Source organism: Terriglobales bacterium (genome assembly GCA_035567895.1).
In the GTDB taxonomy this organism is placed as follows: domain Bacteria; phylum Acidobacteriota; class Terriglobia; order Terriglobales; family Acidobacteriaceae; genus Gp1-AA112.
In genome coordinates this window covers 1-57,671 of sequence record DATMPC010000028.1, presented here as the reverse complement: position 1 = coordinate 57,671, position 57,671 = coordinate 1, and the positions used below count along the sequence as shown (strand labels likewise).

Genomic DNA, 57,671 nt, shown 5'->3' with positions numbered 1-57,671 from the left:
ACCAGCGCTCATTCTCGTATACGACCAGGGGCCAACTCTTGGGGCACATGATTATTGAACTCGAGATGCTGCACGAGAAGATCGCTCTCGTTCCCGGATTCCCGGCCGAACTGAAAGTACTTATTGAGCACCTCATCATCAGTCATCACGGCAAGTACGAATTTGGTTCGCCTAAGCTGCCCATGTTTCCCGAGGCTCTGATGCTGCATTATCTCGACGACCTGGATTCAAAAATGGAAAGCATGCGCGCTCATTTCGAGCGCGATTCCGATGCCGAATGGAGCGGGTATAACAGTTCTCTCGGACGCACACTGCTGAACTCGGAAAGGATTCTGGCCAAGCTCGCGGCGTCCGGCCAGCCTGAGGGGACAACCGTTGAGCCAGAAGTCAATGAACTGAAGGTCGCAGCAGGCGAGCCGTAGCCAAGCCAAGCCGCTATGGAGCATTCGTGGGTTGTTCGGGTTGCGTCACTTGTCGACGCGCGTTGCACTTCGCCACTTGGCATGCAACCAAATAAGGATGCCGATTGCGCTTACCTCGAGTGGCCCCGACTTGAGATACACGGCAGTGAAACCTTGCGCGATGTCGTGCGCAACGTAAGTGCCGTAATAAACGGCCCAACCTACGCCGGCGGCGGCGAAGATTGAGCCGAGGTTCGCTTCTGTCCTGGGGCTCATAAAGCTCTAAAAAGCCTTTTGAAGGTTGCAGCCATACTACCCCAGTTATTTCCATGCCACGTATAATTTGCTCTTTTCTCTGTTGATGCTCCGACCACAACTCAAGGAATTCCAAGATCTCGCGCGGACCGCCACTCTGGTTCCCGTCGTCAAGACGGTGATGGCAGATCTGCTGACTCCGGTTTCCGCTTTCCTCGGCATTTCTACAGGAGAGCAGGAGGCGTTTCTGTTGGAGTCAGTTGAGGGTGGAGAGAGGATTGGACGCTACACGTTTCTCGGGGTTCGTCCCTATATGGTCCTCGAGAGCCGCAATGAACAGATCACGATTCGAAGGGGACGAACTGTCGAACGCAGCAAAGGAAAACTGTTCGATGTTCTGGCGCGGCTGCTGCGCGAACATCAGCCCGCGGCATTGCCTGACCTACCCCCATTCAATTGCGGAGCCGTCGGATTCATCGCCTACGATGCCGTGCGCCAGCTCGAGAAACTTCCTGAAAAGGCGCGTGACGATCTCAAGGCTCCCGATTCCTTCCTGATGTTCTTCGATCGCGTACTCGCGTTCGATCACCTGCGCAAGCAGATTCACATCATCGCCGTCGCAAACGTTCGCGACGAACAGCCAAAACAAGCATACGAACGCGCGGTGAAGGACATCGCAGGCCTGGAGCGCAAGCTCGCGCGCGGAGCTTCTCCACCCAGAGTCCGTCCGCGTAAAGAGGGCTATAAGCTGAAAGAAACCACCGGACGCAGTGCGTTCCTCAAGAGCATCTTGAAGGCTAAGGAATACATTGGCGCAGGAGATGCTTTTCAGATCGTCCTCTCTCAGCGCATGGAACTTGAACCCGGTGTGCCTGCGTTCGAGATCTATCGCGCACTGCGCATGATTAACCCCTCACCGTATCTGTACTTTCTGCAGACACGCAATTTTCAAGTACTGGGGTCCTCTCCCGAGATGCTTGTGCGCGTGAGCGGCCGGAAGCTGGAGTACCGTCCCATAGCGGGAACACGTCCGCGCAGTGCTGACCCGGAAGAAGATCGCCGCTGGGAGCAGGAGCTGCGTGAAGACGAAAAGGAGCGCGCCGAGCACGTGATGCTTGTGGATCTTGGACGCAATGATCTGGGGCGTGTCAGCGAGTATGGCTCGGTGCAGGTAAAGGACTTCATGTTTGTCGAGCGCTATTCACACGTGATGCACCTGGTCTCGGCGATCGAGAGCAAGTTGCGCCCAGAATTTCATGCCATTGACGCCTTTGCTGCGGCATTTCCAGCGGGCACGCTCAGTGGAGCTCCCAAGGTACGGGCGATGGAGATCATCGAAGAACTTGAGCCCGTCCGCCGTGGAATCTACGGCGGTGCTATTTTGTATGCCGATTTCGCCGGCAATCTGGATTCGTGCATTGCCATCCGCACCATGTTTGTCCAAGGGCGGCGCGCTTACGTACAAGCGGGCGCCGGAATCGTAGCCGACTCAGTTCCCGAAACGGAATACCAGGAATGCCTCAACAAAGCCAAAGCTCTGCTGCGAGCAGTCGGGATGGCGAGGAATTACGAATAGCTTCTGAGCTGCTAAGCTTCTGAGCTGCTAAGCTTTGGAGCTGCTAAGCTTTGGAAAACTAGAATCATAAGCTTGGGAAGAATTGCTCAGAAGCTTAGGAGCTAGCCGCTTACAAGTTGATCATGATCTTCGTGCTCGACAACTACGATTCCTTCACCTTCAATCTCGTCCAGTACATTGGGGAGACAGGAGAAGACGTGCAGGTCCGCCGGAACGACCAAGTCACCCTGGACGAGATCCAGCAGATGGCTCCACGCAAGATCGTGCTTTCACCTGGACCGTGCACTCCTAACGAAGCCGGTATCTCCCTCGAGCTAATTCGCCATTTCGCCGGCAAGATTCCAATCCTCGGCGTGTGCCTTGGACATCAGGCCATCGGCGCCGCGTTTGGCGGAGTGGTCATTCGCTCGGATCGCATCATGCATGGCAAGACCAGCATGGTAGAGCATGACGGCCGTACCATCTTCCGCGGAGTCAATTCGCCCATGGTCGCCAATCGTTATCACTCCCTGATCGTGGAGGAAAAAAGCCTGCCGAAGGAGCTCGAGATTTCCGCGCGCAGCGAGGAAAACGGCAAGACCGTGATCATGGGACTACGTCATCGAGAACTTCCCGTAGAAGGCGTGCAGTTTCATCCTGAGAGCGTGCTCACGCCAGACGGCGCCAAGCTGATCCGAAACTTCCTGCAGTAGTTCATCTCAATGGACCTTCACCAACTGCCCGCTAGTCGAATGGTGGAGCTGGTCCGCTCCCGTCAGATCTCGCCGGTGGACGTCGTGAACGCGCACTTGGCTCGAATCGAGCGCCTCAATCCAAAACTGAACGCTTTCATTGAACTGCGAGCCGACCAGGCTCTCATGGAAGCTCAAACGGCCGAGAAAGCCGCGCACCGCGGAGACGTTCTTGGTCCGCTACACGGGATTCCTGTCAGCATCAAGAGCTCGATTGCTGTCGAGGGATTGAAGTTTGAGTGCGGAAGTCGCACTCGTGCCGGACTCATTGCTAAGAAAGATGCAGTGCTCGTTCAACGGCTGAAGAGAGCCGGAGCAATTGTTCTCGGCAACACCAATGTCCCCGAGATGCTCATGGCATATCACACGGAGAACCCCCTATATGGACGCACAAATAGTCCTTGGGCGCCTGAGCGCACTCCCGGCGGCTCAAGCGGAGGGGAGGCTGCGGCTGTCGCTGCGGGCTTGTGTGCTGCCGGCATTGGAAGCGACGGAGGCGGCTCGATTCGCGTCCCGGCACACTTCAGCGGCATCTGCGGATTGAAGCCCACTCCTGGGCGGATTCCTATTACGGGACACTGGCCCGAGAGTGCCGGCCCTTTTGCTCTTCTCGGAGTCGTGGGGCCGATGGCGCGCTCGGTGGAAGATCTGGATCTCCTGTTTCGCGTCCTTGCCGGATTCGACTCGGGCGATCCGATGGCTGCGCCGATTCCGCTGCACGACGTTTCCGACGAGGAATTGAAGAAAATTACAATCGGTTACTTCGAAGAGCACATTTCGGCGCCCGTCACCGGTGAAACGCGCGCTGCCGTCAGAACAGCGGTATCGGTCTTGAAAGATTCCGGGCTGCACGTTGAGCACTTCGAGCCCGACGTTCTTGATGAAGCTCGCGGGCACTGGTGGAAACTTTTCGTACGGCTCGCTGCCGAGATGCTCGCGCCCGAGTTCAAAGGACGCGAGTGCGAGACCAGCGCAATTCTCACCTACTCCGATCGGCCACCCACGAAAGAGGAACTGCTTGCGGCATGGTTCGGGCGCGATCAGCTTCGGCTGCGCCTCATGCAACAGATGGCACAAGTGCCGGTCCTGATCTGCCCGGTGTGCTCAATACCTGCCTTCCGCCACGGTGAACGCGAATGGTCTGTAAACGGAAAACAGGTCTCCTACATGGACGCCATGAGCTACACCCAGTGGTTCAACCTGCTCGGCAACCCTGGCGTCGTCATTCCCGTCGGCACATCTCCAGAAGGACTGCCCCTTGGCGTTCAAATCGTGGGCCAGCAGAACGCGGAAGAGTTAATCCTGAAGGTGGCGCGAGTCCTGGAGCAAGCGCTCGGCTCGGCGCGCCAGGCGCCGATGATGCTCGAAGACAATGTAGCTGCGGGGCTGAGTTAGACCGGGAAAACGAGACCGAAATGGCTCAGGCCAGAAACGAAAACCCGGCCAAGGGCGGCCGGATCCAGGTGAATCTCGTCTTTAGGTTCTTGCTTATTGCTTCTTTTTCTCCCACGGGCGTACCGGACGGACTGCCTTGGCCTCGTCGCGGTTTTCCACGCGGTCATACATATAGCGATCACTCACAGTCCCCAGGCCTTCGTTGTAGAGGCTGATGGAGCCAGTAGCTTCCTTCAGCTCTTCGGAGAAGTTGTGGATCGCCTTTAGATGGTCAGCCGTGGCGGGGATTTCCTTCTTTGTGGTCTTCAGGAACTTCTGATAGCCTTTGTCCACTAAGCGGGCGATCTCGCTGCCGACCAGGTATCCCGGTTTGGCAAAGAGACGGATACCGCCGTCTTCATCCCGCTGGATTGCAGCAGAGACGTTGTATTTCTTGAGGAAGACACGATTTGAAACGCCAGGCGCTTCCAGAACATCGAATTGGTGGTCGCGTAACCAGCCGAGTGCCTGGTCGTATGTCACAGCTTCAACTTTGTCTGCCATCGATCTCGCTATGTCTTCCAGCCCCCGCTCGCCTCTGTCCTGCGAGCTACGGAAGCTCAGGATTCCGGCTGCTGTGCTGTAGATAGCCAAGCCTGCCGGTTTGTTGCCCCGCTCCCTACGTCATCATTAGACTTTTTAGGAACGGTAAGGGTGCTACTTTCGCACACGACTGAGGAACTGAGCAAATTACGTGAGTGTGATTACGTCCCATATAGGGCCAAGAATGGCGAGCCAAGTGCTTGGAAACACACAACTTGAGCGCATTGGCAATACTCCGCTCGTTCGTCTGGGAAGAATTGCCGAGAGCGTGCCCGGCGTCCAGATCCTCGGGAAAGGGGAGTGGGCGAACCCCGGCGGCTCAGTGAAGGACCGTCCGGCGCTCAATATCGTGCGCGAAGCCGAGCGTAACGGACAGCTTTCCGGCCGCACGCTGCTCGATGCTACGAGCGGGAATACCGGCATCGCCTACGCCATGATCGGCGCCGCACGCGGCTTCCCGGTGAAGCTCTGCATGCCGTCCAATGTCTCGCTGGAGCGGAAGCGCATCCTGAAAGCCTATGGAGCGGAGATCGTCTTTACCGATCCGAACGACGGCTCCGACGGTGCGATTCGAAAGGCCCAGGAACTTGCGGCCGGCGATCCCGGCAAGTATTTCTACGCCGACCAGTACTCGAACGATGCCAACTGGCGCGCCCACTATCACACCACCGCCAACGAAATCTGGAACCAGACTGAGGGACGCGTCACCCATTTTGTCGCCACAATGGGAACTAGTGGAACGTTCGTCGGCTGCACGCGACGACTGCGAGAGCTGAATCCGCAGATCCAGTGCATCTCCCTGCAGCCGGATTCGCCATTCCACGGGCTCGAAGGACTGAAGCACATGGCGACGGCGATCGTGCCGAAGATCTACGATCCGTCGTTGGCCGATGAAGATCACGGCATTTCAACCGAAGCTGCCTACGCAATGCTGAAACGGCTGGCGCGCGAAGAGGGATTACTGGTCGGAATCTCGTCGGGAGCTGCGGTGGTTGGTGCATTGGAGCTGGCGCAGCGGCTGGACAAGACTGGATGGATCGAGAAGAACGGCGAGGCAGTGATTGTGACGGTTCTGTGCGATTCGGCAGATAAGTACTTGAGTGAGAGATTGTGGGAGGAATGAGTTCTGGTCTTGTTGTCATTCCGAACGCCTGAAGTTGGCGGAGGAATCCCTATAGTCGGCAGAAATGTATCGATAGGGATTCCTCACCGCAAAGAGCGCGGTTCGGAATGACAATGCTGCGCTACGACAATGCTCAAGATTTCCCAATTCGAATACGACGCCATCCGCCAACACGGGGAAGAGACATACCCGCACGAGTGCTGTGGTGTGCTGCTGGCGAGTTCGGATGGCGAGACTCGCAATGTAACAAAAACGGTCCGATGTGGGAACACGCGTTCTGACTCGCCACATAACCGCTATCACATCGCGCCACAGGAGCTAGTGCGGATTCAGCGGCAGGCGCGCGAAGCAGGGTTGGAGATCGTAGGCTTCTATCACTCGCATCCCGACCATCCCGCACGCTGGTCGCAAACCGATTTAGCAGAAGCGCATTGGATCGGCTGCTCGTACGTGATCACCAGTGTCGAACGCGGCCAGGCAAAGATCACAAATTCGTTCGAGCTGGCGGGAGAGACGGAAGAAAACAAGCACTTCGAAGATGAAGCAGTAAACGTCGTGGTCGAAACAGCCGCGATCGCAAATGAATCGAGGCGATGAGCTGGCACATCAACTCATTTCTGGGAATTTCTGATTTCTGAGTAACCGCGGAGGGCACAGAGGATTGAGAAAACAATCTGTTTTCCTCTGTGTTCTCTGTGTCCTCTGTGGTGAAGAGAATTTAGGCGAAACACTAATTCGAACTATGAAGATATTTATCCCAACTCCATTACGCCAATATGCAGGCAAGCAGGATGCCGTCGAGGTCCACGCGTCCACGGTTGGCGACGCGCTCTCGAAGCTCACGAGCACGCATCCCGATTTGAAACGGCATCTTTATACCGACGACGGCAAACTGCGAGCCTTTGTAAACCTGTATTTGAACGACGAAGACGTGCGCTATCTCTCCGACAAAGAGAACACACGAGTGAAAGACGGCGACCATCTTTCGATCATCCCTTCGATCGCCGGGGGTGTCGAACCCGCCGGGGAACTCGTGAGGTTACTTCACCCGATCACCCGATGGCCCGATCACCCGATCTTCGAAGACGCTCGTAACGGCAGAAATTAGGACCCATGGCCACATCAACTCTCGTATCCAACGCGTTAAGCAAAGACGAAATCCTGCGCTACTCGCGACATCTGATCATGCCCGAAGTCGGCATGGAAGGTCAGCAGAAGCTTAAGGCAGCCAGTGTGCTCTGCATCGGCACGGGCGGACTCGGTTCGCCGCTGGCCCTGTATCTCGCTGCCGCAGGAGTGGGCACGCTCGGTTTGGTTGATTTCGACATCGTCGACTTCACCAACCTGCAGCGGCAAATCATTCACACCACCGCCGACGTGGGACGCTCGAAGCTCGATTCCGCCACCGACAAGATCGAAGCGATGAACCCGTTCGTCGAAGTGCGTCGCTTTGACACTCGGCTGAGCAGCGACAACGCGATGCGAATCTTCCGCGATTTCGACATCATTGTCGATGGCACCGACAACTTCCCAACGCGCTACCTGGTGAACGATGCCTGCGTGCTGAGCGGCAAACTGAATGTCTATGGCTCGATCTTCCGTTTCGAAGGTCAGGCCAGCGTCTTCGGGGCCAAAGACGGTCCGTGCTATCGGTGCTTGTATCCTGAACCGCCACCGCCAGGACTCGTACCTTCATGCGCAGAGGGCGGAGTGCTTGGCATTCTCCCCGGACTAGTCGGACTTATCCAGGCAACCGAGACGATCAAGCTGATTCTTGGCGCCGGCGATCCACTGATTGGACGTCTGCTCCTCGTCGACGCGCTGGGGATGAAGTTCCGCGAACTTAAGCTGCGCAAGAATCCAGACTGCCCGGTATGCGGCCCGAATCGGACCATTACGGAACTGATCGATTACCAGGAGTTTTGCGGCATTCGCGGTGAGGAAGCTCCCGTAAGCACGACGGCGCCGGAGATTCAGCCCGAGGAACTCAAACGGCGCCTCGATGCCGGCGAGGATATTTACATCCTCGATGTTCGCGAGCCGCATGAGTATCAGATCTGCAACCTCAACGGACATCTGATCCCGCTCGGCGACTTACCGAAGCGCATGAATGAACTGGATTCGAGTCGTGAGATCGTCGCGCACTGCCGCTCCGGCGTGCGCAGCGGCAAAGCCGTCGACTTCCTCCGCCAGGCAGGGTTCCGCAAGGTGAAGAACCTTGCAGGCGGAATCCTGGCGTGGGCAGACAAAGTAGATCCGCGGATGCCGAAGTATTGAATCCCGGAGCGCCCGGGCGCCCCGGGATGAAGATAAATTCCAAACCCTAATGAAATAAAATCCATTCACATGTCTAGCCGAGCAACTTCCCTCGCTATACGCCGACAGCCGGTCCACGAGAGCCGCTTCCCCGGCTTCCCTCCAGAGGCAATCACGTTTCTTCGTGGGCTGGAGCGCCACAACAAACGCGAATGGTTTCAACCGCGCAAGCATATTTATGAAGAGCACGTTCGTGGTCCCCTTGAGACCCTGGTAAACGCGATCAACGGCGAACTCGCCGAGTTCGCGCCGCGCTATGTAACTCCGGTGAAGAAGGCCGTGTTCCGCATTTATCGCGATACGCGCTTTTCCAAGGACAAGCGTCCGTACAAGACACACGTTGCGGCCACTTTCTATCTTCAGAATCTCGATAAGGCTGCCGGCCCATGTTTCTACTTCCATTTCACTGCCAAGGAGCTTCTCGTGTTCGCGGGCGTCTGGATGCCGGAGCGCGACGAACTTCTTGCCATCCGCAATCTACTGGCCGAGCGTCATGAGGAGTTTCGCGCGATTCTCAGCGGCAAGGCGCTTCGAAACGCAATGGGAGAGCTTAAGGGCGAGCAACTCTTACGCGTGCCTAAGGGATTCGCGAAGGATCATCCTGCTGAAGATCTGATTCGCAGGAAGCAGTGGTTCCTGGAGAACACTCTCGACGGCGATGTGACCACTTCAGGACGAATGCTGCCAGAGATCATCAACCGCTTCCGCGCTGCAACTCCAATGCTGGAATTCCTCATTCAGCCTTTTGTGCAGGAACGCAAGCCAAAGAAGCTGCCGTTCATGGCGTTCTGAATTCCCAAGGCGCTTTTTCACCACGGAGACACGGAGACACGGAAAAACAGAGCTAACCACAAAGGACACGAAGGATCACGAAGGTATGGCGGTTTTATTCCTTCGTGCTCCTTCGTGTCCTTCGTGGTTTCTCTCTGGTTAGAGGATGGTAGGCTAAGGGTTTTTCGTTCAAACTCAGCTACTTGAGAGCCCCATAAAAAAGGCAGAGCTGGATTCGTTGCTAGGGAGTAGAATGGCCAGCCAACAAAGAACAGCAAGCCTGTTAATGCTGACAGTTCAATAGTTTGCGCCGAGGATTCACAATATTTTTTTCGAGCCAGCCTTTTGGGCGACCTCTGCTTCTAAGAAGAACAAGGACCGTTATGTTTTCGCCGATTCTATCCCCGGAGACTTGGATCGCCACTCTGCTCTCAGGCATCTCGCATGCTGGTACGGCGATTACGGTGGGTGTCGTCATCGCGTGCTCGTTCCTCGCCCTACGCTGCAAAGGACGCTGCTGCGAAGACGAAATCTTCCGCTCGCACGTGATGTAGTCGTTCGGCTTCCTCGCTACATTCAGCCAGAACTCCTCTTGTCACTTTGCCGTCCGCCTGCCTCCCTGTAGCTTTTGATTCTTATGAGCGACGCAAATGCCCGCCGCGTGCTCGCCCTGGTGCGCGTTGCCGTGGGCGTGATGTTCCTGTTCTTCGCCGAATACAAAATCGTTGGCTCCGAATTTGTCCACGGAGGCTTTCAGAAGTACGTCAGCACATACGTCGATCAACACCAGGCGTTGAGTTTGGTGCGGCCGATGCTCACGGGCTGGGTTTTGCCTCATCCGTACTTGTGGGCTCGCATTGTGGCCTGGAGCGAATTGCTCATCGGCATCTCGCTTGTGCTTGGATGGTTTGTGCGCTTGAGCTCGCTGGGAGGGCTTGTGTTCATGCTGACAATGGCCGCGGCGAGCTGGTATGAGCCTGGTCATGGAGCTCCTATGTGGCGCTACTTGGGAGCACATCTCGATAACATCCCCTTGGCGATGCTTTTCCTGATCTTCCTTGTCTTCAATGCGGGAAAAACGTGGGGAGTGGACGGCGGCATTAAGCTGCCTGGAAGGTAGGCCCGAGAGGCGAACACGAAGGTCACGAAGGAACACCTAAGGTCACGGAGAACGTCTTCGTGACCTCATCTTTTTCCTTAGTGACCTTCGTGTTCGTCTCGTCCTTTTACGCGCTCTCAATCACCGCCGACACTTCTTCCCACTCCTTCATCAACGATTCCAAATCGGAGCGCCTGATCTCTAATAAGTCCGTGACTCTTGCGGTCTCCTGTGCGCTCACAAAGCTCTGGAGCGCTTGCTCGCATTCGGCGATTCCGGCTTCGAGCTTTGTGATCTCCTCTTCGATCTCGCGCACGCGCTCCTTCATTTGCCGCAGTTTTATCGGATTGACCCGCCGCTGCCTGGGTTCGGTCTCGGAAGAATCCTGGTTTGTCGGAGTGCCATTCTTCGAAATAGTGGGCTGATCGGAGAGGATCAGCGGGACCTCAGGAGTGGGAGTGCTTGCGCCAGCCTGATTGCCGGCAGTGCCGCCCTGCTTGCGCCAGAGATAGTCCTCGTAATTGCCCGGGAAAATCTCCACTTTGCCGCCGCCTACTTCGAAGACACGGGTAGCAAGCTTGTCGATGAAATAACGGTCGTGCGAGACGAAGACCACCGTTCCGCTGAACTCTTGCAAAGAGTTCAACAGCACATCTTTGGCGCGAAGATCCAGGTGATTCGTCGGCTCGTCGAGCAACAGGAAATTCGAGGGATGCAGCAACATGCGTGCGAGCGCATAGCGATTGCGTTCCCCGCCGGAGAGCACGCCGAGCGGCTTGAAGACGTCGTCATCGGAGAAGAGAAAGCATCCGAGCAGGCTGCGGAGTTCAGTCATCGTCGAACGCGGAGCAACTTCTTCGAGATCGTCGAGCATTCTTCGCTCAGGATTCAGGACCTTGTATTGATCCTGCGCGAAGTAGTCTGGTTCTGCGTTGTGCCCCAGCGCGTATTCGCCCGCTGAGAGCGGTTCGCTGCCGCTCAGGATGCGGATCAACGTCGATTTGCCCGCGCCATTTGCACCCACGAGAGCGATCCGATCGCCACGCTCGATCATGAAACTCACATCGTGGAAGACCTCTTTTGTCTCATAGCTCTTTGCTACGCTTTTAAACTCGGCGACGGTGCGTCCGCTCGGCTTCGGCTTCGGGAAATGGAAGTGGATCGTCTTCTCTTCCGGAGGAATCTCGATGCGCTCCATGCGTTCGAGTTCCTTGATGCGGCTTTGAACCTGCTTTGCTTTCGTCGCCTGATAGCGAAAGCGATTGATGAAGGCTTCGAGCTGCTCGATCTTTTCCCGCTGATTGCGATACGCAGACTCGAGCTGCGTCTTGCGCTCTTCCCGCTGCGCCAGGTACTTCTCGTAATTCCCACTGTAAAACTGCACACGCTTGTTCCAGATCTCGACCGTCTTCTTTACCGTGACGTCGAGGAAGTACCGGTCGTGCGAGATGAGCACGAAGGCGTGCGGATACGCGGCGAGGTAGTCCTCGAGCCAGTTTCGCGTCTCCAGATCGAGATGGTTTGTAGGCTCGTCGAGCAGCAACAAATTGGGCTTCTGTAATAAGAGTTTGGCTAGCGCAATCCGCATCTGCCAACCGCCTGAGAACTCCTCGGTCGCGCGCTGCCAGTCTTCTTTACGGAAGCCTAGACCGGTTAGTACCGCGCCGACCTGAGCGTCCAGGGCATATCCATCGTGCGCGCGAAATTGGGATTCGAGACTGTGGAATCGATCGGCAACCTCCAGATACTCAGCGCTCTCGTGATCCAACTCAGATATGCGGACAGTGAGCTGCTCGAGTTCCTGTTCCATCGCGCGAATCTCATCGAACACCGACATGCATTCGGCAAAGACGGTTCGCCCGCTGAGCGACAAACCATCCTGCGGCAGGTAGCCGGCGCTGATTCCTTTCGTGCGAACGATGTTGCCGTAATCGAGGGACTCGATTCCCGCGAGTACTTTCAGCAAAGTGGATTTGCCAGTCCCATTCGCGCCGACGACGCCGACACGGTCGTTGGGCGTGATCAGCCAATCGAGGTCCTCAAACAGGAGTTTGTGGCCGAAGCGCTTCCCGGAAGAGGAGAGCTGGATCATGGGACTACTTCAATTTTCGCAGAAGCTGGAAAGGCGAACACGAGGGTCACAAAGGCGACTAAAGAGGTCACGAAGAAAGAGGAGTTAATTTCGCAATTCTTGTCGAGCAGCGGTATTTGAATGTGCTTGAATGAATCTGCGTTCGCCCTTTTCATTGTGACCTCTTATGTAGCCTTAGTGACCTTCGTGTTCGCTCTTCCTCGGCCCCCTCAACCCTGCCGGATTCTCGTGCGTGCGTTCGCGAATATTGGCCTTCAGAGCGCTGCCGATGTGCACGGCTGATTCTCCATACTTGTCGCGCAGGCGATCGGCGGCCGTGAGCGCCTGTCGCCAGCGCTCGTCGCCGTCGAAGTCGAACGAGGCTGTTGCTCCCGGCGAGTCGAATCCGGACACATGAACGCCGAGCAAGCGCACTCGCGCACCTTGCCTCCAATTGTTGTGAAACAGTGCGCGGATATTCGTAAGGATCGCATGATCACTACTGGTGGGCTCAGCCAGAGAATGGGCTCGCGTAATGGTGTGAAAGTCGGAGTAGCGGAGCTTCAATTGGATGGTTCGCGCTTCGAATCGCTGTTCGCGCAAGCGGCGCGCGACCATCTCCGTAAGCCGCGCGAGAGTCGTTTCCAGTACCTGGACGTCAGCCGTATCTTCTCCGAATGTGTGTTCGTGGCTGATGGACTTCGCCGCGCTCTCGCCGATCTCTTCGTCAAACCAGCCGCCTGCGTCTTCGCCGCGAGCTTTGCCGGCCATCGCTGCTCCGTAGGCTCCGAACTCATGCTCGAGATCCTGTCGCGCATTGAGGTCGGCAAAGGTGCGAATGCCTAAATCGTGCAAGCGGGCTTCGGTGACCTTGCCGACGCCTGGCATCTTGCGCACGGGAAGCCCGGCGAATATCCGAACTTCATGACCGGGATGCACAAATAAGACGCCGTTTGGCTTAGCCAAATCGGAGGCGATCTTGGCGACAACGCGCGCACCACCAATCCCAATCGAGCAATTGAGGTTCAGCTCCGTCCCGATAGCGTTGTGCAAGTCGTGGGCGGCCTTGAGCGGTGGCCCGAGCAGTCGTGCCGTTCCAGTCATGTCGAGATAGGCCTCGTCTACAGAGGCCATTTCCACTCTAGGCGAGAATCGGCAAAGAATCTTGTGAACCTTTTCCGAGTATTCGCGATAGAGCTCCATGTGCCCGTCGAGGTAAATGCCCTCTGGGCAGAGCTTGGCGGCCGTCCGCAGCGGCATCGCCGAGTGCACTCCGAATTTGCGCGCAGCGTAGGATGCTGCAGCCACTACACCGCGCTGATCCTTGGCGCCGCCGACAATTACGGGCTTGCCTTTCAGCGAGGGATCGAGCAGCTCTTCCACCGAGACGAAGAAGGCGTCCATGTCGAGGTGAAAGATGATGCGGGTGGAGTCCACAGCGATATTTCACCACGAAGAGAGAACAAAAGGCGTTTCAAGTTTCAGGTTTCGAGTTTCGAGTTTCGACAAAGCCAGATGTGGGCAGGATCGTTCTGCCGGCAGCGGAAAATGCTGCAATAAGTTCGGAAGCTCCCTGTTAGCTCGCTGTTATTTTCTTGAATCCTGCACAAATCGCAGCTAAGTGCTTTGTTGATCGAAGCGTAGAGAGAAATCCACAGAACTCCCTGTTTATTCCCTGCCTTTGCGAGGAATTTGCAGAATTTGGGCAGGATTCGATAACTTCGAAGTCGAATTCGGGAAATCGCCTGTTTTTCCTCCCTGTTATTTGTTTCTTGCTAATTCGCGCGGTGGATTCCAACCCCTAAGACCCTTGGTCCTGAACCCTCCTTATCACTGTGATCATCCAAACCCGCAGAAACTTGTTGGTTGCACCGGGTTTAGGATGTCGGTAGTGGTCCGGCCTGGCATCTCAGTGTCAATTCATGTCCCCCGAAGAGCTGAAACTCGAAGAACAAAAGGCCCACCATAGCCGGCTGGAGCGTATCCGCTCCTTTGAGCAGACGTTGGAGAGCGCTACTAAAACCATGCTCTTCAGCGAGGTCGCCAAGCTGGCGGTCGATTCCTTCCGTTCCAGCAAGGTCCGCTTCGCCCTCACAGCGCTGGGCATGATGATCGGAACCGCCTCGCTAATCCTTGTGGTCACGATTGGTCTTACCGGGAAGCAGTACATCCTGAACCAGATCCAGGCCATAGGCGCGAACATGATCGTTGCCTACTACGAGGGAGGGAGTAATTCCTCGTTCAGTACGATCCAAAAAGATGAGCTGACCGAAGATGATGTCCGCGCAGTTCGGCAGGAAGTGCCGGATATCATTGCCGCTTCGCCCATGGTGGAGTTGCACGATCGCATTTCGGTTGGCGAAGGCAAGCAACGCGATCTGCTGGTGCTCGGCGTTTCATCGGAATACCGGACCGTCCGCAACCTGCTGATTCCATCCGGCCGCTTTTTTGACGATGAAGAGTCGATGACGCGCACGAAGGTGGCGACGATTACCGTACAACTCGCGCGGCGACTCTTTGGCAGTGAGGACTTGGCAGTTGGACAGATCATTAAGATCAGCAATCTTCCCTTCACGATTATTGGGACCTTCAAAGAGCGCGTAGAAACCTTCGGGCAATCAGAGATCGCTGAAGACACGATCCTGATTCCATACACGGTCGCGAAGTACTTCACGGGCACGACTGCAGTGAAGCAAATCTTCTTCTCGATGGGAGACGCCAGTGAAGTTCAAAAGGGAACGGAGGAGATCCATCGTGTACTGCAGTCACGGCATCGTGCCCAATCGGTCTACCACGTCGATAATCTGACTCAATTGCTGTCAGTCGCGGCCCAGACCGCCAATGCTTTGACGGTAGTGCTGCTGCTTATCGCCACGGTCACGCTCGTAGTGAGCGGCGTCGGCATCATGAACATCATGTTGGCAAACGTACGCTCGCGAATCCGCGAGATCGGAATTCGCAAGGCAGTGGGCGCCACACGTCAGGAAATCCGGCTGCAGTTCCTTACGGAGGCGGTCTTTATCTCGCTGACCGGCGGGCTGCTCGGGACTTTGATAGGGTTATCCGTTCCGTTCTCAGTGCGATTTTTCACCGAATATCGAATTCCGGTTTCGGGACTATCTGCGATTATCGCAATTCTCGTGGCCTCGGGCGTGGGCATCATCTTCGGAACGGTGCCCGCGACGCGCGCTGCGCAGTTGGATACGGTGGAAGCGCTGCGGTACGAGTAGTTCTCTTCTTCTCTCCCGTTGTCATTCCGAATTCTCTTCTGTCATTCCTCGCCGTCCACCGTGGCGGACGGCGAGGAATCCCTATAGTGCCGAAATTCTTCAGGTCGACACTTGCGCAGGGGATCCTTAAAGCAGAATTTCGCCGAACCAGCGCGCATAGCAGTTTGTAGGGATTCCTAGCCGTCCGCTACAGCGGACGGCTAAGAATGACAGAAGAGGCTACAAAAGCAAAGAGCCGGGCAGGTTCGCCCGGCTCGTCCTTGCATGTCCTGTCCGTCAGCTTCACCGCCAGCGGAACGGAACAATCTTCGTTGACCGGATTACATCACCATGGCCAGGCTTTCAAGCTCGCGCTGTAACACGTCGATCGAGCAGCCCGATTCCTCCACTCGTGTGGCGGCATCGACAGCGGCATCCGAAGAGACGCCGTAGCCACGGCCCGACAAAAACACGTGGAACAGCTCTGCCGCCTGCCACGAATCCAGCCCATTCTGCATCAGCTCGTTGCGCAGAGCGGATAATTCGGCGATTGAGAACTTTTCCACCATCTTCAGGTCACCTCCGACCCTACTTGCTACCTGAAACATTAGACTCACTTGCCTTGACATTTGTTGCAGATTCGTTTTTAGCCGGTCACGAAAGTAAGTATCTCCAGTGCTATGACCAAGGTTGCCCGCCTCTGTTACTTTCGTCCCGCTACCTCTTTAGACCCGCATATTTACTGTACGTAAGCAGAGGCAACTCGGTTTCACCACGCCGGGAGCAATGGGACTCGTTACAGGGGACAGGGAACATTTCGTCACGCTTAACGTCTCGAAGAGAGCACATCAAAGCGGCGCTCAGCGTATCGACGGAAGAGATTTCCTCCACGTCCTCCCTTCCTATTCCCTGTTCCCTGTAACCGGTCCCCAGCTCTTCTTCACCTACTGCAGCTTTCCCATTTCGGGAGCATATGCGTTCGCGTCGGCAATTTTGCTGATATGAAGATCAAAGCCGGTGCCTGGAAGCAATGACGCCAGCGTGAATAGTTTGAAATTCGAGGCAATCGTCTCCGATTGCCGATAGATTCCAGGCTCACTTTCGATCACCTGGCGATTGCCTTCAGTGCGATCGAGGAATTGCTGGGCTTCAGCAACGCTTACCGTCTGCGGGCCGCGTTGCGTCGTGATTGCTTCAGCGGCATAAGAGCGGACCAGTTTCGGCCAGTACTTCTCGAGTAGAGCAGTGCTGGCAAAGAGGTCGGCCCAAATGATCCTTCCGCCAACAGCTACAACTACTCCGACCGCGTGCTGATCACGCAATTGGCGTATCGAAGAGCTGTACGATTGCTCGACTGGAGCAGCTTGATCGGCAATGGCTTTCCGCACCCTCTCGTCGTCAAAGGTTTTTGCGTACGAGGAGGGAGGTGGAGGCGGTGGGCCGGGCGTGCCTGCTTCGCTTCGCGTGAGAGCGCCCATAACTCCAGCGTTCGCTTCTCCAACGGAGTTCCACACCTGCTGCTGATCCTTCGCGACCATAGCTTTGCTACGCACGCTGGGCTGCGCCATTTGCGACTTCATCGTGGAAAACTGAACTGACGTTTCCGTCCAGCGTCCAGGCTCGACGCAGAAGACACCTAAATCCACGGGATCACTCTCTGCAGGAATCACGCGATCCTTCGCGACCACGCGGTCCTGCTTGCCACCGGTAACGATCTCTCCTGCCAGCAAGATGAGTGGGCGCTTCGAGTTGTTCACGAGCACAAGGCTGTTTACGCGCGCACTGGAGACGGGTATCCGGCGATGGGGACCGCGAATGAGCCCGCCGGTGCTGCCGGCTTCGGTCACGACGACCTCTCCTGACCGGATTCCCTCATCGAGAGTGATAAAGCCGCTAGTGTCGTGGGTGGTTGAAGTTACGACAGGAAAAATTGTGAGATTTCCGTGAGAAATCGGGTTTAAGACTTTGTAACCTGGACTTGCCATGCCGCCCCATATCAGCGATGAGCAAGCGAGCGTTACGACAAGGACGCCGAGTCCAAATCGGGAAAATTTAAACCGGGACATAGCTCTCCTCCGGCTGCGAGCAGGTGCTTGAGGGGATAAGCTCTGCCCGCTGGTGAGAGAAGAACGCCGATTCATCGGCGGCTTGCAAAGAAATTTGCTACCATCCGCGTTGGTCGCAAGTCTTCCTAAATCATGCCTGTAGTCCAATCCAGCCGCGCCGAAGCCGCTACGCCAGCGCCAATTGAGGCACGTCTGGCGGCAGACCTGTTTGAGCGCAGCGGCGGATCGGCGTATGGACTATCCCTTAAACAGTTTGTGCTGGTTCTCGAGAACGTGGTGAGCCGGACCGACGGTGTAAGCGGCTCAAGCGCACAGCGCATCGGTGTTTTTCTTTTGGCGCTCAAACTGGACGAACTTGCGCTGGCACATGGTTGCGCCGCGGGAAATCAGCACGCCTGGGACGTGTTCCTTACACGGTACCGCGAATCGATTTATCAGTCGGCACGCAGCATCACCCGTAACGAGGCCACTGGACGCGAGTTAGCCGATTCCCTCTATGCTGAGCTATATGGTCTGGGTCCGGCAGAGGATCGCCGCTCGAAGCTGGCGCTCTACTCAGGCCGGGGCTCGCTTGCCGGATGGCTGCGCATGGTGCTCGCGCAGAGCTACATAAATCAGATCCGTACAGGGAAGCGTCTGGTGAGTATAGAAGAGGAAGAGGAGGAGCACGGAAGGCAATTTCCGGCGGCTCCCGCTGAGAGCATAGCCCCGATGGATTCGCGGCTAAAGGACGCTACTGACGAAGTGCTCGCGGCCCTTTCGGCTGAGGAGCGTTTCCTGTTCTCGTCGTATTTTCTCGATGGACGACGCTTGGCCGAGATTGGGCGAACCTTGGGCGTGCACGAGTCCACAATCAGCAGGAAAATGGAGAAGCTGCTTGCCGAAGTCCGTAGGCGGATTCGCAAGGGACTCGAACGGCGCGGGATGAGCCGTCGCCAGGCGGATGAGGCCTTGGAGACGGACGTCCGCGATTTGGAGTTGGATGTCGCGGCGCGTCTGCGGCCACCAGCAGAGAACAGCCCGTAAATTCCAGTTCTGGCAGTGCAAGAAGGGCGGGTTTGGACGTTCCACTATCAACGATCAGAATTGAGGCAGTTTGGATCGCTTTAGCAACATCCTGAAACAACGGCTTGAAGCCACGCAGTCGGTGCAAGCAGCCCATCCCTCGTCGGACACTCTCGTGGCCTTCGTCGAGCGTGGACTGACTGGCAGCCAGCGCGAGACTGTGTTGGCGCACCTCTCCGTCTGTCCTGAGTGTCGCGAAGCTGTTACGCTGGCAACGCCTGAAGCCGGAATGGCCGCTGCCCAAGCGCCCACCTATTCGTTTAGTCGCCTGTTGCAATTTCCAGCCGCCATGCGGTGGGCGTCGTTGGCGGCGGCATTGGCCGTGGCTGTTGGTGTCGGAATGATCGCTTACGAGCATGAACCCCGGCAGCAACTTGCGACCTTCAGCGTTCCTCAGGAGAAAGCGAATCCTGCCGCAAGTAGCACAGCAACTCAGGCGGACGAAAACATGAAGTCCGACAGGCTGCAATCCCCTCTAGGCAAGTCTGAAGCACCTACGCCGCTTAATGAGCCAGCCAAGCCGGTGTCACGAAATGCGGAAATGAGGCGCGATCGGGTTCTCGCAAAGAAGCAGGCCGGAACAGGCGGAATCATTGCGGCCATAGCTTCAACCCAGCCTTTTGCGTCAGACAACAAAGAGAAGGATAAATACGAGCTTCGCGCCAAGACTCTCCCGTCCGCACCGGAGGCTCAACCTGGCTTCGCGGACGCGCGAGCTGCGGAGGCTGATCTCGTCCCCGCTCCGGCAGCACCTTTATCGCGCAACGCCTCCGTGAGTGCGGAGGCAACATCCTCGGACAGCCACAACAACGTGGCTGGAGCCAAGCAGAAGCCGTTGGTTCGTGCTGGCAATGTTTCGGAAGCCCTAGTTGGAACAGCTCTAGTCGAAGCCCAAGCCTCTCCCGTAGAAATGCAATCCCCGCCTGCGAAAGGCATGAATGTGTTGGCCGCCAGCGGTTCTACTGCGAAAGCAAGGCGAGCTTATGGGATGTTTGCATTCGTTCACTGGACAATCTCTGCAGCCGGAAAGCTCCAACGGCGCGCGGTCGATGGCACTCTGACCATCGTAGAGCCGGTGCGTGGCGCGATCATACGTGCAGTCGCAGCCGAGGGAATCGAAGTCTGGGCCGGAGGCTCACAGTCACCGCCGAGCCCAAAGAGCGTACACCCGCATTCGCTGCTTTTTCACAGCTCAGACGCCGGGGAGACTTGGAGCACCATCGACGGTCCTTGGCAAGGATCGATTGAGCGAGTGAACCTCGCCGGGTTAAACAGTCTCACCGTCGTCACCACCGACGGCACCTGGAACACTGGGGATGGTGGAAAGAGCTGGAGTAAGCCGTAGATCGTCGGTCCGTTAGAATTCAACTATGCCCGTCTCACAGCAATTGCTGGATATCCTCGTCTGCCCCGCCTGCAAAGAACCCGTCAAGCTGACAGAAAAACAAGACGGCCTCCGATGCGCCGCGTGTGGCCGCGTTTACCCGATCGTCGACGACATACCGGTCATGCTCATCGACAAGGCAAAACAAGGCTGAAACTCCCTAACTGGCCTGTTAGAAAATCGCGCAGAACAGTGAAAATAACAGTGAATTTTTTGAATTCGACGTGAAAGTTATAGGTTTCTGCCCAAAATCCGGAAATCCACCTTCTAGGAACAGTGAATAACAGTGAATTAGCAATGAATTTTTTCTGTCACTGTCCCTCACTGTGTGCTGGCTCTTTTTCCGACTGGCCAGACTCGTCTCCTGTCAAAGCCCATGAAACAGAAGTCCGGGTTCTAACTCGTTTAAACTGATCTTTCATGCCCATGCAGACTTCGCACGCCCTGGCTACTATCCTCGACGGCACTAAGATCGCTGCACAAATTAAAGAGGAAGTAGCGGTCCAGGTGAAGGAACTGGCCGCCCATGGAATTCGGCCTGGGCTGGCCGCGGTTCTGGCCGGCAACGACCCCGCCTCTGAGATCTACGTCCGCAATAAGGTGCGCGCATGCGAACAGCTCGGGATTTACAGCGACAAGCTAACACCGCCGGATTCCGTCACAACTGATGAAATGCTTGAGCTCGTGGACGATTTGAATCGGCGGGACGACATCGACGGTATCCTGGTCCAGCTTCCCCTGCCGCCACAGGTGGATTCAAAGCGCGTGCTGCTGGCAGTCTCGCCGGAAAAGGATGTGGATGGCTTTCATCCCGTGAACGTCGGGTATCTCTCCACACAGCGCCCCGGTCTAAGTCCATGCACTCCAGCAGGAGTGATTGAAATCCTCAAGCGCAGCAAGATCGAGATCTCGGGACGTGATGCCATCGTGTTAGGCCGCAGTGACATCGTGGGCAAACCGGTCGCCATGATGCTGATTAACAACAATGCCACGGTGATGGTCTGCCACAGCCGCACTGTCGACCTCGCAGCCCACACTCGGCAAGCCGACATTCTTGTGGCAGCGATCGGCAAACCTGCAATGGTGACTCCAGACATGGTCAAGCCGGGCGCGACGGTGATCGACGTCGGAATCAACCGCGTGATGGACAAAAACAAGGTATGCGAATACTTCGGCGACGATCCCAAGCGTCTGGAAGAGTTCGCGAAGAAAGGATCGACGCTGGTTGGCGACGTCCACCCGCGCGTCGCCGAAATTGCTGGAGCTATTACCCCAGTACCCGGCGGAGTTGGCCCCCTGACCATCGCGATGCTGATGTCCAATACCGTGAAGGCTGCGCGGCTGCGCCGCGGATTGCCGGTGCAATGAGCTTGCGCGTCGGACTCACCGGCGGACTGGCGAGCGGCAAAACTACAGTTGCCCAGATGTTTGCCTCGCGGGGCGCATACGTTCTCTATGCCGACAAAGTTGGCCACGAACTCATGGAGCCTGGCCAGCCGGTCTACGACGAGATCATCAGACATTTCGGCGAATCGATCGTCAATCCTGACAAACGCATCAACCGCGCAAAGCTCGCGGAGATTGCCTTTGGCACCGGCAGAATCGAAGAATTGAATCGAATTGTGCATCCGGCCGTAGGAGCGCGACTGGAAAGCTGGATCGACGAGATGTCAGAGTTCGATCCTCGCGGGGTGCTCGTGTTCGAGGCTGCACTGATCCTTGAAGCCGGTTTAGGAAAGTATTTCGATAAGCTCGTGGTAGTCACCAGTCAGCCGCAGCAAAAATTGGAGCGGTTCGCGAAGCGCACTCTAACTGGCAACTTGGATGATGAATCTAGCCGCGCCAAAGTCTTATCTGAAGCCGAACGGCGTATCGGCGCGCAACTCTCCGAGCAGGAAAAAATTGCCGCGGCTGATTATGTAGTCGATAATTCTGGCGAAATTTCGCAGACGGAGCGCCAAGTCAGCAAGATTCATAAGGAGCTTCAACAGCTCGCGGCTGCGAGAAGGCTTCACTCGCCCGCGTAGACTATTGCATGAGTTCTTGTTCGGATTCTGAATAAAACTGTCATCCTGAGGCCCTGTTTTGGCCGAAGGATCTTCCGCGATGTTTCAGACTTACTTGCTCCGTCCCGGCTTTCTGGCAAGGATTTTCGTGAGAGAGCCGGTACGCAGCGACTAAGCCCGACGCATCGCGGGAGATTCTTCGGCCAAGGCCTCAGAATGACAATCTTAAAGTCTTGGCACGGGATTCCAGATATCTGGTCCGCAAGCCTTGTTGAGTTGTTACTGAGGTTCTCATGAGAACGTTACGTCCCCTGATTTTCTCGGTTTTTCTAGTGCTTGGCTTCTACTTGCTCACCACTCATGGCGGCGGGTTTCACCTGCCGGTGGATAAGAGTTGGGTAACGCGTCCTGCCAAAATTGAAATCACCGAAGCAGCCGCGCCCCCAAACTTCGATGCCGAAGAGCAGAACAACATCAGCGTGTATCGCAGGGTGATTCCCACTGTCGTAAACATTACTTCCACCGCAGTCGCCTTCGACTTCTTCTACGGAGCCGTGCCGCAACAGGGACAAGGGTCGGGATTCATTATCGACTCGGACGGTCATATCCTCACCAATAATCACGTAATTGCCGGAGCGCGCCAGGTAGAGGTCACGCTTTGGAACAAGAAAAAGTATCGCGCCGAGGTAATCGGGGCAGATCGTCAGAAAGATCTGGCAGTGATTCAAATTCCAGCAAAGAGCCTGGCATCGGCGACCCTAGGCGACTCCAAGATCCTTGAAGTTGGGCAAAAGGTGTATGCCATCGGAAATCCCTTTGGACTGAGCGGTACCATGACTCGCGGCATCATCAGCTCCATCCGTTCCGTGCGTGGGCCGGAGGGAGCCGCTATCGACCAGGCCATTCAGACCGATGCCGCTATTAATCCCGGCAACTCCGGCGGCCCGTTGCTGAACTCGCGCGGCGAAGTCATCGGCATCAATAGCATGATCTTGACCGGCGGCGTGGAGCAGAGCGCCGGCGTGGGCTTCGCCATCCCCATCAACTCAGCGAAGGCCGTGCTCAACGATCTCGTGCAGTTTGGCCGCGTGCGCCGTCCCAGTTTGGGAATCGCTGGATTACTTCCTATCGGCCCCGAACTCGCCGATCAAATGGGACTCGCCGCCGATGCCGGCGTACTCGTGCAACAGGTAGTGCCCGGAGGCGCTGCTGACCGAGCAGGGATGAAAGGCGGACGCGAACGGGCGTATCTCGGGAACACTCCGATTTATATCGGCGGAGATCTGATCGTGCAGATCGACGATCAGGACATCGAGACGCCACAAGACATCGCCAACGTGCTCGACAATCACCACTCGGGAGATGTTGTGAAGATAACCGTGTATCGGGGGAAGCAGAAGCTCACGTTGAACGTAACGCTTGACGAGATGCGCGGAACGCAACGGGCGACCTAGGCTTGGTGCTGGGTTTGAAACCCCCGGAACGGCGAACACGAAGGGCACGAAGGCAAAACCAGAGGTCACGGAAAAGCATTGTGACCTTCGGTGTTTCCTTCGTGACCTTCGTGTTCGCCGTTCCGGGGGTTTTCATAGGAAGACATTAAGCCCCAGCACCCTCGGGAACTGTAAGAGTCATCCTGTACAATTTCGCGCGTGTCGATCCGCGCTCGGTTTCTTGCCTCCTTCCTTGTTGTTAGCTTCCTGATTTCAATCACAAACGCCCAGCAGCTCGATCCCAAGCTCTACCAGGGACTGCGCTGGCGGCTGGTAGGCCCGTTTCGTGGTGGACGCACCGTTTCGGTCGCCGGTATCCCCGGTAACCCGAACGTCTACTACTTCGGCGGAGTAGGCGGCGGAGTCTGGAAGACGACCAACGGTGGCATCACCTGGAATCCCATCTTCGACTCGCAGAACGTAGCCTCGATCGGAGCGATCACGCTTGCGCCGTCGGATGCGAACACGATCTACGTCGGCACCGGCGAGCCGGATTTGCGATCTGACCTCTCGACCGGCAATGGGATGTACAAGAGCACCGATGCCGGCGCGACATGGCAGCACATAGGCCTCGACGATACGCGCCAGATCGCGCGCATCGTGGTCGATCCCCATGATCCAAATGTAGTGCTGGTCGCCGCACTAGGCCACGCTTATGGTCCCAATCCGGAACGAGGCGTCTTTAAGTCAATCGACGGCGGGAAAACGTGGAGGAAGGTCCTCTTCATCGACAACAACCGGGGCGCGATCGATCTCGCGGCGGATCCTGACGATTCGCGGACCTTATATGCAGCCATGTGGCATGTACAGCGTCCACCGTGGAGTCAGTATCCGCCCGACAATGGCGATGGGGCGATCTACAAATCGACCGATGCAGGGGATACGTGGACCAGGCTGAGCGGCACAGGCTTGCCGACGGGAGACTGGGGACGCATTGGCATCCGCGTTGCCGCAGGTACTCAGGGCAAGCGTCTTTATACGCTGATCGACCACAAGGACACGAAGCAGGCAGGCTTCTACCGCTCAGATGACGGCGGCGCTAATTGGTCCCGAATTGGTACTGACTCGCGTATACTCGGACGGCTCTGGTACTTCGGCGAAGTCGCGGTGGATCCAAAGAATCCCGATGTTATTTATCTGCCTAACGTCTCCCTCTACCGCAGCCAGGATGCCGGTAAGAGCTGGGAGGCGATTAAGGGCGCGCCCGGAGGTGACGACTACCACGCGCTCTGGATCGATCCCACGAATCCGCAGCGCATGATTACCGGCAGCGACCAGGGGGCGATCATCAGCGTTGATGGGGGTAAGAGCTGGAGTTCCTGGTACAACCAGCCGACGGCGCAGTTCTATCATGTAATTACCGACAACGAGTTTCCGTATCACGTCTATGGCTCGCAACAGGATAGCGGCACGGTTTCGATCGCCAGCCGCAGCGACTATGGAACGATCACTTTCCGCAATTGGTACTCGATTGGCGCAGGCGAGAGCGGCTACATCGCACCCGCGCCGGATGGAAGCACCGTCTACGGTGGCGATCCCTATGGGCCAGTGATGCGCTTCGACCGGCTCACCGGACACGCGCAGGACGTCTCGCCACAGCCGGTGCAGGCCTTCGGCACAGAGATTTTTCAGCGCAAGCTGCGTGCCACCTGGACGTCGCCGATCGTGATGTCGCCGCGTGATTCGAACACGCTCTACTTCGGCGCTCAGTATCTCTTGCGCTCCACGGATCGCGGCATGAGCTGGCAGCAGATAAGCCCGGACCTCACTGGAGCCGATCCAAAGACTCAGCAAGCCGGATCGCCGACAATTCAGAACGCGAAGGCGCGCGGCTACGGTGCGATCTACACCATCGCGCCGTCACCTCTCGACAACAACGTGATCTGGACTGGCAGCGACACCGGCATGATCCACCTGACGCGCGATGGCGGCAAGACCTGGAACAACGTGACTCCACCGGGACTGAGCGACTGGAGCAAGATCAGCCTGATCGATGCGGGACACTTTGACGCTGGAACGGCGTACGCGGCAGTGGATCGTCACCGGCTCGACGATATGAATCCATGGATCTATCGCACACACGACTATGGAACGACCTGGACGAAGATCGTTGATGGCATTGCGCAGAACGCGTTCGCTCGCGCAGTCCGTGAGGATCGGATCATCAAGGGCTTGCTCGTCGCCGGGACGGAGTTCGGCGTGTATTTTTCAACAGACGACGGGGCGCACTGGAACTCGCTGCAACTGAATCTTCCGAATACGCCCATTCATGACCTGGTCATCAAAAACAACGACGTCATCGTCGCTACGCACGGAAGGTCTTTCTGGGTGCTCGACGATATCTCTCCTCTGCGCGAACTTACGCCGAAGCTCGCAGGCAATGCTGCTTACCTCTTTAAGCCAGCTTCCACCTTCAGAGTTCGTCGCAGCGTGAACAATGACACGCCTCTGCCACTGGAAGAGCCGCAGGGCGACAATCCACCGTCGGGAGCAGTCGTTTACTACCATCTCGCTTCAGCGAACGCGCAAGAGGTCGTGATCGAAGTTCTCGATCAATCGGGTCAGGTAGTGCGCCGTTATTCGAGCAGCGACAAGCCACGCACCCCGCGTACGCCGCCTCCATTTCCCAATTACTGGCTGCCCAAGCCAGAGATACCTTCTGCGGAAACCGGCATGCATCGATTCGTTTGGGATCTGCGGTACGCGCCCCCCGCAGCCGGCGGCGGGTATGCGATGGCTGTTGCCAACAAGCAAACGGAACCGCAGCCACAAGGACCCTTGGTGGTTCCAGGATCCTATCGAATTCGCCTTACCGTTGATGGAAAGAGCTATGAGCAGCCTCTGGAAGTTGGTCCTGATCCACGCGTGAAAGCCACCGCTCAGGATTACACTCAGCAGTTCGCTTTGGCCAAACGGATCTATGACGGACTGAAACAAGCGGGACAAACGATTCGCCAAATCGACGAGCACCGCGCGCAATTGAAGCAGCAGCCAAATCCCGAATTGGATCGCAAGCTCGTGAGTATTGCTGGAGCCGCTCGCGGCGAGGAGGATGAAGAGGGTGGGCCAGCGCCAACTGCCGTTACGCTCCGACGAGTGACTGCAAACCTTTCACACTTACTTGGTGTCGTCGAGAGCGCGGATGCGCCGCCGACTAAACAGGCTGGGGAAGCGGCGATCGAAGCCTTTCAGCAATTGGATGACTTGCTGGGTAAGGCGAAGGAAGCGGGTCTGAAGTAGAGACGCAGCATGCTGCGTCTGTGCCATTCTCTTAGATTTGTCATTCTGAGGCCTTCTTTTGGCCGAAGAACCTCCCGCGATGCTTAGGACTCAATTGCTGCCTGTGGCTTTTGGCGACGAACCGATCTGGAGCTTTATCTTTCGAGCGTCTGCTTCGTCGACCTCTTTCATCGATTGCCCATTCACCAGAAACCTCCATCCCCAATGCTCGCTCAGGTCTTGCCAGCGCGGGTTCATTGATTCGATCAGGGTAATCTTCTTCGCTCTTGTCCAACCCTTAATTTGCTTTTCTCGTCCAATCGCGGTTTGCACTTGGTCGTATCGTTCGAAACACACCAGCCGATTGCACTTGTACTTCTTAGTGAAGCCTTCAAAGGTCCCGTTCTTGTGTTGCCACACCCGATGCTCAAGATCGCTCGTGATTCCCGTGTAGAGCACACCCGAGCGGCTTGCCACGATGTAGACCGAGTAGAGATGTTTGCGGCGGGAAATTCTAATGCATCGAGAAAAAGCCGCACAAGCCGCAATTAAAGTCGTAAGCATCGCGGGAGGTCCTTCGGCCAAAAGAGGGCCTCAGGATGACAAATCTAAAAATTGATTTCTGAAAGTGAAGGTAATGAAAAACAAAAACGGCAGCCATTTCTGGCTGCCGTGTGTCTTGCGGAGAGACGCAGCACGCTGCGCCTCCACATTTTCATCCTTCTTAGAACGAGATCTTCGCGGCCAATTGCAGGACGCGGCCTACGTTCGAGAAGTTGTTGCCGAAACTCGCTGCCGACGCCAGGCCGAAGGCGTTCACGCCTGCGCTGTTCGGGCTCAGGGTGCAAGTCGTGGATCCTGCCGCCGTGCAGTTTGCTGCAGTGTTGTAGAGCGTGTTCTTCACCTGCGTAATGTTCTGGTGGTTGAACAGATTGAACGCTTCAGCAATGAGCTGCACTTTAGCGCGCTCGGTGATCGGAAAATTCTTGGTGATGCGTGGATCCACCGAGTAGAGCGACGGCAGCCGGAACTGATTGCGCGAAGTTCCCGGAGCGCGTTCGTTGCGGTTATTGCCATCGTTGTTTAGATCGCTGGTCACAACGGCGGTGTACGGTTGGCCACTCTGTGCTGTGAATACGCCTGCGAGTTCCCAGCCGCCCAGGACGGTGCGGGCCGTACGGCTGAAGTTACGGGTGTAGTTGTCGAGCTGCCACACACCGCTGAAGATGAAACGGTTGCGCACATCGTCGTCGCCGGAGGCGCGATCGAGCGCGATGTGCAGCGGATCGTAGACCATCTTGCCATCGTCGGTTCCGGGGACAACAGCGGTTGCATCCGGACGATCGTCGATCACGTGGCTCCAGGTGTAGGAGGTGAGTACCTGGAAGTCGCGGGCGAAGCGCTTATTCAACTCAAGCGACAGGCCGTTGTAGTTCGAGTTGGAATTGCTCTCGAACTCGAAGATGCGAGCGAAGTTCGCATTCGGTCGCGCCGCTGTGAACTTGTTGTAGGTGAAGGTCTGGCCGGTCGTGCCGACGGTTGCAGTAATTGGCGTCTGCGTAGGAGCGAGGTTGATATCGCGCGTCCGCTGAATATGCGAGCCATGCACCCCGGTGTAGGCCAATGTCACTGAAGTGTCGTGCGCGATTTCGCGCTCGACCGAGAGGTTGTACTGCTGGACGTAGGGCTGCTGGTAATCATTCGCAAACAGCAGAATGGTCGGTTTCTGGATGGTCGCTCCCGCGGGAACAGCGCATCCGGAGGATGCCTGCGGAGCTCCGCATAGCGTGTTGGGATACGAAACAGGCAGTGGTGCGGTAGCGCCGGCGCTGAACGTCAACGTCTGCACGTTGATGCCGTTGTTCGAAAGAGCGGTGCCATACATGATCGACGGCGTGTTGGCGTAGAAGATGCCATACCCCGCGCGCACGACCATCGGCCTGCTCGTCTGTGGCTGCCATGCGAGGCCGACACGCGGAGCGATATTGTTGGTATCGTTTGGAATCTTGCTCGTGTCGAGACCGGCGGCGAAAGCTGCAGGATTCTGCACGGTCGGCTGCTTCACCGTGGCGAGATCGTAGCGCACGCCCAGGTTCAGGGTGAGGCTATTGCTGAAGCGATAGTCGTCTTGGATAAAGTAGGCTTGCTGGAGCACGTCGGGATGCGTCGTGGCCCCGCTCGTGCCCGTTCCGGGAAACGCTTCGAGGAACGAATTGCCTGCAGCTGTGACCGGCTGACCGCTCAAGCTGCGCCCGAAGTCGTCGAGGCTCGCGAAGGTATAGGAGCCCGAGAAGTTCCCTGGAAAGAAGTTGAGGATTTTGTCCACCAGAAGGTCGCCGCCAAACTTGAGGCTGTGACGCCCCCAAATGTAGGAAACGGTATCTGCATACTGCTGACGGTGGATGGTCGTTTCGCGTGGGCTGAACGAGTTGCGGCCGACATTCATTGTTTGGCCGGAGAAGCGAACGATCCCTTCGGGATTGATGCTGTTCGCCTGGCCCGGCTCGTTGTCGCGCTGGTAGCTGAACTTGGCGACGTTTACCAATGTTGGACGAAGCGTGGTAGTGAGCTGAGTGTTGAAGCTATCGCTGTTCACCAGGGAACCGCCGGTGTGCTCGAAACCACTCGTGGGGCCGCTGTTCTCCAGTCCCTGTCCGGTAAAACGCTGCGCATTGTAACGAGCCGAGAGCTGATTGCGGTCGCTAATGTTCCAATCGCCCTTGCCCAAATAAACGTCCTGATTGAAGGTGCGGTTGTAGTTATTGATGCGCGATGACAGGTAGTTCACGGCGGCGGTCTGGAACGCGTTCACTGGGGTCGGCAGCGTTACCAGAACGGGATTGCCGGTCAGGTTGCGCTGTCCGTCGTAGTCGAAGAAGAAGAACAGCTTGTCCTTGATCACCGGTCCGCCAACATTGCCGCCGAACTGGTTGAAGTGGTAGCCGGGCTTTACCGGCAGAGCGCTGCCGGCGCCTTGAGCGAATGCTCGCTGCAAGCTGTAGATAGGATCGTTGGCGTTGAGTCCGCGATCGCGGAAGAACTCGAACGCCGTTCCATGAAACGAGTTGGTTCCCGATTTGGTAACCACGTTGATTACGGCGCCGCCGGCGCGTCCCAATTCCGCGGAGTAGCTGTTGCTGTTGACCTGGAATTCCTGCACCGCGTCCTGGCTGAACTGATACGGCGCGCGGCCGGAACCAGTGCGGCCCAGCGTCTGTCCGAAGAAGGTGTTGTTGTTGTCGGTGCCGTCCACGGTGAGCGAATTCAGTGTGCCACGCTGTCCGGCAAAGCTGAGATCACCGCCGCGAGTGTAGTCGCGTGTGACGCCGGGCGTGAGCAGAGTGAAGTCAAGAAAGTTGCGGCCGTTGGTCGGCAGGTTCGCGATCTGGCGATCGCCAACGGTGTCGCTGACGCTGCTGCGCGTGGTCTCAACCACCGGAGCTTCCGCCGAAACTTGGACGGTTTCGTTGCCAGCAGCTACCGGCAAGGTCATCTTGAGGTCGATCTTTGCGCCAATCGTGACCTGAACGTTCTGGTTGAAGACACCAAAGCCAGCATGCGTCGCCTGAATGCGGTAAGGGCCGACGGGGAGAAGCGGGAAAACGAATAGCCCGTCTGCATTGGTGTTGACCGTGGAAGTCTCGCCTGTCGCAGTGTTGGTAGCGGTTACCTTGCTGTCAGTGACCACAGCTCCGGAGGCGTCGCTGACCATGCCGGAGACGGTGCCGCTTCCCGCCTGCGCGAAGGCTCCTGAACAAAGAACGGCGCAAAGAGCAAACAGAGCGAGCAGTTGAAAGATCGTGCTGGCCGTGGCCGACTTTCGACCTTGGCTTCGTAGGGACAACATATTTCTGTGACTCCTGTTCTTTCGGTTGGAAAAACTCACAGGATCGCGTAGGGCAACTGCCTATCGCCCGCTTCGTCCAATCCTGTCGTTGGGTCTCGCAAAGTGTTCCACAGCGAGAAGAACAAACTGTGAACAACGACTGAAGAATTTGTTACGGATCGCGTTCAACTGGTGCGAACAGGCCAGTCCCGCAAAGCGGGATGAAAATTCAGAGTTGCTTCTGGTGTTTAAAAGGATAGCGCAAGTTTCGTCCCTGCAAAGTAGTGCTTTCGTCTGAGGAAGACGCGAGGAAGCACCTGCGAATGCTCTAAGTGCACGTGGCCAGAAGCGAGGCGCCAACGACAACTTCGGGAGAAAACGAAAAAGGGCAGCCATTCCTGGCTGCCCTTTCTTCAAGTGTGATTTCGGCTTTCGATCAGAAGGTAACGCGCACCGCCAACTGCACTTGCCGTGGTGTGTATGCAAAGTTGCTATTGGCATTCGTAACCTGTCCAAATGTGCTGTTGGACGTAAGCGTCGGGGCTGCTGCAGTGCCACCAACCGCATATCCCAACGTGTTCTGGTTCGTGGGATTGAAATGGTTAAAGAGGTTGAAGGCTTCACCAATGAACTCAGCAGCATAACGTTCGCGGAAGGTAACCTTTTTCGAGAGTCGTAGATCCATGACCTGAGTGTTGCGCAAATGGAAAGTATTACGCTCAAGTCCGGGGATGCCCTTTCTCCCGTTCGAGCCATTCAGGCCAGCGCCACCAGCGAAGAGTGTGGTGGGTGCAGCAACCGGAGCATTACCCGATGTTGTCAGAGAGTAAGGCAGACCGCTCTGCACTTGGAAGAGGGGAGCCAATTCCCAACCATTAATCAAGTAGCCCTTCCAGCCGTCGGCTTTCCAAGGGGAATCAATGACCGCATTGAAGACGAACCGACTGGGAACGTTGTAGATGGAGTTACCGTACTCGCCCTTGAGGTTATACGGGTCTAGCAGATCGTTGGTGTCGGTAAAGGTGGCTTCGTTCTGGACAAAGTCCAGGGCGTGTGCCCATGTGTAGTTGGCACTGAACTGGAGACTATGGGACAACCTGTGATTCAACTGAACGGCAAGTGCCTGGTAATTCGAGTTAATGCCACTAAAAATATCGGTCATGGCACCGAAGTTATTGTTAATGCGACTGGTGTATAGAGGAGAGGTGATTGTCTGCCCTGCCAGCGGGCCACCGCTGACTGTATACGTAATCGTCGCAGGAGGATTTACTGTCTGGCCGGTGCTATTCAGGAACGGTGTACCGGCGCGAGCGATGTTTGAATCCACGAACCCAGGCAATTGACGTCCATAACTGCCCAAATAGCTAACCGACATCACGGTGTTCCAACCGAGATCCTGTTGGAACGTGAGGTCGGTTTCGTGAATCTGAGGAGCTTGGAAATTGCCATCAAAGAATTGGACGGCAGGTTTTGCCGCGACCGCACCGGGTAAAACTGAAGAGTTGTTAGCTGGCGGCGGAATAACCTGCGGGAATGTAGGCGCGCCCGCAGTGGTTGCGCTGAACGAGTAAGACGCCTGGCCACCGGGCATCCCAGTATTGATCAAAGCGTTGTAGATCGTGGAATTGATGATGCGGCCGTAGAAGATGCCGTATCCTCCGCGCAGCACCTGCTTGCCGTTGCCGCGCAAGTCCAAAGCAAAGCCCACACGGGGAGCAAAATTGTTCTTGTCGTCGGGTAGTTTTCCCGTTTGCGGAATGGCAGGATTCACCAGGGCAGAGAATGGTGAGGGCAGCATCTCATAATCCCAACGCAAGCCTAGGTTCAGAGTCAGGCGCGGGAAGATTTTCCAATCATCCTGGCCAAAGAACCCGACCTCATCGGTATTGAACTCGAAGCCAAGAGGACCAAACGCCTGAGTGAAATTGCTATAGCGCTTGCCCGGGCTTAGGACGTCGGAAAGGTAATTTCCAAACGTGGTGTATGTATACGTTCCAAACTGAGTCCGAAGGTTCTGGCTCACGTCGTTGGTATGGAGATAATCACCGCCGAATTTGACGCTGTGATTGCCATGGCTCCACGTGACCGTGTCGGCGAACTGCTGCCGCTTCTCATCAGGAAACTTCGGCCGCGTGAGGAACGTCTGCGTGCCAAGATCGAAGGTGTTGAAGCTGAAGAACACATCGGGTGTGATGCCGAAGGGGTTCGTGTAAGTCCCGGTATTGGTGAGGTGTGCTTGTTCGTAGGCAGTCGGGGGCTGCGGGAACTCAAATTCGAAATCGCGTCCGTACTGATAGCGCGCTTCGTTAGCAATCGTATTGGTGACAAAGGTGCTGAGCTTTGCAATACCCCATGTGTCGCGGACGTAGTCACTGCCAAAGCTCGCGACTCCGAGCGTATTGCTGGCCTGCGTTTGAATACCCTGCGGCGATGCCCAGCGCATCCGGTTCACTTCGAACGACGCGTGATTGCGTTCGGTGATGTTCCAATCAATTTTCGGAAGAAAGATCGTCTGATCTCCGGTGCGGGGGACTGGACCGAGCTCGCCTAGAAAATCGTTGAGACCATTGTTGTAGTTGGTCAGAGCGGTCGCGTACGGAATGTTGAGGTTGTTTGCAATAGTGCAGACGTTGCGAGTCGAATTACTGTTCGTGTTGCCGCTGGTGCTTGCACACTGTGCCGGAGTTTGCCCAGCTGGCTGAGTGGGAGAAGGTGTCTCGAAGAACTGCGCCGGACTTGTCAGGGTTCCCAATCCAGGGAAGTTCCGGCGGTATTGATCGTAGGTAAAGAAAAAGAAAAGCTTGTCCTTAATAATCGGACCGCCCACTCCCAGTCCCCACATCTTGCGCCAGTCCTTGGGTTTGATAACGCTCTGCGTGAAGACGCCGGGAGAAGTTTGTGTAGTGACCTTAGTGAACGGGTTCTTCGCGCCCCAGTCGTTATCACGATCGTAGAAATACAACTCGCCGTGGAATGAATTTGTGCCGCTCTTCGTTACGGTATTAATCACCGCTCCGGCAGCGCGACCATATTCTGAAGAGTAGTTCGACGTGTTGATCTGGAATTCCTGCACGGCAACCTTAGGCGACGAGTAGCCGGCGCGCGTGCGTCCGCGCTCTTCAGAGAAGAAGGCCTGGTTATTGTCAGCGCCGTCGACGGTATTGTTGTTCAGAAGGGTGCTGATGCCGCGAACGCTGATGAGTCCGAAGCCGCTGGAGTTGTTGACCACGCCGGGGGTCAGCAGAGCAAAATTCGACCATCGTCCGCCGTTGATGGGCAGGTTTGAGATCTGCGTCTGATCGACGATCGGCGCGAAATCCGCTGAAGTGGTGTTGATTTGCGGAGTTTCAGCGGTCACGCTCACGGTTTCTGCGCTGCCGGCAACACCTAAACGGGGAGAGACGTCTGTCAAGCTTCCAACTTGAACGATCACGTTCTCCGCCTTGTATGGAGCGAAGCCTTGTGAAGTAACCGTCACCGTATAAGTCGCGGGCTGCAGCTGGCGTACGCGGAAGTAGCCCGATGCATCGGTGGTAACTCTTTGTTCCGCGTTGGTTCCATTGTTGTGCACGACCACCGACGCGTTGGGGACGACTGCGCCGGCGACGTCGTAAACCGTGCCGCCAATTGCGCCCTCAGTTGTGGATTGCCCAAGCGCGCTAACGCACAGAGTTACGCTTATCGCGAATGTGAACAGTAGTGAAAGCAACCGACGAAAGTCACCCGAGCTGGGCTCAAGGGTCACATTGCGGAATCTCAACATATTTAGCTCCTCAAAAATGAAACAGATTTCGAACCGGGACCAGCCAGGACGATGCACACGCATCTCAATGGCACCAAGATCGGGGAATACAAATCCTGAACCTTTAGGGGGACGGGGAAATCTATCACCAGTGATAGAGAGTTTTCCATATCTGCTTTTACGCAACATGAAAATTCCGAAACAAGCTAGACCTTTGCATCCCGCGATTTTCACAATGCATACAGATTTTGGTAGATGGCGTGCAAAAAGCAGCCTGAATCTATGAAGGATGGAACTTCTGCCAATTCGCCTCTCATGCCTGCTGGAAATTGCACGGTGTTTTCCAACTCCCGTATAGTCAAACATTAATTTTCCAAATCTATGGCCAAAGACATTCCTATCGGTACCCGAGCCGAGGTGACCAACGAAGTGGAGCACAGGCATACTCTTGCGGCGCTGAGTTCCGACCTTCCTTCAGTCCTCGCTACACCGTGGATGATTGGCTGGATGGAGTATGCCTGTTACCAGGCGCAACAGCCGTTCTGTGAAGACGGCGAGACCACAGTGGGAACCGCCGTCCACGTGGACCATCGCGCTCCTACGACTATCGGCCAGATGGTAATTGCCGAGGCTGTGCTGGAGAGAATCGAGGGGCGCTTCTTTATTTATCGCGTCAGCGCTCGTAACGAGCAGCAGCCGATTGGATCGGGAACAGTTCACCGCGCAGTCGTGAATGTGAAGAAGTTCATGGAGAAGACAAAGGCATCGGGTGATCGGGCCATCCGGTGATCGGGCGAAGTGAAAGCAGGAGCGGCTCACTTCTTTCACTGTCATTTCTCGCGCCTGCTTTCGGCGCGGGGAATCCGCTTTGCGGTATTCAAAAAAACGTGAGCCTGAGAGCGACAGTCGGAAATCAATTGGCTACCCACAAGATTTAGGAGGACTCGATGAGCACTACGGCACCAGTTCAGGATCTCAGTTACCCCATCGGAAAATTTGCTTATGCAGGTCCGATGACCAAGCAGCAGCGGGCTGCGGCGATTGACACGATCGAACAGGTTCCCGCAAAAATGCGCGAAGCATTGCGGGGACTCTCGCCGCAGCAGCTCGACACGCCGTATCGTCCCGGTGGCTGGACTGTCCGGGAGGTGGCGCATCATGTACCTGACAGCCACCTGAATGCGTACATCAGGACCAAGCTGGCACTCACCGAAGATGAGCCCACGATCAAGCCCTATGACGAGAAGCGTTGGGCAGAGCTGGCAGACACGCGCCTCACACCGGTGGAAACTTCGCTCGTGTTGCTCGAAACACTGCACGAGAGATGGAATCATCTGCTGCGGGCGATGTCCGATACGGATTTCGCTCGTACCTTTCGCCATCCTGAGCACGGTGTTCGTACGACTGATTGGATGATCGCGTTGTATGCATGGCATGGTCCGCACCATGTCGCGCATATTACGAGTCTGCGCGAGCGGAATGGGTGGTAGGAATCGGGTGATCGGGCCATCGGGTGATCGGGTGAAGTAAGAGCCGAATCCAAGTTTCTCTTGTCTGTGACATCATCATCGTTCACAAGGCTGTGATAGGGCGGATCTAAAGCGACGTGCACTTCACCCGATCACCCGATCTCGATGTCTCTCTCTTTCTCCATCTCCGCGACTGATGGTTCCGGCCGCCTGGGCACGATCAGAACGCCGCACGGCGAAGTCGAGACTCCTGTTTTCATGCCGGTAGGGACGCTCGCTTCGGTTAAGGGCGTTCCGCAGCACCTTCTCGAAGAGCTCGGCGTCCAGGTTCTTTTGGGAAACACTTACCACCTCTACCTTCGGCCCGGGCATGATGCCATTCGCGAGATGGGCGGACTGCATCGCTTCATGTCGTGGGAACGCAGTATTCTCACCGACTCTGGGGGCTTCCAAGTCTTCAGCCTGAACGAGCTGCGCAAGGTTTCGGAACGTGGAGTCGAGTTTCGCTCGCACCTCGATGGCTCCAGCCACTTCTTCACGCCGGAGCGCTCGATGGAGATCCAGATCGCGCTCGGCGCGGACATCGTGATGGCGTTCGACGAGTGCACCGAGCATCCGGCGGAACGCGAGCGAGCACGCGAGTCGATGGAGATGACCGCACGCTGGGCGCGGCGGAGCAAAGAGTACTTTGATCAGCACAAAGATGAGGTGCCGTGGGAAGAGGATCGTGAGGGTAGGCAATCTTTATTCGGCATCGTGCAGGGCGCTATGTACTCGGACCTGCGGCACGAGTCTGCTGAGCGTCTGCTGGAGCTGGATTTTCCTGGATACGCAATTGGCGGGCTCAGCGTTGGCGAGCCGCGGGAGTTGACGCGCGAGATCATCGCCAATACTTTGCCGCTGCTTCCTAAAGATAAGCCGCGATATGTGATGGGGGTTGGGTACCCCGAGGAGATTGTCGAATACTCGGCAATGGGCGTGGACATGATGGATTGTGTGTTGCCCACGCGTGCAGCGCGGCATGGACTGCTATTTACCTCGGAGGGCCGAATGAACATCAAGAACGCTCGCTATGCGCGCGATCAGCAGCCTGCCGATCCTAGGTGTGCTTGCATGGTGTGTTCGCGTTACACGCGTGCGTATCTGCGTCATCTTTTTGTGTCCGGAGAGCCGCTTGCCGCGGTGCTCAACACCATCCACAACTTGTCCCATTACCTTGACACGATGCGCAGCGTCCGTCATGCTATTAAGCTTGGAGAGTTGCGAGCGAAGCTCTCTGAGGCCACGCGGGTTTCAGAGCAGACGAGCTGAGCAGGCTTTTCCTTGAAGCCGCGCCATCCTCAAGACTTGGGGGAGTTCGGCGGCCCTAAAGTCGATTTCGTGATTTGGTGATCGGGTGATTTCGTGATCCGGCGGCCAGTAGCCGCAGAATCAGCGTCCGCCCAGCCAGTCACAAAGTCGCGAAATCATCCAATCGCGAAATCTCTACGAGAAGAGAATTGATCGAGTTACACCCAATTAGCTGTCTGCTTGCCCAATCGTCCGGCTCCGCCATTTTCGGAGTCGTCCCGCTCATCGCGATTTTCGCGATCTTCTACGTGATGTTGATCCTGCCGCAGCAGAAGCGGCAAAAGAAATGGCAGCAGATGCTGTCGGCATTGAAGAATGGCGACAGGGTGGTCACCAGCGGCGGCATTCGCGGGACCATCATCTCCGTGAGAGACGACGCTGTGCAGTTGCGTGTCCCCCCAGATAATTTGCGAATCGAAGTCGCCCGTTCGGCGGTGACCGCTCTCGCTAATCCAGAAGAAGCCAAGTAAATGCGCAAAAAACTTCTACCGAAGACACTTTTCATCATTGCCGTGCTGTTGGTGTTCGTGTACGGCATCTTCCTGGGCACGGAGCCGGAGAAGGCCATTGCCGCCTGGAAGCAGCAAGGGCTGCTGGGCGCCATTCAACAAAACATCCATCTTGGGCTGGACCTTAAGGGCGGTACACACCTGATCCTGCAGGTCGCGGTGAACGAAGCGGTGAACGCTGAGACGGATCGCGTCGTGCAATCGTTGCGCGAGGATCTGAACAAAGCCGGCGTAACTTTCACCGATATCACCAAGCCTGACCCGCAGAATCGTCCCGAGACCATCGCCGTCAATGGAGTTCCGCCGGACAAAGTAGGTGCACTGCGGAATACAGTCAGCGACACGCTTCAGCGATACGACCTTTCCAGCGGCGCCGGTAATTCCTATCAGATTGTGATGAAGCCTTCTGAGCTCACCTCGCTCAAGCAACGGGCGGTACAGCAGGCGATCGATACCATCCGCAACCGCGTGGATCAGCTGGGCGTGAGTGAGCCAGTGATCCAGGAGCACGGACTCGGCGATTATCAGATTCTCGTTGAACTTCCCGGTGTGGACGATCCGGCGCGCGTGCGCGAGATCATGCAGTCCACGGCGATGCTCGATATTCGCCTGGTCATCGGCGGGCCTTATCCGGACGAGCAATCCGCGCTTCAGGCCAACAATGGCGTCATTCCTCCCGATGCGGTGCTCCTGCCAGGCAATACCGGGCGAGATCAGGCTGAGTACTACGTCGTATCACGCACTGCGGCGGTCGCCGGCAGTGACATTCGCGACGCGCAGCCCAGCCGAGATGAGAACGGGCGTCCGGATGTCAATTTTCATCTGAGCAACGACGGCGGTCGCCGCTTCTCAGACTTCACGGCCGCTCACTTGAAAGAGCGGCTCGCGATCGTTCTCGATAATCGCGTTCGCGAGGCTGCAACGATTAATGATCAGATTCGCGATAACGTGCAAATCACCGGCGCCTTCACAGAGCAACAGACTCAGGACCTCTCCATGATGCTGCGTTCAGGGGCTTTGCCGGCTAGCATTCATTACCTCGACGAAGAGACCGTTGGGCCATCACTCGGAGCAGACTCGATTCGGCAGGGTCTGCTGGCCGCGATTGTCGGCATGACTGCTGTGCTCGTGTTCATGCTGCTTTACTACCGCGGGGCTGGGGTAAATGCAGATTTGGCTCTCTTGTTGAATTTGATCATCCTGCTCGGGTTTCTTGGGTTCAGTCACGCGACGCTCACGCTGCCGGGAATCGCGGGAGTGATCTTGACCATCGGTATGGGCGTTGATTCGAATGTCCTGATCTTCGAACGCATTCGCGAGGAGCTGCGAGCCGGAAAGGCTCCGGCGGCAGCCGTGGAGCAAGGATTCGCGCACGCCTGGTTGACGATTGTGGATACCCACGTCACTACCATCGTCTCGGCCGTGATTCTGTTCCTTTTTGGAACTGGCCCGGTACGGGGATTCGCAGTCACCTTGACGTTCGGTCTGCTGGCGAACCTGTTTACTGCGGTGTTTGTCTCGCGCGTAATCTTCGACGCGATACTGAATCGCAAAGAGCGCGGAGAAGCGCTGAGTATCTAAAAGCTGCGCAGCTCTAGGACAATAACTTTGGAACTCTTCAAAAACACCAATATCGATTTTCTTGGGAAGAAATGGTACTTCCTCGGCTTCTCCCTGATCTTCAGCATTGCGGGCATCTTGTCGATGGCGTTCTGGCACCACATTCCCTTGGGTGTCGACTTCAAGGGTGGAACTCTGGTCGACATGAAATTCGCCAGCACTCCGGACCTCGGCAAGGTACAGCATGCGCTGGACGACGCCGGATACCATGATGCGGAGAAGCAGAGGCTCGGCGCCGCTACTGAGAATGAGCTGATTGTCCGCCTTCCACAGCGCGAAACGAATGAGCAGTCGCTCGATCGTGGTCGCAGCGCAATCATCGCTGCCATGGAAAAGTATTTCGGCGGCCAGCCGGGCAAGCTCGACCTGAACAATACGGGTCCATCGCAAATCGCCAGCTACTTATTGGAGAAGGATTCCCTGCAGCTGGGAGCCCTCGCAACCACTCGCTACAACGACATAGCCCGGCAGATTACGGATTTTCGCGACAAGAGGCGCTCCGGTGTGCTTGGCTCCATCGATGAGTTGAGCGGAGTCGTGCCCCCGCAAGTAGTCAGCGCCTTGAAAGACGGTGCGTTTACCTCGCACTTTGGCGTACGGAGCGTACAGATCGTTGGTCCGCAGGTCGGAGCGCAGCTGCGAAAACAAGCAGCTCTCGCTACTCTTTATTCGCTCGCTGGGATGCTAGTTTACTTGGCCTTCCGGTTTGAATGGATTTACGGAGTAGCCGCCGTGGTGGCGGTCTTCCACGACACGCTCATCACGGTTGGGGCATTCTCCTTGACGAATAAAGAGATAACGCTTACCGTTATCGCCGCGATTCTTACGCTGATCGGATACTCGATGAATGACACCATCGTCATCTTCGACCGTATTCGGGAAAACATAAAGCTGTACCGGCGGGAGTCGTTTTCGGAGATCGTAAACCGCAGTATCAATCAGACCCTGAGCCGGACGGTGCTCACATCGGGTCTGACATTTCTGACGGTTCTCTCTCTCTATCTTTTCGGGGGAGAGGTTCTCCATGGGTTTTCCTTTGCCCTGGTAATCGGCATCCTAATAGGTACGTATTCCTCGATTGCAGTGGCAGCGCCCATGTTGGTGGCTTACCAGGATTGGCGTTTGGCGAAGACTGGAACAGCAGCTGTGCCGGGAGTAGCTGGTCGTCGCACAAAAATACGCGCCTGACTGGGAGCAAATTCGGCCCTAGCGGTGTCTATCTAAGTAGAAGTGCCCCTGATGGAGATTGGCTATGTTTGAGGACAGCCTGGTCGAGTCTTCGGGAAGACTAAAAACCAAGCGCGGCATCACTACCTTTTTGTCTTTTGGGTTACAGATGTTGTTGCTCGGCGTGATGGTTCTTATCCCGCTCATTTACACGGAAGCGTTACCCAAGCAGCAGTTGATGACCTTCCTGGTTGCACCCCCACCTCCGCCCCCACCCCCGCCGCCACCTCCGGCAGCAGTGGTGAAGGTCGTGAAGGTCCAAACGGAAATGGTCAACAATCAGCTTCGCGCTCCAACCAAGATTCCCAAAGAAATAAAGATGGTGAAGGAAGACGAAGCACCGCCACAAATGGCAGGCGTTGTTGGTGGTGTAGTCGGTGGCGTGGCCGGCGGCACCATGGGTGGCGTGCTCGGCGGTATCGTTGGCTCTTCGCTTCCGCCTCCTAAGGTTGCGCCGCCACAGAGGGTTCGCGTGTCCTCCGGTGTAGTTGCAGGCAACAAGATATCGGGACCGAATCCGGTATACCCGGCTATCGCCAAGACCGCTCGCATTCAAGGACAGGTGGTTTTGCAGGCTACGATCAGCAAAGGCGGAACCATCGAGAACTTGCGCGCTGTCAGTGGACCGCCGATGTTGTACCAGTCTGCGATCGAAGCTGTGCGTCAATGGCGCTATAAGCCGTACATCCTGAACGGCGAAGCTGTAGAAGTAGAAACCACCATCCAGGTGAATTTCACCCTGAGCGGCGGTTAGAGGCGAGAGGAGCTGGGAAACCTCTTGAAACAAAGTAGCTTCTGAATGAAAAGGGAGAGGCAGAGCTGCCTCTCCTGCAGTTCTGTAGTTTCTGTATCCAGCTTTTTCCATTGGTAAATTGCGCACCTTGCCTTCGGATTACGCCGGAGGTTTGTAGATTCAGTGTTCTTGCTGGTAGCTCCGATCGTAGGTTGGGAACATCCAGCGCTGAGCCGGAGTCGAATTTAGATAACGATGCGACTTTATATTCATGTTTGAGATCTTGTCGCAATCAAACAAGTTCTGAGGAGGACTAACTCAAGTGATTCAATTGGCAACTCTCGCAACGGTGGCGTATTACAAGCTGCCTGCCTTCGCCATGCTGCTTCAGGGTGAAGCCGAAGTCGGATGGGATCCGATTTCGCTGTGGAAGCAGATGGGCTGGCCAGCGCGCCTCGTCGTCATTGTCCTTTTCATCATGTCCGCGTGGTCGATCGGCGTGATGATTGACCGCTACATCGCATTTAACGCTGCCCGCAAACAGTCTCGCGCCTTTGCGCCTCAGGTTGCTGGTGCGCTGCGCGATGGAAAGATCGACGAGGCCATCCGCGTGGCCGAGCGCAACAAGAAATCGCATCTGGCCAAGGTGGTTACCGCTGGACTGCAGGAATTCAAGGCGCACGGCGATTCCAACGATATTCCCGGCGAACAGATCGAGGCCAGCAAGCGCGCGTTGGAGCGCGCCGAAGCCATCGTTCACGCCGAGCTGAAGCGCGGCCTCGGTGGTTTAGCGACGATTGGCTCGACGGCCCCGTTCGTAGGACTGTTCGGTACCGTGATCGGCATTCTGAACGCCTTCCGGCAAATCTCAGCGCAGAAGACCTCAGGTTTGGGTGCCGTCGCCGGTGGTATTTCGGAAGCTCTAGTGACCACGGCGATCGGATTGTTCGTCGCTATCCCGGCCGTGATGATGTTCAACTACTTCACGAATAAGGTCGAGGCTTTTGACGTGGAGATGGATAACTCGTCCTCTGAGTTGATCGATTATTTCCTGAAGCGCAGCGGACGTCGTTAGACGCAGGCTTGGTTAGTCCTCCAACACGATGGTAGAGACAGCATGCTGGTCTCTACCATGGTGCGTATCGAAATCGAGAATAGGCAAACACAATGGCTTTAGCAAAACGAGACGAAGGTAAAAAGGTCAATTCCGACATCAATGTAACGCCGATGGTGGACGTGATGCTGGTACTCCTGATCATTTTCATGGTCATCACGCCGATGCTGCAGCACGGTCGCGCAGTCGAACTCGCGAAGACCACGAATCCTGAGCAGATGCCGGATGCCGATAAGGAAGACGCGATTCTGATCGCGGTTACTCGCGACAATAAGGTTTTCTTTGGCAACGATTTGATCGGTGCCGATCAGCTCAGCGACAAGGTACGAGATCGACTCGCTAACAAGGTTGATAAGCGCGTTTACGTTAAAGCGGACGCGCGCGCAAAGTACGGCAGCGTGGTCGCAGTTGTGGACAACGTCCGATCCGCTGGTGTCGATCAGCTCGGTCTTTTGACGGAGCAGCGGCAGCCTTTGGCTGAGCGCAAGACGCCTCCGGGAGCGACTGGACAGGCGGGCGGTGAATAATTCCAGGTTCTGCCGGCACCGGTAGAACGGAAAAGGGTTTTATATGGCAATGGCAGTCGGGGACCACGGTGGAGGTCCCGCAGCAAATATCAACGTAACGCCACTTATCGATGTGCTTCTCGTGTTGCTGATCATCTTCATGGTGATCACTCCGCTGACTCCTCGCGGTCTTGATGCCTTGGTCCCTCAGCCTCCCAAGGATAAGCAGAAGCAACAGGAGCCCAATGATCGAACTATCGTAGTCCAGGTGGTTCAGGCGGCTCCAGGACAACGTCCGACGCTGAAGATCAACCAGGATCCAGTTAGCTGGGATGAACTCCAGACTCGCCTGTCTGACATCTTCAAGACGCGAGCTGAGCGAATAATGTTCGTGAAAGGCGATGACGACGTTCCATTTTCCGATGTGGCGCAGGTCATCGATATCGCGCATGCGTCTAACGTCGACAAAGTCGGTCTGATTACGGCGAAGATCGAAGCAGGGCAGTAAGGCAGAGTTAGCACTCGGCATTCAGCTGCGAAGCGGCGTGACGGCACCACGAACTCTTTCTTTTGGTGTTCGAGAACGAAGACTGGGCTGAAGGCGGAAAGCCGAGCGCTGAAAGCCACGTTGTACAATGCCGTGATCAAATCGCGGCATATATTTTTGAGTTTTTGCTCTTCAAGGAGCTGGGAAGACTTCATGAACAGAAGCGGACGTTTCCTAGTAGTGCTCGCGATTGCCGCGTCACTGACTGGGGTTGGATGCGACAAGCTCAGAGCCCGAGATCAACTGAATAAGGGTGTTCAGTCCTATCGGAGCGCGCAGTATGACGCCGCTATCGAACATTTCAAAAACGCGGTTAGCCTCGATCCGAATCTTTCCGTAGCCCGGCTCTATTTGGCCACGGCCTATGCCCAGCAGTGCGTTCCTGGAGTAGATACTCCTGAAAATACGCGGAACTGCAACCAGGCAATTGATGAATTCAAGAAGCAGCTCGAGAAGAATCCCGGCGAAATCGGGAGCCTGAAAGGCATCGCTTCGCTCTACTTCAATATGGCAAGCGGCGCAAGCAAGCCGGAAGACAAGTTGAAGTACCTCGATCAGGCGAAGGATTATCATGCGCAGGTGATCAAGAGCGATCCCAGTGACCCTGAAGCCTATTACTCCGTTGCCGTGATTGACTGGACCGAAGCCTACAAGCGTCGCATGGACGCCAAGACCGGCGCCGGCATCAGAGCGGACGAGCCCATCAAGGACAAGAAGCTCTGTTCTGACCTTCAAGGGAAGAACCAGCAGTTAGTGCAGGAAGGCATCGACGATCTAAACAAGGCAATTGAGCTTCGTAAAGACTATGACGATGCCATGGCATATTTGAATCTGCTGTTCCGTGAGAAGGCCGACCTTGAGTGCGGCGATTCCGATGCGCGCAAACAGGATCTGGCGACGGCAGACGACTGGGTGAAGAAGACGATGGAAACCAAAAAGGCCAAAGCCGAAAAACAGCAGGGCCCCGGTGGAATCGTCCTCGACCAGCCGAAGCCGACTCAGTAGCCAGGAAGAACGGCTCCTAGTAAAACCCCTCGCTCTGCGAGGGGTTTATTCTTTTGTGGCACAGCCCTGTTACCAACGCGTTTCGACTGAGGGTGAGTGCACCGCAGGTTTATCTTGACCCTCTGGCCTGATCTGTAATACGGTATGTAATACAGAATATGGCGATTCGAACCGTGAGACTCGACGAAGAGGCTGAAGCGGTCTTGCAGGAAATCCGTGAGGCCACCGGTCTGCCGATTTCCGAAGCGCTCAAGCATGGCTTGAGGGCGTTTCGGGAACGGGTCGCATCAGAAGCTGTGCGACGACCCTACGATGTTTACAAGAGTCTCGATCTCGGAGCTGGTGGTTGGGCTAACGACTCTTCCGCTGAGGTTCGCCGCGGAGTTAGTCGAGCCTTGAAGAAGAAATTCAAGCGGTGATTCTAATCGATGCAGGCCCGCTCGTTGCGTTGTTCGATCCGCAGGATTCTCTTCATCGGCAGTGCGCGGAAACACTTGAAGGCATTCACGAACCTATCAATTCCACGATCCCAGTGTTAACCGAAGCCTTTCACTTATTGCAACCTCAGAGCCGCGGCGCTGACCGGCTTCGGGAATTCATTTCCGGCGGCGGTCTATCGATCTGGTTTTTTACCAAGCCGGCCCTTGTCCGGGCCTTCGAGCTGATGGAGTTATATGCCGATCATCCGATGGATCTTGCCGATGCTTCCCTGGTCGTAGCCGCTGAGTCGCTCCGAACGCGTAAGGTATTCACTATCGATCGCAACGATTTCGAGGCGTATCGCTGGCGTAGCGGACACCGCCACTATTCATTCGAAATTCTCTCCTGAAGCGACACCTCTGACCTCTCGACCTCCTTGTCAAATTTTCGGAGCATCAGTACCTTCTTCTCGGCAGCCAAGAATGACGCTTCCAGCGAGTTCCGCGCGAGCTCGCGGACGTGCTCATCGGTAAACCCGAAAACATCTTGGGCAAGTTCATATTCGCGAGTCAGAGAGGTATGAAACATCGCCGGATCATCAGTGTTCAGGGTCACGAGAAGCCCAGCATCGAACAGCCGACGCACCGGATGCTGGTCAATGTTGGGCAAACAGCCGGTGCGGAGATTGCTGGAAATGCATATCTCTACTGGAATCTGGCGCTGCGCCAGTACTTCGATTAGTTCGGGATCGCGCACGGCGCTCAGGACATGCCCCAAGCGCTCAGCGCCGATATTCAACGCCGCCCAAATAGACTCTGGTCCGGTACTTTCTCCCGCATGAGCTGTCAGCCGCAGGCCATTGTCCGCCGCGTATCGATACAGATCGCGAAATTGTTCGGCCGGCCCCCGGACTTCGTCCCCGCCTAGGCCAACTCCAATCACGTGTCGGTCTTTGTATTGAATTGCCAGTTCGAAAACCCGTTTCGCCGGCTCTACTCCAAAGTGACGAACCGCGTCGAAGATCCAAAGGACCGATACGCCGAAGTCTCGTTGGCCGCGCTCTAGCCCCCGTTCCATCCCTTCAAATAGAGGCTCAAACTCCTGCTGGCGCCAATGAACGACACCAACAGACACGTAGACCTCAGCATGGAGTACTCCTTCCTCATGCAGGCGTTCAATGATGCGATAAGTGATGAGCTCGAAATCCTCCGAGGTAAGCAATCGCTCGGTAACGGCTTTGAAGGCCATGAGAAATCCGTTGAAGTCGGCATACTCGTACAACCGAGTAGCCTCCTCGAGGGTGAGAGGATTCCTATCGTGGCGGCGGCTGAGCTCAGCGAGAGCTTCCGGGGTAACGGTACCCTCGAGATGCAAGTGCAATTCAGCCTTGGGCAGGGCACGGATTAAGGTGCGGTTCGCCATCACCAATACGGTTACTGTATCTGAAACGCGGATTACTTCTGATTACGTGCAACTTTCTCATTTCCATGTTAATCAGATGTTGTACCAATGTGGTGTTCCAGGAGACGAACATGCAGTTCCAGGCGAAACGCGAACCCGAATCTATCTCGTCCCCCTGGAATGATCGTATCTTGATGGCGGCCATCATCGTCACGATGGTTCTCTCGCTGCTGGGATACATGCACGCATAACCCTTTGAGTCCATAGTTTGTTTGCCGGATAGCCAGGTTCTCGCGCCGGATGTAGGATTCCTGCGGTGACGCGTGTAGCTATCGTTGGCGGTGGTATCTCTGGTCTGACGACCGCTTTTTATCTCGAGCAGGAACGTCGTCGTGGGGCTCCGCTGTCGTTCACCGTCCTTGAGGCGGAGTCGCGCTTCGGCGGAGCAATCCAGACCGAGCGGATCGATGGATGCATTATTGAAGCTGGTCCCGATTCATTTCTAAGCACGAAGCCGTGGGCACGCGAGCTATGTGACGATCTGCGCCTCTCCTCTCAACTCATCGGCTCTCGCGATGAGGACCGCAAGACTTACATTCTGATCAACGGACGTCTCGAACCGATTCCCCCGGGGATGCAGATGATGGTGCCCACAAGGATGGGGGCCGTCCTGACGTCGCGGCTGTTTTCCCGCCAAACGAAGCTAACCATGGCACGAGAATATCTCTGGCCACCGCAGCCACTCGGAGCAGACGACGATGAAAGCGTTGCCAGCTTTGTTTCCCGGCACTTCACCTCTGAGTTGGTGGACCGCTTGGCCGATCCGCTGTTGACTGGCATCTATGGCGGCGACGCCTCTGCGCTCAGCGTCCGTGCGACCCTGCCACTAATGGTGGATATGGAGTGTCGCCACCGCAGTCTTGTGCGCGGTGCGTTGGCGGCCAGATCATCGCAGCACAAGAGTGCTCCTCCACAGCCCCTTTTCACCTCGATGCGGGATGGTATGCAGCGCATGGTGGAGTCGATCGTTCGACAAGTACAACGAGAGTCACTGCGTCCTTCTCGCATCGTCGACGGGCTGACGGCCCAAGAGGATGGATGGCGGCTTAGATTCGGAGAGACCACTGAAGACTTCGATCATGTGATCCTGGCTCTCCCCGCGCATGCCAGCGCCAAACTGATTGCCGAGCTCCCCGGTTCGGAGCGTCCGGTTGAGCTGCTGCAGGAAATCTCCTATAGCTCCGCTGTAACGGTCGCCCTGGCTTACGACGCTGCCGCTATCGCGCTACCGCCGGGCTTCGGCTTTCTTGTCCCGCGCAAGGAAGGTAAGCGCATGATCGCTTGTACCTTCGTTCATAACAAATTCGAGAACCGAGCTCCCGCAGGCACTGCGCTCATTCGCGTATTTATGGGCGGCTCACGAGATCCCGAGATTCTGGATCAGACGAAGGAACAGATTACTGAAATCGCTCGCCGCGAAATGCGCGAGATCCTGAACATTGACGCCGAGCCGCAACTCGTGCGTGTCTTTAAATGGCACAAGGCTATGCCCCAGTATGGCGTTGGACACTTGCTGAGAATCGCACGCCTGGAAATGCACATGCAGCGTTTCCCCGGCTTGCACCTCAGCGGCAATGCCTACCACGGAATCGGAATCCCCGACTGCGTGCGCACGGGACGCGCCGCCGCTGACGCCATCATGCGACGGATGCGCTCCCAGCGCGCGCTGGCGTAAAAGGCAGCGACAAGCAATTAGCGATAAGCACATAGGCGCAAAACGTGGATCTGGCCGTCCTCGGCGGGGTGCGTGAGGCGTGCCGCAGTCCCTTTCAATCTCACACTCCCCAAAAAAATCTGCGTGAATCCGTAAAATCCGCGTTCATCCGCGTGAGGTTTTGGTCTTGGTGTTAATGGTCGGCAAAGTGGAAGCGCAAAAAAATCGGGCGGACCGAAGTCCGCCCAGTCGCTTGTCTGCTGTTCGTTTTGTTGTCCTAGCCGTTAGAAACTTTGACGGGCCTGCCGTCGAATGATGACGTTCTCGCGGCCACCCTTTGTCGCCGGAACCTAAGCAGCAGAGTAGCCCACGTGGCCGAGGCCGCAAAGTAACTTAAGTCACTTTGCGCGCTGCGACTCGCGGTTCGGCAACTTGCAGCCTCTCAGGCATCTCCCCAAAAACTCGAATTGCCAGTATCGTTGGCAGTGCCGATGGCTGCCGCAACCAAACGGAAGTGGCTCTTACTGCTCGCGATCCCTTTCATCGCGCTTCTGTGCACGCCGCTTTACTCGCGCATAAACCCCGTCGTTTGGGGCTTTCCATTCTTCTACTGGTACCAGTTCCTCTGGATTCCGCTTAGCGCCGCTATCACATTTCTGGTGTACCGGAAGAGCGGCCGATGAGGACAACACTCGATTGGACGGCGATTTCCGTCTTCACCTTCTTCCTCATCGTCATCAGCGCAGTCGCGTTTATGGCCACACGCTGGAAGCGCGCGGATCTCAACCTGATCGAGGAGTGGGGACTCGCCGGACGCAGGTTCGGAACCGTCATCACGTGGTTCCTGCTGGGCGGCGATCTATTTACTGCCTACACGATTATCGCGGTTCCAGCGCTAGTCTATGGCACCGGAGCGCCAGGCTTTTTCGCGCTGCCATACAGCACCGTATCCTTTGCCTTCGCTTACCTCACAATGCCGAGGCTCTGGGCGGTATGCCGGAAGCATCACTACGTAACGGCTGCTGATTTCGTGCGTGGACGATACGGCAATCATTGGCTGGCCCTGGCTATCGCCGTGACCGGAATTCTCGCTACTGTGCCATACATCGCGCTGCAGTTGATTGGGATTCAGGTTTCGGTTGGCGCGTTAGGTCTGAGCGGCAGCGGATGGACTGGACAGTTGCCGCTGGTCATCGCCTTTGGATTACTCCTCGGATACACCTATACGGGCGGACTCCGCGCACCGGCGAGCATTGCCTTCATCAAGGATGTGATGATCTATATCGTCGTTCTTGCAGCGATCATATGGCTTCCGATGAAGCTCGGCGGCTACGGAAACATCTTCCACTCCGCCGCGACAGCATTGGCGAACCGGCCCAATCCGGCATCGTTAGTGTTGCGACCAGGCCAGTATCTGCCTTTTTCAACATTGGTTCTGGGCTCCTCATTGGCGTTATTCCTGTATCCGCATAGCATCACAGCGGTTCTTAGCTCCTCCAGCGCGGCCGTCATCAAGCGCAATTCGGCACTGATGCCTGCATATAGTTTGTTGCTAGGAATGCTGGCCTTATTGGGCTACGGTGCGCTGGCGGCTGGAGTATCAGTTACATCTTCCAGCTACGTGGTACCGGCATTGTTCCTGAAGATATTTCCCCCGTGGTTTGCAGGATTCTGTTTTGCAGCCATTGCGGTAGGAGCGCTCGTGCCTGCCGCCATCATGTCGATCGCGGCTGCGAGTCTGTTTACGCGCAACATCTGTCGTGAGTATCTATGGACCAATCTTTCACAGCGCAAAGAAGCACGACTGGCAAAGCTGCTCTCGCTCTTGCTCAGCGTTGCTGGTCTACTGTTTGTCCTGTTCCTGCCTACGCAGTATGCGATTAACCTCCAATTGCTTGGCGGAATCTGGATCGTGCAAACGCTCCCGACCGTGATTCTCGGACTCTTCACGAGCTGGTTTCGCCCGGCTGCTTTACTACTCGGCTGGGCAGTGGGGATGGCAGCGGGCACTGCGATGGTGATCTCGCAGAAGCTCACGGCGGTATTCCCGTTGCGTATTGGAGGCCGGACGTTCTCCTCGTACGCAGCCGTAAACGCGCTGGCGCTCAACCTGCTGGTTGCGACTGTCCTCACTGTTCTACTAAATGCCTTTAGCAGCAGCGAGCGCCGTGACGAGACATCTGCGTCCGATTACGACGACAGTGATCCTCAAATCGAACTTTCGTCGGAGCGTCTGGTTACGGAGCAGTCGGCGCCGAAGGTCTCACGGTAATTAATCGGTCCTCTTTTGGATCGAGCTCAAGCCTGATGTCCTTGTACTCCACCTCTGACGCTCCAGCATGAATCTGCAATCCTATGGGTCCCCTACGGAGGCGCGTTGCGTCTTCATCGGTGTAGCGCGTGACTTCGACCCCATTCACCGCCATCCGGATAGTTCCCGTCTTGAGATGAGCCAGAATCTCGGATTCGTGCCAGGCACCCGGATCGAAGTCCGGATGTGGCAGCTTCTCGCGCGGTGGACCTTTCTTCCCAGGGTGGTAATCCCACATGCCGCCAGTGGGAGGAATCACAAGAATGCAATTACCGTATCCCCAATCCGTCTTGCGCTCGCCCCAGAAGCAGACGCCCAGATGATTCTTCTCGCTGACGAGCCGTGACTTCAGAATGAGCCTGAAATCTGAGTAATCTCCATTCGAGAGGATGAGTTGCCCTCCATGTTCCGTGATCCCGTGGATTGCATCATCCTTTACCGACCAGATCGTCGGATCGCCGCTCCATCCGTTGAGCGTCTTGCCGTCAAAGAGTGGGTTTAGGACCATGCTCTGGTAACGGACAGAAGGTTTGGCCTTCGACTCTCTCATTTCGGAACAACTACAGAGCATCATGCTTCCGGCAAATAAGGCTGCGGCAAATCTGTGCATTTCAGATGCGGTCCCCGAAGAGCGAAATTTTGAAGTCCCGATTATGCAACGCGCGACAGATTACTGGGCCTCAGTTCGATAGCCGAAAATGCGGTGCCTCGAGAAAATGCACCGGTCCACACAGCAGGTTGATTCATGGGAGTACACTAATGCTCTTGCTCCGCGTTGCCGTACCTCTTTTCTTCAAGGAGGCGTTCCCATGATCTCTTTTACTGTGAATGATCGGCGCGTTGATGTGGACGTCGATCCTTCAACTCCTCTCCTCTGGGTGCTGCGCGACAGCCTGGGCTTAACCGGGACGAAGTACGGCTGTGGCATGGCCCAGTGCGGCGCTTGCACGGTGCATCTCGATGGCGAAGCCTTGCGCTCCTGCGTCGCTCCGGTGTCGCGCGTGGCCGGAAAGAAAGTTACGACCATCGAAGGACTGTCTCCTGACCTGAGCCATCCACTGCAGCGTGCCTGGATCGCCGAGGATGTTCCCCAGTGCGGCTACTGCCAGTCGGGGCAATTGATGAGCGCGGCAGTCTTGCTGCGCGAGAAGCCCCAGCCTACCGACGAAGACATCGACGAGGCGATGACTGGAAACATCTGTCGATGCGGCACGTATCCCCGAATCCGCAAGGCGATTCACCGAGCTGCCGGAATGATGACGAAAGGCGGCGCCAAATGAGCACTCCCCTTTTGGAACGTCGCGAATTTCTGAAGTTTTCCCTGGCGGCAAGCGGTGGCCTGCTCGTTGGTCTTTATATTCCCAACGGAGCAAAAGACGCGTTCGCGCAGGAGGCTTCAACCACCAGCTTCATGCCGAATGCCTTCGTGCGCATAGGCAGCGACGAACGCATAACTGTGATCGTAAACCACTCGGAGATGGGACAGGGGGTTTACACATCCCTGCCTATGTTGCTGGCAGAGGAACTCGACGCAGACTGGAAGAATGTAGGCTTTGAGCCCGCTCCGGTGGATCCGAAATACAACCATCCTATCTTCGGCATGCAAATGACCGGCGGAAGCTCCAGTGTGTACTCGGGCTTCGAGCAATTTCGCAATGCAGGGGCGGCTGCGCGCGCGATGCTGATCGCCGCTGCTGCGCAGAAGTGGAACGCCGATCCGGCGACAGTACGGACCGACTCAGGCGCGGTGCTCGACGGAGCAAACCGCAAGCTGACGTATGGGCAGTTGGCAGAGCTTGCAGCGAAGATGAAACCACCCGAGAAGGTGGCACTCAAAGATCCAAAGACGTTCAAGATAATCGGTAAGGCCAAGAGCCGGCTAGACACTCCCGAGAAAGTAAATGGCAAGGCCATTTTTGGCCTGGATGTCAGGCAGCCCGGCATGCTGACCGCAGTCGTTGCGCGGCCTCCGATCTTCGGCGCAAAGGTTCGGAATTTTGATGATTCGCGTGCACGAGGCATGTCGGGTGTGCGCAAGATTGTCGCGGTGCCGTCGGGTGTGGCAGTGATTGCCGATTCGTTCTGGCAGGCAAAGGTGGCTCGTGACGCGCTCAAGGTGGACTGGGACGAGGGCGCAATGAGCAGCTTCAACACCGCGCAGATGATGCAGCAGTTTCGCGAGCAGGCCAAGTCTCCGGGAAAAAGCGTGCGCAAAGACGGCGATCCAGAAGCTGCGCTTGCCTCGGCCGCCAAGAAGATTGAAGCGGTCTATGAAGTTCCATACCTTCCGCACGCCATGATGGAGCCCCTGAATTGCGCGGTGGACTTGCGGGCAGACTCCTGTGAGATCTGGACCGGAACGCAATTTCAGACCGTCGATCGGATGAATGCGGCCAAAGTCGCGGGACTCCCGCCGGAAAAAGTACAGATCCAGACCACCTACCTCGGTGGAGGATTCGGCCGTCGAGCGAATCCGCAATCGGACTTCGTTGTAGAAGCGGTCCATGTGGCCAAGGCGGCTGGGGCTCCTGTGAAGGTGGTGTGGACGCGGGAAGATGACATGGAAGGAGGCTGGTATCGTCCGGCGTTCCTGCACGCTATTGTGGGCGGTGTCGATGCAAGTGGGAAGGCGGTGAGTTGGCGGTCGCGGCTGGTTGGGCAATCGATCATGGCCGGAACAATGTTCGCGGAAGCGATGGGTATGACGAAGAAGGGCTACGATCCTGCTTCGGTCGAGGGCGTTGACGATCTTCCTTATGAGATTCCCAATCTGGGAGTAGAGTCTCATCAAGCAGAGGTCCAAGTGCCTGTCCAGTGGTGGCGATCGGTGGGACACTCCCACACCGGTTTCGCCACAGAATGCTTTATTGATGAGCTTGCTACCCTGGCCGGCAAAGACCCATACCAGTTCCGCCGCGATCTTTTGCAAAAGCATCCACGTCACCTGGGTGTGCTCGACCTGGCTGCGCAAAAAGCAGGTTGGGGGAAGCCGCTACCCAAGGGTCGAGCGCGTGGGATCGCAGTCCACGCGTCGTTTGAAAGCTATTCGGCACAGGTGGCTGAAGTGTCGGTCGCCGAAGGAAACGTTCGCGTGCACAGATTGGTATGCGCGATCGATTGCGGACGCTATGTGAATCCGGGGATCATTGCGGCGCAAACGGAAGGTGGCGCGATCTACGCAGCCTCGGCTGCCCTGTTCCAGGAGCTCACGTTCGATGGTGGACGTCTGCAACAAACCAACTTCCATACCTTCCCAGTGATGCGCATGAATGAATGTCCTGAGATAGAGACGCACATCGTGGAGAACAACGAGAAGTCGGGCGGAATTGGGGAGCCAGGCGTGCCATGTACTGCGCCGGCCATCGCCAACGCAGTGTTCGCCGCGACCAGGAAACGAATTCGCAAACTGCCGATTCGCATGACGGAGGCGGTATGAATCACCTGCGTCAATCTGCTCGCATTTCCCTGACAATCGCGCTGACTGCGTTTCTTGTTTTGGGCGGCGCAAGCTGGTCTTCGCAATCGGCAGCCGCGCGGAAGACTGACCGGAACGCGGCTTCACGTGCAGGGAACAGCGACTTGTTTTTGTCCTTCGTCTCAGTACTGCGGCACCCTCGATGCATGAATTGTCACTCACAAGGCAACTTCCCCCGGCAGGGCGACGATGGTCATCCTCATGCGATGAACGTACGCCGCGGACCCGATGGCCACGGTGTCACCGCGGAAAAGTGCGCTACTTGTCATCAGGACCACAATCTCGCGGGTGCACACTTACCACCCGGCGCGCCGAACTGGGGGCTGCCTCCTGCAAGCACGCCGATGATCTGGCAAGGCCTGACAGACGCCCAGGTTTGTCGGTCGATCAAAGATCCGAAGCAAAACAAAAATAGGAACCTCGATCAACTCGTAGAACACCTGACTGAAGACAAGCTAGTGATGTGGGGTTGGAATCCGGGTGAAGGCAGGAATGCAATTCCAATGCCTCACGACGAGTTCGTCTCAAAAGTAAAAGCATGGCAGGCCGCAGGTGCGCCATGTCCGACCGATACAACTAGAGCGGCAAAGTTGTAAGACGCAGACAGGAACTGCGGCACGTCTCGGCCTATGGCTGAGTCGTGATCTGTCCGATGTTGGCGACGTTGTCGTCCTTTTTCATTGACGGTACCGAGCAGATGTAAAGAACTACGCCGGCTGTAGGTGCACGCGCCTCCCATACTGTCTTGCCAAAATAGTCGGTCACATAACCAATCTTCATTCCCTCAGCTACATAGGTACCGCGCCTCACCAGTGGATAAAAGAATCCTGCATTCGGACTGGTCACACTTGAAACTTTGCCGAGCCAGACTGGGTTTTCGACCGTCGGCGCAGCGCCCGGAAGCATCTTCAGATATCGCATTACGTTGTAGCAGCCATCAACCAGCTTCTGCACATCCTCCGGCTCGGTCGTTCCGGAATAGCCTGCCTCCACAGCAATCGCAGGCTTGCCACGAGTGCTAGCCGTGCTATCTAGATAGCGGGATGCGCTGGGATCCTTTGGCCGATCGGTTACGACGATGATGTGATCGAGGCCAAAGGCGAGCACCATTCCGTGCGAGGCGCTGTCAAGACGTTCGTTTCCTGTCTTTGACCAGTACGAATATGGGCGCAGGCTCTCGTCGAGGTCGCCGCCGTGTAAGTCGATGAGATAGTCGCACTTCTCCACAACTTCTTTCGTGATCAGCCAGGATGCTCGCTCTGTCTGCGTGCCATTCGGATTCCCAGGATAGAAGCGGTTCATGCTTTTGCCGTCGATCGGATTCACGTGCGGCACTTTTTTCTCGAAGGAGCTGAGGTTCACCAGTGGAACGATGATCAGCTTTCCCGACACCTGGGTTGCATCGATGGTCTGGATGACCTTCTCCAGCGCAATGATGGACGCATACTCTGTTCCATGCGCTCCAGACACGAGTGCCAAAGTGGGACCTGGCTTGCCTCCATTTACCACGACCACCGGAATGTTCGTGGCGGGATCCGATCCCGCAGGGACTTCGAGATAGCCGGTCGCTTTCTGGCCGGACTCCGCAGTCGCAGTGCCAACAGAAAAAGTTGCGGCACACGCAGGCAAAGCGCATGCCAGAGAGAGGACAACTCCGAGCAGGGAAGTTCGCATGCCGCATAGGTTACAGAAAACAGGTGACAGCGAACAGGGGATAGCGCACAGCTCCCAAAAGGGCAGCTTCAGATTGCAGCTTCGTGCTGCTTCACTTCAGGCTGGGAGGAAAGCGCAGCGAGGAGTTCGGCAATGGGGGCGTTGTCACCAAATGTCTTGCTGGTGTGGGCGTATCGATCTACATTGCCGGGGCCGAAGACGAAGCTACCACCGAGCTGAAAAGGATTCTTTCCAAAACGGTGCTGCCGATGGCCAGCTTCTTTCGCGCGTTTGCGGGCAATCGCATTGTCTTTGCGAAGGATGTGCAGGACAGATGCCCGCTGGAGCTGGACAGCTTCGTAGGCCTGCCGTTGCTCATCGACCAACAAGGGGAAGGTGATGCCTGTCTCTTCGCGAAAGATGCGCGCGTAGTTCATATCGCCCAAGCTGATCGATCCCAGACGCGCACCCTTCGCGATGAATGCTTGCTGATTGGCGCTCAACTGAGCCACGTGCTCACGGCAGAAGATTCAACCATAGTGCCTTAGGAACACAATGACAGCCGGACTATCCGCCCACAGGGAACCCAACTTCACCTGGTGGCCGTCAGTATCCGGCAGCACAATCTCGGCCAGCCTGGCGCTGAAAGACATTCACGGATTCTCAAGCCGTGAATTCAGACTGTCAAGCACACGCTGAGTGAGGAGTCAGTTTGACTATTACTTGAGACGAATCCACCCTCAAGACTGTCATCCCTCGCGCGTTTTTTGCGCGGGGGGCCGAACCGGCGATCACTTCCGCTATGCCGACTTCTCATTACTTTTCTTGTTGGAGCCGTCCGAAATTCGGAAAATCAATAAAACTGACATTTTTCCTAGTACGCTTACCCATCCAGAGCCCCGGTTGTTGATCGCATCGCACCACGAAGCCATACATGACGCGGGTCGGAGTTGAGCCTCGGATGCCAGGCCATGAGGAAATGAAACGCGTGCAATTCTTGTGGCGCCTTCACGAGCCGCAACCTGCGGTCGCGTTTGATAACTGATGTCATGCCGCCAGTTAGCGTAAGGACCAGTTCCGTGCCCGGAAGGCATTGCAGCGCCACTCCGAAGTAAGGCACCCGAATACAAGAGCTGCGTTTTGCACCGAGAGCGGCCAGTTGCTTGTCTGGAATTGTTTGCACGCCTTCATAGGGGGAAACCACGATGTGGCTCGCGGCCAGATATTGCTTAAGTATCAGCCGGTCGCCAAAGTGGCTTTCGCGCGCCACAGCGCAAATCCAATCTTCTTTGTAGAGCCTTTCCAACTGGAAGTGCGATGGCAGGAGCCCCTCATCATTGCGGAGAACAAGATCGAGCTGCCCATGTTCGACGAGCTCCGTGATGCCACTCTGCCATGGAAGAAATTCAAACTGCACTTGATAGCGTCCGTTCGCATACTGCCGGCACAAGCGCGGGAGTACCACTGTACAAACATTATCCGGGCCCGAGATGCGGAAATGGCTTTTCTCTCGCAGGGGATCAAACAGAGCCGGCGCAACGAGATTCTCCATCCTAGGTAGTAGTCCCTCCAACTCGTCGAGAATCTTTCGACCTCGCATAGTCAGTTCGAAGCCGTGCGGCGACCGAACCAGAAGGTCATCCTGAAACATCGCGCGTGCCCGCTGCAGGGCCCGGCTCACGGCGGGCTGGCTGAGGAACAGGCGGGATCCGGCCGCGGTGATGCTTTTCTCCTCGGCGATCGCAGCGAACGTAACCAGGAGATTCAAATCAGCCTGACGCAATTTCTCTAGACGCATAGACATAATGCCTATTATGCATGACTCGCATACGTATGTCTGCGCATCTGAAGCTGTGTGAGTCAACAGAACTGCACAGACGGAGGATTCAATGCTACGAGAAAACGGTTTCGAGAATAAGCAGGTAGTCATCGTAGGTGGGTCGTCGGGGATCGGCTTGGCAGTCGCCGAAGAGGCGGCATCGCAGGGGGCCGACGTTGTGATCGTCTCCAGCAGTGCAGAACGCGTTCAGGAAGCCATCAAATCTATCGGAGGAGAAGCACGGGGACAGGCGGTTGACGTCTCCGACGAAAAGGCTGTGGAAAGTTTTTTTACGAACCTTGGCACCTTTGATCACTTGGTTTTCACTGCAGGTGACAGCCTGCAATTGAACGAGCTTGCTAAGACAGATCTCAAGCAGGCGAGACGCGCATTTGAACTGCGTTATTGGTCTGCACTTGCCACGGTCAAATACGGGAGTCCACAAATTCGAAAGGGCGGCTCTATCGT

At 56.3% G+C, this 57,671-nt stretch carries 53 protein-coding genes (1 of these 53 running past the window's edge); 38 read left to right on the top strand and 15 right to left on the bottom strand.

Annotation, left to right across the window (positions count from 1 at the left end; all coding sequences use genetic code 11):
• Positions 1-422: the final stretch of an OB-fold nucleic acid binding domain-containing protein gene (locus VNX88_07220; GenBank protein ID HWY68439.1), read on the top strand. The gene continues 619 nt to the left of window position 1, outside the view; 422 of the gene's 1,041 nt are visible here — the last part of the coding sequence; the start codon falls outside the window, past its left edge; the stop codon is at positions 420-422.
• 45 nt (positions 423-467) lie between these two features.
• Here the strand turns inward: VNX88_07220 and VNX88_07215 are convergent, their stop codons facing one another.
• Positions 468-677: a hypothetical protein gene (locus VNX88_07215; GenBank protein ID HWY68438.1), complete on the bottom strand. Its 210-nt coding sequence runs from the start codon at positions 675-677 to the stop codon at positions 468-470.
• Positions 678-762: 85 nt separating this feature from the next.
• Here VNX88_07215 and trpE point away from each other — a divergent pair, with 85 nt between their 5' ends.
• From trpE to VNX88_07200, 3 genes are all read left to right on the top strand, one after another.
• Positions 763-2,232 (top strand): anthranilate synthase component I, encoded by a 1,470-nt coding sequence (gene trpE, locus VNX88_07210; protein ID HWY68437.1) that lies wholly within the window; start codon positions 763-765, stop codon positions 2,230-2,232.
• A gap of 122 nt (positions 2,233-2,354) precedes the next feature.
• A complete protein-coding gene (locus VNX88_07205) occupies positions 2,355-2,924 on the top strand; it encodes an aminodeoxychorismate/anthranilate synthase component II (GenBank protein ID HWY68436.1) in 570 nt (189 codons plus the stop codon).
• A 9-nt stretch (positions 2,925-2,933) separates the two neighbouring features.
• Positions 2,934-4,358: an amidase gene (locus VNX88_07200; protein HWY68435.1), complete on the top strand. Its 1,425-nt coding sequence runs from the start codon at positions 2,934-2,936 to the stop codon at positions 4,356-4,358.
• Between the two features lie 93 nt (positions 4,359-4,451).
• Here VNX88_07200 and VNX88_07195 read toward each other — a convergent pair whose 3' ends face one another.
• Positions 4,452-4,901, bottom strand: a complete 450-nt coding sequence (locus tag VNX88_07195) for a hypothetical protein (protein HWY68434.1) — start codon at positions 4,899-4,901, stop codon at positions 4,452-4,454.
• A 223-nt stretch (positions 4,902-5,124) separates the two neighbouring features.
• Between VNX88_07195 and VNX88_07190 the strand changes: the two genes are divergently transcribed.
• From VNX88_07190 to VNX88_07160, 7 genes are all read left to right on the top strand, one after another.
• Positions 5,125-6,063: a PLP-dependent cysteine synthase family protein gene (locus VNX88_07190; GenBank protein ID HWY68433.1), complete on the top strand. Its 939-nt coding sequence runs from the start codon at positions 5,125-5,127 to the stop codon at positions 6,061-6,063.
• A gap of 129 nt (positions 6,064-6,192) precedes the next feature.
• Positions 6,193-6,660: a M67 family metallopeptidase gene (locus VNX88_07185; protein ID HWY68432.1), complete on the top strand. Its 468-nt coding sequence runs from the start codon at positions 6,193-6,195 to the stop codon at positions 6,658-6,660.
• A gap of 145 nt (positions 6,661-6,805) precedes the next feature.
• Positions 6,806-7,171: a ubiquitin-like small modifier protein 1 gene (locus tag VNX88_07180; GenBank protein HWY68431.1), complete on the top strand. Its 366-nt coding sequence runs from the start codon at positions 6,806-6,808 to the stop codon at positions 7,169-7,171.
• Positions 7,172-7,176: 5 nt separating this feature from the next.
• On the top strand, positions 7,177-8,340 hold the full coding sequence (gene moeB, locus VNX88_07175; GenBank protein HWY68430.1) for a molybdopterin-synthase adenylyltransferase MoeB: 1,164 nt from the start codon (positions 7,177-7,179) through the stop codon (positions 8,338-8,340).
• 69 nt (positions 8,341-8,409) lie between these two features.
• A complete protein-coding gene (locus tag VNX88_07170; protein HWY68429.1) occupies positions 8,410-9,171 on the top strand; it encodes a DUF2461 domain-containing protein in 762 nt (253 codons plus the stop codon).
• A 362-nt stretch (positions 9,172-9,533) separates the two neighbouring features.
• Positions 9,534-9,704, top strand: a complete 171-nt coding sequence (locus tag VNX88_07165; GenBank protein ID HWY68428.1) for a hypothetical protein — start codon at positions 9,534-9,536, stop codon at positions 9,702-9,704.
• 83 nt (positions 9,705-9,787) lie between these two features.
• The gene (locus VNX88_07160; protein HWY68427.1) at positions 9,788-10,270 is read left to right on the top strand and encodes a DoxX family protein; all 483 of its coding nucleotides are present in this window, start codon (positions 9,788-9,790) and stop codon (positions 10,268-10,270) included.
• Positions 10,271-10,376: 106 nt separating this feature from the next.
• On the opposite strand, the gene VNX88_07155 is transcribed toward VNX88_07160, so the two are convergent.
• Positions 10,377-12,341, bottom strand: a complete 1,965-nt coding sequence (locus VNX88_07155; GenBank protein ID HWY68426.1) for an ABC-F family ATP-binding cassette domain-containing protein — start codon at positions 12,339-12,341, stop codon at positions 10,377-10,379.
• A gap of 174 nt (positions 12,342-12,515) precedes the next feature.
• Positions 12,516-13,757 (bottom strand): DNA polymerase IV, encoded by a 1,242-nt coding sequence (dinB, locus tag VNX88_07150; GenBank protein HWY68425.1) that lies wholly within the window; start codon positions 13,755-13,757, stop codon positions 12,516-12,518.
• Positions 13,758-14,242: 485 nt separating this feature from the next.
• Here dinB and VNX88_07145 point away from each other — a divergent pair, with 485 nt between their 5' ends.
• Positions 14,243-15,550 carry an ABC transporter permease gene (locus tag VNX88_07145; GenBank protein HWY68424.1) on the top strand — a complete coding sequence of 436 codons (1,308 nt, stop codon included), beginning with the start codon at positions 14,243-14,245 and terminating at the stop codon, positions 15,548-15,550.
• A 320-nt stretch (positions 15,551-15,870) separates the two neighbouring features.
• Here the strand turns inward: VNX88_07145 and VNX88_07140 are convergent, their stop codons facing one another.
• Both VNX88_07140 and VNX88_07135 read right to left on the bottom strand, forming a co-directional pair.
• Positions 15,871-16,098 (bottom strand): hypothetical protein, encoded by a 228-nt coding sequence (locus tag VNX88_07140; GenBank protein HWY68423.1) that lies wholly within the window; start codon positions 16,096-16,098, stop codon positions 15,871-15,873.
• A 375-nt stretch (positions 16,099-16,473) separates the two neighbouring features.
• Positions 16,474-17,595 (bottom strand): DUF6569 family protein, encoded by a 1,122-nt coding sequence (locus tag VNX88_07135; GenBank protein ID HWY68422.1) that lies wholly within the window; start codon positions 17,593-17,595, stop codon positions 16,474-16,476.
• Between the two features lie 132 nt (positions 17,596-17,727).
• Here VNX88_07135 and VNX88_07130 point away from each other — a divergent pair, with 132 nt between their 5' ends.
• Together VNX88_07130 and VNX88_07125 are read left to right on the top strand one after the other, a co-directional pair.
• Positions 17,728-18,621, top strand: coding sequence for a sigma-70 family RNA polymerase sigma factor (locus tag VNX88_07130; protein HWY68421.1), 894 nt, complete (start codon positions 17,728-17,730; stop codon positions 18,619-18,621).
• Between the two features lie 70 nt (positions 18,622-18,691).
• Positions 18,692-20,005, top strand: coding sequence for a zf-HC2 domain-containing protein (locus VNX88_07125; protein HWY68420.1), 1,314 nt, complete (start codon positions 18,692-18,694; stop codon positions 20,003-20,005).
• Positions 20,006-20,039: 34 nt separating this feature from the next.
• Here VNX88_07125 and VNX88_07120 read toward each other — a convergent pair whose 3' ends face one another.
• Positions 20,040-20,192, bottom strand: a complete 153-nt coding sequence (locus VNX88_07120) for a hypothetical protein (GenBank protein HWY68419.1) — start codon at positions 20,190-20,192, stop codon at positions 20,040-20,042.
• Between the two features lie 272 nt (positions 20,193-20,464).
• On the opposite strand from VNX88_07120, the gene VNX88_07115 reads away from it, so the two are divergent.
• The 4 genes from VNX88_07115 to VNX88_07100 all read left to right on the top strand — a co-directional run bounded on the left by VNX88_07115 (position 20,465) and on the right by VNX88_07100 (position 26,783).
• Positions 20,465-21,412 carry a bifunctional 5,10-methylenetetrahydrofolate dehydrogenase/5,10-methenyltetrahydrofolate cyclohydrolase gene (locus tag VNX88_07115; protein ID HWY68418.1) on the top strand — a complete coding sequence of 316 codons (948 nt, stop codon included), beginning with the start codon at positions 20,465-20,467 and terminating at the stop codon, positions 21,410-21,412.
• A complete protein-coding gene (gene coaE / locus VNX88_07110; GenBank protein HWY68417.1) occupies positions 21,409-22,071 on the top strand; it encodes a dephospho-CoA kinase in 663 nt (220 codons plus the stop codon). Before VNX88_07115 ends, coaE begins: the two co-directional genes overlap by 4 nt.
• 272 nt (positions 22,072-22,343) lie before the next feature.
• Positions 22,344-23,504 (top strand): trypsin-like peptidase domain-containing protein, encoded by a 1,161-nt coding sequence (locus tag VNX88_07105; GenBank protein ID HWY68416.1) that lies wholly within the window; start codon positions 22,344-22,346, stop codon positions 23,502-23,504.
• Between the two features lie 198 nt (positions 23,505-23,702).
• Positions 23,703-26,783: a hypothetical protein gene (locus VNX88_07100; GenBank protein ID HWY68415.1), complete on the top strand. Its 3,081-nt coding sequence runs from the start codon at positions 23,703-23,705 to the stop codon at positions 26,781-26,783.
• 90 nt (positions 26,784-26,873) lie between these two features.
• Here VNX88_07100 and VNX88_07095 read toward each other — a convergent pair whose 3' ends face one another.
• The 3 genes from VNX88_07095 to VNX88_07085 all read right to left on the bottom strand — a co-directional run bounded on the left by VNX88_07095 (position 26,874) and on the right by VNX88_07085 (position 34,351).
• A complete protein-coding gene (locus tag VNX88_07095) occupies positions 26,874-27,326 on the bottom strand; it encodes a GIY-YIG nuclease family protein (protein ID HWY68414.1) in 453 nt (150 codons plus the stop codon).
• 160 nt (positions 27,327-27,486) lie between these two features.
• A complete protein-coding gene (locus tag VNX88_07090; GenBank protein ID HWY68413.1) occupies positions 27,487-30,609 on the bottom strand; it encodes a carboxypeptidase regulatory-like domain-containing protein in 3,123 nt (1,040 codons plus the stop codon).
• Positions 30,610-31,024: 415 nt separating this feature from the next.
• Complete coding sequence (locus VNX88_07085; protein ID HWY68412.1) at positions 31,025-34,351, bottom strand: carboxypeptidase regulatory-like domain-containing protein; 3,327 nt, start codon at positions 34,349-34,351, stop codon at positions 31,025-31,027.
• A 360-nt stretch (positions 34,352-34,711) separates the two neighbouring features.
• Here VNX88_07085 and VNX88_07080 point away from each other — a divergent pair, with 360 nt between their 5' ends.
• From VNX88_07080 to VNX88_07020, 13 genes are all read left to right on the top strand, one after another.
• A complete protein-coding gene (locus VNX88_07080) occupies positions 34,712-35,119 on the top strand; it encodes a thioesterase family protein (GenBank protein HWY68411.1) in 408 nt (135 codons plus the stop codon).
• Between the two features lie 158 nt (positions 35,120-35,277).
• On the top strand, positions 35,278-35,820 hold the full coding sequence (locus VNX88_07075) for a putative metal-dependent hydrolase (GenBank protein ID HWY68410.1): 543 nt from the start codon (positions 35,278-35,280) through the stop codon (positions 35,818-35,820).
• 144 nt (positions 35,821-35,964) lie between these two features.
• Complete coding sequence (gene tgt / locus VNX88_07070) at positions 35,965-37,110, top strand: tRNA guanosine(34) transglycosylase Tgt (GenBank protein ID HWY68409.1); 1,146 nt, start codon at positions 35,965-35,967, stop codon at positions 37,108-37,110.
• A 188-nt stretch (positions 37,111-37,298) separates the two neighbouring features.
• Positions 37,299-37,619 (top strand): preprotein translocase subunit YajC, encoded by a 321-nt coding sequence (yajC, locus tag VNX88_07065; GenBank protein ID HWY68408.1) that lies wholly within the window; start codon positions 37,299-37,301, stop codon positions 37,617-37,619.
• Positions 37,620-39,239 (top strand): protein translocase subunit SecD, encoded by a 1,620-nt coding sequence (gene secD, locus VNX88_07060; protein HWY68407.1) that lies wholly within the window; start codon positions 37,620-37,622, stop codon positions 39,237-39,239.
• Between the two features lie 27 nt (positions 39,240-39,266).
• Positions 39,267-40,466, top strand: a complete 1,200-nt coding sequence (gene secF / locus VNX88_07055) for a protein translocase subunit SecF (protein HWY68406.1) — start codon at positions 39,267-39,269, stop codon at positions 40,464-40,466.
• Between the two features lie 64 nt (positions 40,467-40,530).
• Positions 40,531-41,259, top strand: coding sequence for a TonB family protein (locus VNX88_07050; GenBank protein ID HWY68405.1), 729 nt, complete (start codon positions 40,531-40,533; stop codon positions 41,257-41,259).
• Between the two features lie 301 nt (positions 41,260-41,560).
• Positions 41,561-42,313 carry a MotA/TolQ/ExbB proton channel family protein gene (locus VNX88_07045; protein HWY68404.1) on the top strand — a complete coding sequence of 251 codons (753 nt, stop codon included), beginning with the start codon at positions 41,561-41,563 and terminating at the stop codon, positions 42,311-42,313.
• A gap of 92 nt (positions 42,314-42,405) precedes the next feature.
• Positions 42,406-42,879, top strand: coding sequence for a biopolymer transporter ExbD (locus VNX88_07040; protein ID HWY68403.1), 474 nt, complete (start codon positions 42,406-42,408; stop codon positions 42,877-42,879).
• A 43-nt stretch (positions 42,880-42,922) separates the two neighbouring features.
• On the top strand, positions 42,923-43,366 hold the full coding sequence (locus VNX88_07035; protein ID HWY68402.1) for a biopolymer transporter ExbD: 444 nt from the start codon (positions 42,923-42,925) through the stop codon (positions 43,364-43,366).
• Between the two features lie 192 nt (positions 43,367-43,558).
• Positions 43,559-44,410: a hypothetical protein gene (locus VNX88_07030; GenBank protein HWY68401.1), complete on the top strand. Its 852-nt coding sequence runs from the start codon at positions 43,559-43,561 to the stop codon at positions 44,408-44,410.
• 158 nt (positions 44,411-44,568) lie between these two features.
• A complete protein-coding gene (locus VNX88_07025; GenBank protein HWY68400.1) occupies positions 44,569-44,829 on the top strand; it encodes a hypothetical protein in 261 nt (86 codons plus the stop codon).
• Positions 44,826-45,239 (top strand): hypothetical protein, encoded by a 414-nt coding sequence (locus tag VNX88_07020; GenBank protein HWY68399.1) that lies wholly within the window; start codon positions 44,826-44,828, stop codon positions 45,237-45,239. The genes VNX88_07025 and VNX88_07020 overlap by 4 nt, the downstream gene beginning before the upstream one ends.
• Here the strand turns inward: VNX88_07020 and add are convergent.
• Positions 45,215-46,252, bottom strand: coding sequence for an adenosine deaminase (gene add, locus VNX88_07015; protein ID HWY68398.1), 1,038 nt, complete (start codon positions 46,250-46,252; stop codon positions 45,215-45,217). The two genes, VNX88_07020 and add, sit on opposite strands and share 25 nt — an antisense overlap.
• Positions 46,253-46,547: 295 nt before the next feature.
• Here add and hemG point away from each other — a divergent pair, with 295 nt between their 5' ends.
• The 3 genes from hemG to VNX88_07000 all read left to right on the top strand — a co-directional run bounded on the left by hemG (position 46,548) and on the right by VNX88_07000 (position 50,217).
• Positions 46,548-47,966, top strand: coding sequence for a protoporphyrinogen oxidase (gene hemG / locus VNX88_07010; GenBank protein HWY68397.1), 1,419 nt, complete (start codon positions 46,548-46,550; stop codon positions 47,964-47,966).
• A 470-nt stretch (positions 47,967-48,436) separates the two neighbouring features.
• A complete protein-coding gene (locus tag VNX88_07005) occupies positions 48,437-48,628 on the top strand; it encodes a DUF3311 domain-containing protein (protein HWY68396.1) in 192 nt (63 codons plus the stop codon).
• Positions 48,625-50,217, top strand: a complete 1,593-nt coding sequence (locus tag VNX88_07000) for a sodium:solute symporter (GenBank protein HWY68395.1) — start codon at positions 48,625-48,627, stop codon at positions 50,215-50,217. The genes VNX88_07005 and VNX88_07000 overlap by 4 nt, the downstream gene beginning before the upstream one ends.
• Here VNX88_07000 and VNX88_06995 read toward each other — a convergent pair.
• On the bottom strand, positions 50,183-50,806 hold the full coding sequence (locus VNX88_06995) for a DUF1080 domain-containing protein (GenBank protein HWY68394.1): 624 nt from the start codon (positions 50,804-50,806) through the stop codon (positions 50,183-50,185). The genes VNX88_07000 and VNX88_06995 overlap by 35 nt on opposite strands.
• A gap of 259 nt (positions 50,807-51,065) precedes the next feature.
• On the opposite strand from VNX88_06995, the gene VNX88_06990 reads away from it, so the two are divergent.
• From VNX88_06990 to VNX88_06980, 3 genes are read left to right on the top strand one after another with little or no spacing between them, the layout of a single operon-like run.
• Complete coding sequence (locus VNX88_06990; protein HWY68393.1) at positions 51,066-51,536, top strand: (2Fe-2S)-binding protein; 471 nt, start codon at positions 51,066-51,068, stop codon at positions 51,534-51,536.
• Positions 51,533-53,692, top strand: a complete 2,160-nt coding sequence (locus VNX88_06985) for a xanthine dehydrogenase family protein molybdopterin-binding subunit (protein HWY68392.1) — start codon at positions 51,533-51,535, stop codon at positions 53,690-53,692. The genes VNX88_06990 and VNX88_06985 overlap by 4 nt, the downstream gene beginning before the upstream one ends.
• Positions 53,689-54,327, top strand: coding sequence for a hypothetical protein (locus VNX88_06980; GenBank protein HWY68391.1), 639 nt, complete (start codon positions 53,689-53,691; stop codon positions 54,325-54,327). Before VNX88_06985 ends, VNX88_06980 begins: the two co-directional genes overlap by 4 nt.
• Positions 54,328-54,358: 31 nt before the next feature.
• Here VNX88_06980 and VNX88_06975 read toward each other — a convergent pair whose 3' ends face one another.
• The 3 genes from VNX88_06975 to VNX88_06965 form a co-directional block, all read right to left on the bottom strand.
• Entirely contained in the window at positions 54,359-55,405 is a 1,047-nt protein-coding gene (locus VNX88_06975) for a succinylglutamate desuccinylase/aspartoacylase family protein (GenBank protein ID HWY68390.1), read from the bottom strand.
• Between the two features lie 68 nt (positions 55,406-55,473).
• On the bottom strand, positions 55,474-55,896 hold the full coding sequence (locus VNX88_06970; GenBank protein HWY68389.1) for a peroxiredoxin-like family protein: 423 nt from the start codon (positions 55,894-55,896) through the stop codon (positions 55,474-55,476).
• Between the two features lie 371 nt (positions 55,897-56,267).
• Entirely contained in the window at positions 56,268-57,182 is a 915-nt protein-coding gene (locus tag VNX88_06965) for a LysR family transcriptional regulator (GenBank protein HWY68388.1), read from the bottom strand.
• Between the two features lie 91 nt (positions 57,183-57,273).
• On the opposite strand from VNX88_06965, the gene VNX88_06960 reads away from it, so the two are divergent.
• Positions 57,274-57,671: SDR family NAD(P)-dependent oxidoreductase (locus tag VNX88_06960; protein ID HWY68387.1), on the top strand; the 398-nt coding region annotated here is incomplete at its 3' end.

Excerpts from the sequence above, each read along its gene's own strand:
- VNX88_07160 (HWY68427.1), top strand. The coding sequence starts at position 9,788 with ATGAGCGACGCAAATGCCCGCCGCGTGCTCGCCCTGGTGCGCGTTGCC.
- VNX88_07140 (HWY68423.1), bottom strand. The coding sequence starts at position 16,098 with ATGGTGGAAAAGTTCTCAATCGCCGAATTATCCGCTCTGCGCAACGAG.
- VNX88_06975 (HWY68390.1), bottom strand. The coding sequence starts at position 55,405 with ATGCGAACTTCCCTGCTCGGAGTTGTCCTCTCTCTGGCATGCGCTTTG.
- VNX88_07105 (HWY68416.1), top strand. The coding sequence starts at position 22,344 with ATGAGAACGTTACGTCCCCTGATTTTCTCGGTTTTTCTAGTGCTTGGC.
- VNX88_07200 (HWY68435.1), top strand. The coding sequence starts at position 2,934 with ATGGACCTTCACCAACTGCCCGCTAGTCGAATGGTGGAGCTGGTCCGC.
- VNX88_07170 (HWY68429.1), top strand. The coding sequence starts at position 8,410 with ATGTCTAGCCGAGCAACTTCCCTCGCTATACGCCGACAGCCGGTCCAC.
- VNX88_07050 (HWY68405.1), top strand. The coding sequence starts at position 40,531 with ATGTTTGAGGACAGCCTGGTCGAGTCTTCGGGAAGACTAAAAACCAAG.
- VNX88_07085 (HWY68412.1), bottom strand. The coding sequence starts at position 34,351 with ATGTTGAGATTCCGCAATGTGACCCTTGAGCCCAGCTCGGGTGACTTT.
- VNX88_07090 (HWY68413.1), bottom strand. The coding sequence starts at position 30,609 with ATGTTGTCCCTACGAAGCCAAGGTCGAAAGTCGGCCACGGCCAGCACG.
- VNX88_07080 (HWY68411.1), top strand. The coding sequence starts at position 34,712 with ATGGCCAAAGACATTCCTATCGGTACCCGAGCCGAGGTGACCAACGAA.
- VNX88_07095 (HWY68414.1), bottom strand. The coding sequence starts at position 27,326 with ATGCTTACGACTTTAATTGCGGCTTGTGCGGCTTTTTCTCGATGCATT.
- VNX88_06985 (HWY68392.1), top strand. The coding sequence starts at position 51,533 with ATGAGCACTCCCCTTTTGGAACGTCGCGAATTTCTGAAGTTTTCCCTG.
- VNX88_07190 (HWY68433.1), top strand. The coding sequence starts at position 5,125 with ATGGCGAGCCAAGTGCTTGGAAACACACAACTTGAGCGCATTGGCAAT.
- VNX88_07075 (HWY68410.1), top strand. The coding sequence starts at position 35,278 with ATGAGCACTACGGCACCAGTTCAGGATCTCAGTTACCCCATCGGAAAA.
- secD (HWY68407.1), top strand. The coding sequence starts at position 37,620 with ATGCGCAAAAAACTTCTACCGAAGACACTTTTCATCATTGCCGTGCTG.
- VNX88_06995 (HWY68394.1), bottom strand. The coding sequence starts at position 50,806 with ATGAGAGAGTCGAAGGCCAAACCTTCTGTCCGTTACCAGAGCATGGTC.
- VNX88_07195 (HWY68434.1), bottom strand. The coding sequence starts at position 4,901 with ATGGCAGACAAAGTTGAAGCTGTGACATACGACCAGGCACTCGGCTGG.
- add (HWY68398.1), bottom strand. The coding sequence starts at position 46,252 with ATGGCGAACCGCACCTTAATCCGTGCCCTGCCCAAGGCTGAATTGCAC.
- VNX88_07115 (HWY68418.1), top strand. The coding sequence starts at position 20,465 with ATGCCCATGCAGACTTCGCACGCCCTGGCTACTATCCTCGACGGCACT.
- VNX88_07135 (HWY68422.1), bottom strand. The coding sequence starts at position 17,595 with ATGTCCCGGTTTAAATTTTCCCGATTTGGACTCGGCGTCCTTGTCGTA.
- VNX88_07000 (HWY68395.1), top strand. The coding sequence starts at position 48,625 with ATGAGGACAACACTCGATTGGACGGCGATTTCCGTCTTCACCTTCTTC.
- tgt (HWY68409.1), top strand. The coding sequence starts at position 35,965 with ATGTCTCTCTCTTTCTCCATCTCCGCGACTGATGGTTCCGGCCGCCTG.
- VNX88_07145 (HWY68424.1), top strand. The coding sequence starts at position 14,243 with ATGTCCCCCGAAGAGCTGAAACTCGAAGAACAAAAGGCCCACCATAGC.
- VNX88_07040 (HWY68403.1), top strand. The coding sequence starts at position 42,406 with ATGGCTTTAGCAAAACGAGACGAAGGTAAAAAGGTCAATTCCGACATC.
- VNX88_07005 (HWY68396.1), top strand. The coding sequence starts at position 48,437 with ATGGCTGCCGCAACCAAACGGAAGTGGCTCTTACTGCTCGCGATCCCT.
- coaE (HWY68417.1), top strand. The coding sequence starts at position 21,409 with ATGAGCTTGCGCGTCGGACTCACCGGCGGACTGGCGAGCGGCAAAACT.
- VNX88_07185 (HWY68432.1), top strand. The coding sequence starts at position 6,193 with ATGCTCAAGATTTCCCAATTCGAATACGACGCCATCCGCCAACACGGG.
- trpE (HWY68437.1), top strand. The coding sequence starts at position 763 with ATGCTCCGACCACAACTCAAGGAATTCCAAGATCTCGCGCGGACCGCC.
- VNX88_06980 (HWY68391.1), top strand. The coding sequence starts at position 53,689 with ATGAATCACCTGCGTCAATCTGCTCGCATTTCCCTGACAATCGCGCTG.
- VNX88_06965 (HWY68388.1), bottom strand. The coding sequence starts at position 57,182 with ATGCGTCTAGAGAAATTGCGTCAGGCTGATTTGAATCTCCTGGTTACG.
- VNX88_07155 (HWY68426.1), bottom strand. The coding sequence starts at position 12,341 with ATGATCCAGCTCTCCTCTTCCGGGAAGCGCTTCGGCCACAAACTCCTG.
- VNX88_07180 (HWY68431.1), top strand. The coding sequence starts at position 6,806 with ATGAAGATATTTATCCCAACTCCATTACGCCAATATGCAGGCAAGCAG.
- VNX88_07215 (HWY68438.1), bottom strand. The coding sequence starts at position 677 with ATGAGCCCCAGGACAGAAGCGAACCTCGGCTCAATCTTCGCCGCCGCC.
- VNX88_07030 (HWY68401.1), top strand. The coding sequence starts at position 43,559 with ATGAACAGAAGCGGACGTTTCCTAGTAGTGCTCGCGATTGCCGCGTCA.
- VNX88_07035 (HWY68402.1), top strand. The coding sequence starts at position 42,923 with ATGGCAATGGCAGTCGGGGACCACGGTGGAGGTCCCGCAGCAAATATC.
- VNX88_07025 (HWY68400.1), top strand. The coding sequence starts at position 44,569 with ATGGCGATTCGAACCGTGAGACTCGACGAAGAGGCTGAAGCGGTCTTG.
- VNX88_07205 (HWY68436.1), top strand. The coding sequence starts at position 2,355 with ATGATCTTCGTGCTCGACAACTACGATTCCTTCACCTTCAATCTCGTC.
- VNX88_06990 (HWY68393.1), top strand. The coding sequence starts at position 51,066 with ATGATCTCTTTTACTGTGAATGATCGGCGCGTTGATGTGGACGTCGAT.
- VNX88_07130 (HWY68421.1), top strand. The coding sequence starts at position 17,728 with ATGCCTGTAGTCCAATCCAGCCGCGCCGAAGCCGCTACGCCAGCGCCA.
- moeB (HWY68430.1), top strand. The coding sequence starts at position 7,177 with ATGGCCACATCAACTCTCGTATCCAACGCGTTAAGCAAAGACGAAATC.
- VNX88_07165 (HWY68428.1), top strand. The coding sequence starts at position 9,534 with ATGTTTTCGCCGATTCTATCCCCGGAGACTTGGATCGCCACTCTGCTC.